Consider the following 54,250-nt stretch of genomic DNA (forward strand, 5'->3'; position numbering starts at 1 on the left):
CCGCCCAGGCGAGATTGGTGGCGAAGGAGTCTCCGGCCTCGGGCCCCTCGGCGACGCCGGCCATGACGTGGACGCGTTCGGCGCCCAGCGCGCTCGCGTAACGGCAGGAGCGGCGGAAATCGTGGCGGAAGCGCTCCTCGCCGCCGGGAACGGCGGCGAAACCCCGGGGTCCGCCTTCCGAGGCATAGTTCGGCGGCGGGCAGTTGATGAGCGCGACGGGCAGGCCCGCGCCCGCGATGGCCTGACGCAGGGCGGCCGCGTCCTCGTCGTAGGGGAAGAGGATCTCGACCGCTTCGAATCCGGCCGCCCGGGCAGCGGCGGGGCGTTCGGTCATGGGCATCTCGGTGAAGAGCGTAGAAAGATTGGCGCAGAAACGCGGCATGGGCGACTTTCTGAAGGCTGGGCGTCAGGGAAGTTCGGCGGCCGGGATGACGGGAAAGAAGACGCCCGCCGACCAGAGACCGAACCAGTCCGCGCCCTCGTGCTCGTTCGTCTCGCCGATGTCCACCAGCCGGTAGAAACTCTTGCGGTCGATCAGCGCCTCGAGGTTTCGGCGGATCAGGATGTAGGGCGAAGGCTCGCCCGTCTCTGGGTCGCGCTCCACGCGAATCGGGTGGTCGGGGCCCGCGAGCGCCGTGTCGCCGACATTCGTGGTGAAGACGAGACCCTCGTCCGTCTCGTCGAAATCCACGGCCACGAAGGGCGCGTCATCGACGGTGATGCCGACCTTTTCGACAGGCGTGACAAGGAAGTAGTCCTCGCCGTCCTTGCGCAGGATGGTCGAGAAGAGCCGCACGAGCGCGGGCCGGCCGATGGGCGTGCCGAGGTAGAACCAGGTGCCGTCCCGGGCGATCCGCATGTCGAGATCGCCGCAGAAGGGCGGATCCCACTTGTCCACCGGCGGAAGGCCCTTTTTCCCGGCAGCGCGCGCGGATTTCGCCAGATCGTCGGCCGATACTGTCACGTCCATGTGTCGACCTCCCTTTTGCCATTGGGGTCGTTCAGCATATCTGCTTCGATGGCCTTCAAAGCTAGTCCGCCCGAGGGGAGATTGCCATGTCCACCGATGCCGAACTGGTCGGAGAAATCGAGGAACTGGGTGAAAAGCTCGTCCGCGCCAGAGAGAGCATCGCGAAGCGGTTCATCGGCCAGGAGCGGGTCGTCGACCTCACGCTTGCGACGCTCGTGTCCGGCGGCCACGGCCTGCTGATCGGCCTTCCCGGCCTGGGCAAGACGCGCCTGGTGGGGACCGTCGCGACCGTGATGGGGCTCGACAGCGGGCGCATCCAGTTCACGCCGGACCTGATGCCCGCCGACATCCTCGGCTCCGAGGTGCTCGAGACCGCCGAGGACGGGCGGCGCTCGTTCCGCTTCATCGAGGGTCCGGTCTTCTGCCAGCTGCTGATGGCCGACGAGATCAACCGCGCCTCGCCGCGGACCCAGTCGGCGCTTCTCCAGGCGATGCAGGAGCGCGAAGTCACCGTCGCGGGCGAACACCGTCCGCTGGGCAAGCCGTTCCACGTTCTCGCCACCCAGAACCCGATCGAGCAGGAGGGCACCTATCCCCTGCCCGAGGCGCAGCTCGACCGCTTCCTCGTGCAGATCGACGTGCCCTATCCGAAGCGCGACACCGAGCGGGACATCCTCGTCGCGACCACCGGTGTCGAGGAAGCCGTCTCGGAGGCGGTCTTCACCGGCGAGGAACTGATCGCGGCCCAGACCCTGCTGCGGCGGATGCCGGTGGGCGAGGCCGTGGTCGAGATGATCCTCGACCTGGTCCGGGCCTGCCGCCCGCAGGACGACTCCTCGCCCGACGTGGTGAAATCCTCGGTCAGCTGGGGCCCCGGTCCGCGCGCCGCGCAGGCGCTGATGCTCACCGCCCGGGCCGAAGCGCTGACCCACGGCCGGCTCGCGCCCTCCGCCGAGGACGTGCGCGCCATGGCCGGTCCCGTGCTGCAGCACCGGATGGCGCTGTCCTTTGCCGCGCGGGCCCGGGGCGAGACCCTGAGCCGCGTCATCGACGAGGTCGCCTCCCGAGTCACCCGCGTCGAGGCCGCCGCGTGAGCGATCCGAACCTCCTCCGCCACGGGGCGGAAGAGCTCTCCGCCCCGTTCCCTCCGCTTCTCGTCGAGGCCGAGCACCTGGCGACGACCGTCCTGCTGGGAAACCACGGGCGGCGGCGCGCCGGGCTGGGCGACGATTTCTGGCAGTATCGTCCGGCGATGCCTTTCGACGAGGCGCGGATGATCGACTGGCGCCGCTCGGGGCGCGCCGACACTGCCTTCGTGCGCGAGCGCGAGTGGCAGATCGCCCAGTCGGTGATGCTCTGGGTCGACCAGGCGGCCTCCATGTCCTTCGGCTCGCTGAAGGACGGCACCACCAAGGGCTGGCGCGCCAAGGTTCTGGGCATGGCGGCTTCGCTGCTGATGATCCGGGCCGGCGAGCGCGTGGGCCTCACCGGCATCAGCCTGCCGCCTCGCGGCGGCGAGCCGCAGTTGCAGCGCATCGCGGCGATGCTTTCCGAGGGCGACGAAGCCGATTACGGGCGGCCCGAGACGACCGGGATGCTGCCGCAGTCGCGCGCGCTCTTCATCTCGGATTTCCTCGGCGACATCGACCCGGTGGAAGAGACACTGACCGAGGCCGCCGACCGCGGCGTTCGCGGCGCCCTGCTGCAAGTCCTCGACCCGCAGGAAGAGGCTTTCCCCTTCGACGGGCGGACGATCTTCGAAAGCATGACCGGCGCGCTCAGACACGAGACCTTGAAGGCCGGTGATCTGAAGACCGCCTATCTCGACCGCCTCGCGGAGCGTAAGGACAGGCTCGAGACGCTCGCCCGCCGCACCGGCTGGCAGTTCATGACCCACCATACCGGTGAGAGCGCGGCCACCGCGCTCCTCTGGCTCCATGGCGCACTGGAGAGACGCGTCTGATGTGGACGATCGGCCCCCTGGGATTCGCCGCGCCCTGGCTTTTGCTGGGGCTTGTCGCGTTGCCCGTCCTCTGGATCCTGCTGCGGGCCGTGCCGCCCGCGCCGATCCGGCGGCGGTTCCCCGGCGTGGCGCTGCTTCTGGGGCTGTCGGACCAGGAGACGCAGGCGGACCGCACGCCCTGGTGGCTCTTGCTGCTGCGGATGCTGGCGGTGGCGGCAGTCATCATCGGCTTCGCCGGGCCGGTTCTGAATCCCCAGGACGAGACACCGGGCTCCGGGCCGCTCCTGGTGCTGGTCGACGGGACCTGGGCCGATGCCCGCGACTGGGACCGGCGCAGCGACCGGATCGACGCCGCGCTCGCCGAAGCCTCGCGGCAGGGGCGGACGGCGGCGCTCGTGTCGTTGACAGAGCTTCCGGCCGACGGCCTGTCCTTCCAGGCCGCCGACGCGGTGGCGCAGCGCCTGCCGTCGCTCGAACCCCGCGCCTGGGAGCCTGATGACACCGCCGTGGTCGACTGGGCCGAGGGTCTCGAAGGCAGCTTCGACACCTTCTGGGTTTCCGACGGCCTCGACCGCGAGAGCCGCGACCCCGTGCTGGAGGCGCTCGAGAGCCGCGGCGACGTCACCGTCTTCGAGAGCCCGCGCCCGATCATCGCCCTGCGGCCCGCGCGCTTCGAGGATGGCACGGTTTCCGTCACCGCGATCCGTCCCGAGCCCGGCACCCCGGCCGAGCGCACTGTCGCCGCGATGGGCCTGGACCCGGGCGGCGTGGAGCGGCGGCTCGCGGCGGCGGATGTCACCTTCGAGGCCGATGCGACCGAGGCCGAGCTGCAGCTGTCGCTGCCGCCCGAGCTGCGCAACCGCGTGACCCGCTTCGAGATCGAGGGCACCCGAACCGCCGGGGCCGTGACCCTGACGGACGATGCCCTGCAACGGCGCGAGGTCGCCCTGATCGCCGGTCGCGAGGACCGGGAGGAGCTCGAACTGCTCGCCCCGCTCCACTACCTGCGCGAGGCTCTGGAACCGACGGCCGATCTCGTCGACGGCGACTTGACGGACGTCCTGCTCGCCAATCCCGACGTGATCGTCTTCGCCGACGTGGCGCAGCTGGCTCCCGGAGAGGCCGAGGACGTGCGCGCCTGGGTCGAGGACGGCGGCATGCTCCTGCGCTTCGCGGGCCCGCGCCTCGCCGCGTCCGACGTGAGCCGCACGGAGGAAGACCCGCTGATGCCGGTGCGCCTGCGGGCCGGCGGCCGCACCGTGGGCGGCGCGATGAGCTGGGGCGAACCCAAGACGCTCGCGCCCTTCCCCGACGACAGCCCCTTCGCCGGCCTCCCGGTGCCCGACGACGTGACGGTCAACGCGCAGGTCATGGCGCAGCCCGACCCCACGCTGGCCGACCGGGTGATCGCGCAGCTTGCCGACGGCACGCCGCTTGTCACGGCGAAGGACGTCGAGCAGGGCCAGGTCGTGCTCGTGCACGTCACGGCGAACGCCGAGTGGTCGACGCTGCCGCTCTCGGGGCTCTTCGTGCAGATACTGGAGCGGCTCGCAGTCTCGACCCGCCCCGCCGTGCCCGAGGCGGAGGACCTCGAGGGGACCACATGGTCGCCCGAGGAAGTGCTGACGGCCTTCGGACGGATCGAGGACGCGGGCACCCTGCCGGGCGTCGCGGGCCCGAGGCTCGCCGAAGAAGAGCCGGGCCCCGGCCTGCCGCCCGGGCTCTACGCGGGCGAGGACCGGCGGATCGCGCTCAACGTCATTGACGAGGAACGGACGCTTGCCACCACCTCCTGGCCCGCGCGCATCGCAGTCGAGGGCCTCGACGTGACGCGCGAGACCATCCTCAAGGGCTGGGTGCTGGGCGCGGCGCTGGCGCTGCTGCTCATCGATATCCTGGCCTCGCTGGCCCTCTCGGGCCGCCTGCGCGGACCGCGCGCCGCAGCGGCGGGTGTCGCGCTGCTGGCGATGCTGGGCGGGATGCCCCAAGGCGCGCAGGCGCAGGACGGCGAAGGCGACCAGCTGGCGGTCCGCGCGACCTCCGAGGTCGTGCTGGCGCATGTGCTGACCGGCGACCCGGAGATCGACCGGACGGCGGAGGCCGGCCTGCGCGGGCTGTCGAACACGCTCTTCCGTCGCACCTCGATCGAGCCGGCCGCGCCGCTGGGCGTGGACATCGAAGAAGACGAGCTCGCGTTCTTCCCGATCCTCTACTGGCCGATCACCGCAGACCAGCCGCTGCCCTCGGCCGATGCCTACGACAAGCTCAACCGCTACCTGCGCTCGGGCGGGATGATCGTCTTCGACACGCGCGACGCGGACATCGCGGGCTTCGGCGCCTCCTCCCCCGAGGGCCGCCGGCTCCAGGCCATTGCCCAGCCGCTGGACATTCCGCCGCTCGAGCCGCTTCCGCAGGACCATGTCCTGACGCGCACCTTCTACCTGCTGCAGGACTTCCCCGGCCGCCATGCCGGGCGCGAGGTCTGGGTCGAGGCCGCGCCGCCGGACGCGCAGCAGGTGGAGGGGATGCCTTTCCGCGATCTCAACGACGGGGTGACGCCGGTGGTCATCGGCGGGAATGACTGGGCCGCCGCCTGGGCCGTCGACGAGCAGGGCAGCTACCTCTATCCCGTGGGCCGCGGCATGGCCGGCGAGCGGCAGAGGGAGCTCGCCTACCGCTTCGGCGTGAACCTCGTGATGCACGTGCTCACGGGCAACTACAAATCCGACCAGGTCCATGTGCCCGCCCTCCTCGACCGTCTCGGTCAGTGACGGGCGGCGGATGGGGCCTGGCCGAATGAAGGGACACGCGTCTTGACCGGAACCGTCGTTCTCGACCCTCTGGTGCCGGACTGGCTGCTCTGGGCCGCCGTTGCGGTGGCGGTACTTTTCGTCGCGCTGGCGATCTGGCGGCGGCTCGCCGGCTGGTGGCTGCGGGCACTGGCGGCGGCGGTGCTGCTGGCCGCGGTCGCCAACCCCTCGCTGCAGCGCGAGGAGCGGGACTCCCTCTCGGACATCGTGGTCGCGATCGTGGACCGCAGCGCGAGCCAGCGCATCGCCGAGCGAGAGGCGCAGACCGAGGCCGCTCTGGAGCGGCTGGAGTCGGAAGTCGCCGCGCTCGACAACACCGAGTTGCGGGTGGTCGAGGTCGGCGATGCCGAAGGCGACGAGGGCACGCTGCTGATGACCGCGCTGTCCGAGGCGCTGGCCGAGGAGCCGCAGGCGCGGGTGGCGGGCCTCTTCCTGCTCACCGACGGTCGGCTGCACGACGCGGAACAGGCGCCGGAGGCCTTCCCCGCCCCGCTGCACGCGATACTCTCGGGTGAGGAAGACGACTGGGACCGTCGGCTGGTGGTGCAGAACGCTCCCTCCTTCGCCATCCTCGGCGAGCCGGTGACGCTGACGCTCCGGATCGAGGACCAGGGCGCGGCGCCGGAGACCGGGACCGTGCCGCTGACCATCGCCATCGACGGCGGCGAGCCGATGGAATTCGACGTGCCGGTCAATGAGGACCTGGAGCTGCCGGTCACCCTGCCCCACGGCGGCATGAACGTCCTGCAGTTCCAGACGCCGACGCTGGAGTCCGAGCTCACGGGGCGCAACAACGCCGCCGTCGTCCAGATCAACGGCGTCCGCGACCGGCTCCGGGTGCTGCTCGTCTCGGGCGAGCCGCATCCGGGCGAGCGGACCTGGCGCAACCTGCTGAAGTCCGACAGCTCGGTCGACCTCGTGCATTTCACCATCCTGCGCCCGCCGGAGAAGCAGGACGGCGTTCCCGTGGACGAGCTCTCGCTGATCGCTTTCCCGACGCGGGAGCTGTTTCTCGAGAAGATCGACGAGTTCGACCTGATCATCTTTGACCGATACAAGCGGCGGGGGATCCTGCCCTCGATCTACCTCGACAACATCCGCAGCTACGTCGAGAGCGGCGGCGCCGTGCTGGTGGCCGCGGGCCCGGACTACGCCTCGGCGGATTCGCTCTATCGGTCGCCCATGGGAGACATGCTGCCGGCCGCGCCCACGGCGCGGGTCTACGAGGAGGGGTTCACGCCGCAGCTTTCCGACCTCGGCCAGCGGCACCCCGTCACCGAGGGGCTCGAGCAGTCCGCTCCGGAAGGCGAGGACGGCCCCGGCTGGGGGCGCTGGTTTCGTCAGATCGAGGTCGATGCCCTGCCAGACACGCAGATCCTGATGGAGGGCATCGACGACCGTCCGCTGCTCGCGCTCGACCGCTACGGCGAAGGGCGCGTGGCACTCATGGCCTCCGATCACATCTGGCTCTGGAATCGCGGCTACGAGGGCGGCGGCCCGCAACTCGAGCTGCTGCGGCGGCTGGCGCACTGGATGATGAAGGAGCCCGAGCTCGAGGAAGAGGCGCTGACCGCCGAGGCCACGGGGCAGACCATGCGGATCACGCGCCGCACGCTGGACGAGGAGACGGGCGACGTCACCGTCACCCACCCCGACGGCACCAAGACCGTGCTGACGCTGGACGAGGTCTCTCCCGGCCGGTTCGAGACGGTCTGGGACGCGCCGGAAATGGGCCTCTACCGGCTCACCGACGGAGAGGAGGAGAGCGTCATCGCCCTCGGCCCCGCCGCGCCGCGCGAGTTCGAGGAGACCATCGCGAGCGCCGAGCAGCTCGATCCCTTCATCGACGGCACGCGCGGCGGGACGCTCGCCATGGCGGACGGGAATTTCGACCTGCGCGAGGTGCGCGAGGGACGTCCCGCCGCCGGTCGCGGCTGGCTCGGCGTGACGCCGCGCGGCGCCTACGTGACGGCGGACGTCACAATCACGCCGCTGCTGCCGGCCTGGGCCTTCCTGCTAATCGCAGCATCGCTCGTGGTCGGCGCCTGGCTGCGCGAGGGCCGGCGCTAGTCAGTCGAGGCTGACCGTCGTGCCCTGCGCGGTCCAGCCGTCGGTGTTGCAACGGGCCCGGATGACGACCTCTTCGAGCCCCTCTGGAATGGCGACACTGGAGAGCGACCGGGTGAAGGGCTGCTCCTCGACGTGCGGATGCAGGAGTTCGCGGGTGCCCAGCACCTCTCCGTCGGGCGACTCCACCCGCCAGCCGTCGGCGTAGTGGTTCCAGCCGGTGTCAGGGTGCGAGAGGGTGACATCGAAGCGCCAACCGCCCTCGACCCGGGCAGTCTCCACCGCCTCGATGACGGGCGGATCGGCGAGGGCGGGTCCGGCGCAGAGCGCGAGGAGGAAAAGGGAAAGGCGCATGGGGCGAGCTTAGCAGAGCCCGCCGTCCCCCGCGATCACGGCCGCGTCAGCGCAGCATGATGTCCCGTGGAATCGAGGCGAACTCGCGGCTCCAGACCACCCATCCGACGACGACCGTGGCGATCACGAGCGCGATCGGTCCCAGGAGCCAGGCCGCGGCGCCGAGGGCGAAGTAGACTGCCCGCAGGCCCCGGTTGAAGTTGACCGCGGCACGGATGTTCAGCTCCGCCGCCCGCCCGGCGCGCTCTTGAATCTCGGGGTTCTCCGGATCGTTCGAGACCGAGCCCATGAGGACGGCGCAATAGCCGAAGACCCGGTTCGACCAGACGAACCGCAGGAAGCCGGCCGCGAGGAAGAGCGCGACGACGAGCAGCTTGATCTCCCAGAGCACGTCGGGGACCTGCTCGGCGGTGAGGTCCTCCGCCAGCCCCTCCAGCGGCTCCGTATTGCCCACGAGCGCCAGGACGCCGCCGATGGCGAGCAGGCAGGTGGAGGCGAAGAAGCTCGTCCCCTGCCGGAGCGAGGCGAGGATCTGGCTGTCGAAGATGCGCACGTCCCGCTCCGCGAAGGCGCGCATCCAGTCGCGGCGGTAGTCCGACATCAGCACGGTGACCGAGGGCCGCCGCGCCGGCGGATGCTCGATGATCCAGCCCAGCGCCGCGGCGGTGATCACCAAGAAGGCGAGGGCCGCGATGTCCCAGGGCCAGAGCAGCGCGATGATCTCGGCGACGGGCATCAGCCGGGCTTGTAGACGACGAGGACCAGGATTGCGATCACCACCAGCACGCTCAGCTCGTTGTAGATGCGCAGGTAGCGGTCGCTCTCGCCGAAGCGGCCCAGGTAGGCGCGCCGCACGAGCATGCCTGTCCAGACGTAGTGGCCCAGCAGCAGCGCCACGAGTCCGGCCTTCCAGAGGCTCCAGGCCGGCCAGCCCCAGCTCCAGGCGAGCCAGAGGCCGGAGAGGATGGCGATGACGCCGAGACCGGCGGAGAAGCGGAACAGGCGAATGGTCAGGTCGCCCGTCGGGCCGAAGCCGCCGGTCGCGACATGCTCGCGCTTCCAGAAGATCAGCGCGCGCGGCACCGCGAAGATGCCGGTCATCCAGCCGAGCACGCAGAGCAGATGAAGAACCTTGACCCAGAGCATGCACGATCTCTGCCCCCGCACCGCGCCGCGCACAAGCCCTGCGACGATCGCTCCGTGCCCTTCCCGTTGCGTGGGACCGCCATTCTTTCTATCCCGAAGGGACCGTCACGGGAGGACACCGGACATGGACATGCCCCGCCCCGATGCCCGGGTGCTCGACCGCCGCGCGGAAATCGTGGCGCGGCTCACCGAGGTTCTGCCCGCGGACGCCGTGATCTCCGATCCCGCCGAGACCCGCGCCTACGAGTGCGACGCGCTGACGGCCTACAGGTGCGCTCCGCTGGCCGTGGTGCTGCCCGCCTCGACGGAAGAGGTCTCGGCCGCCCTGCGCGTCTGTCACGAGATGGGCGTCCCCGTGGTGCCCCGCGGTGCGGGCACCTCGCTCGCGGGCGGGGCGCTGCCGACGGAGGACAGCGTGATCCTCGGCGTCGCGCGGATGACCGAGGTGCTGGAGACGGACTACGCCGACCGCATCATCCGGGTCCAGACCGGGCGGACCAACCTGAGCGTCACCGGCGCGGTGGAGGAAGAGGGCTTTTTCTATGCGCCCGACCCCTCGTCGCAGCTGGCTTGCGCCATCGCCGGCAACATCGCGATGAACTCCGGCGGGGCGCATTGCCTGAAGTACGGCGTGACCACCAACAACCTGCTCGGCGTGCGGATGGTGCTGATGGACGGCACCGTCGTGGACCTCGGCGGGGCGCATCTGGACGCGGAGGGGCTCGATCTGCTGGGCCTCGTCTGTGGGTCCGAGGGCCAGCTCGGCGTGGTCACCGAGGCGACGCTCCGCATCCTGCGCAAGCCCGAGGGCGCGACGCCGGTGCTGATCGGCTTTTCCTCCAACGAGGTCGCGGGCGCCTGCGTCTCGGACATCATCAAGGCGGGCGTCCTGCCTGTGGCCATCGAGTTCATGGACCGACCCTGCATCCGCGCCTGCGAAGCCTTCGCCGGCGCCGGCTACCCCGACTGCGAGGCGCTGCTGATCGTCGAGGTCGAGGGATCGCCGCAAGAGATCGCCGAGCAGCTGGCGCTGATCACGGAGATCGCCCGCCGCCACGACCCGGTGGAGCTGCGCGAGGCGGCCAATGCCGAGGAGGCCGCGCGGATCTGGCTGGGGCGCAAGTCCGCCTTCGGCGCCATGGGCCAGATCAACGACTACATCTGCCTCGACGGCACGATCCCTGTCAGCAAGCTGCCCGAGGTGCTGGCCGGCATCCGGTCGCTGTCCGAGAAGTACGGGCTGGAGGTCGCCAACGTCTTCCACGCGGGCGACGGCAACATGCACCCGCTCATCCTGTTCGACGCCAACGGCGGCGAGCTGGAGAAGGCCGAAGCGATGGGCGCGGACATCCTCACGCTCTGCGTCGAGGCGGGCGGCTGCCTGACCGGCGAGCACGGCGTGGGCATCGAGAAGCGCGACCTGATGGCGGTGCAATACGCCCCGGCCGATCTCGAGGCGCAGATGCGGGTGAAGGATGTCTTCGACCCGGGCTGGCTGCTGAACCCGGCGAAGGTCTTCCCGCTCGCCGCGAGCGCCGCGCGCCGGACGGCGGCGGAATGAGCCTCTCGCGCCGGAAAGGGGGGCGCTGCCCCCCGTCCGCTGCGCGGACTCCCCCCGGGATATTTGGACCCAGAAGATGAGACCAGAGACCGAAGACGATCTGGCCCGCCTGGTGGCCGGGGCGGACGGCCCCCTGCGCATCCGCGGCGGCGGCACCCGCGACATCGGCCGCCCCGTGCCGGGCGAGGTACTGGAGACCGGGGGGCTCTCCGGCGTGACGCTCTACGAGCCGGGCGCGCTGACGCTCGTCGTGGGCGCGGGGACGCCGCTGGCGGAGGTCGAGGCAGTGCTGGCGGCCGAGGGCCAGCGCCTGCCCTTCGAGCCGATTGATCACCGGGCGCTTCTCGGCACCGGGGGAGCTCCGACCATCGGCGGCGTGGTGGCCGCGAATGTCTCCGGCCCGCGCCGGATCTCGGTGGGCGCGGCGCGGGACTTCTGCCTCGGCGTGCGCTTCGTCGACGGCACCGGCACCGTGGTGAAGGCGGGCGGGCGCGTGATGAAGAACGTCACAGGCTATGATCTCGTGCGCCTCATGGCCGGGTCCTGGGGAACGCTGGGCGTGCTGACCGAGGTCTCGCTCAAGGTCCTCGCGCGGCCGGTCACGGAGGCGACGCTGGTCCGGCGGGGGCTCTCGGCAGCGGAGGGGGTCGGGGCGCTCTCCACCGCGCTGACCTCGCCCTACGACGTGACGGGGGCCGCGCACCTGGGCCCCGGGCAGGAGACGCGGGTCCGGATCGAGGGGCTCTCGGGCTCGGTCGACTACCGGACCGGTCGGCTGGCGGACTTGCTGGGGGGGGGTTGGGAGGTGGTCCGTGACGCCGAGAGCGCCGCGCTCTGGGAGGAGGTGCGCGACCTCCGGCCCTTCGCCGCGCGCGCGGGCGCCGTCTGGCGGGTCTCGGTCCGGCCCTCCAAGGGGCCCGGGCTGACGGCGGCGCTGGAGGCGGCGGGGCTCTCGCACGAGGCGATTTACGACTGGGGCGGCGGGCTGGTCTGGCTGCTGACCGAGGACACCGGGGACGCCGGCGCGGCGACGATCCGGGCCGAAGTCGCCCGGCGCGGCGGGCACGCGACCCTGGTCCGCGCTTCCGAGGAGACCCGCGCCGCGGTGCCGGTCTTCCAGCCGCAGGCCGAGGGGGTCGCCGCGCTCTCCCGGGCGTTGCGGCAGAGGTTCGACCCGCGCGGCATCCTGAACCCCGGATTGATGAGCTGAGGACGCATGCAGACCCATTTCACCCCAGAGCAGCTCGAGGATCCCGGCACGGCCCGGGCCAACGAGATCCTGCGCGCCTGCGTCCACTGCGGCTTCTGCACCGCGACCTGCCCCACCTACGTGACCCTGGGCGACGAGCTCGATTCCCCGCGGGGGCGAATCTACCTGATGAAGGACATGCTGGAGAACGAGCGGGTCCCGGACCCCAAGACGGTCAAGCACATCGACCGCTGCCTCTCCTGCCTCGCCTGCATGACGACCTGCCCCTCCGGCGTGCACTACATGCACCTCGTCGACCATGCCCGCGCCTATATCGAGGAGCACTACGACCGCCCCTGGCACGACCGCGCGCTGCGCTGGATGCTGGCGCGGATCCTGCCCTACCCCGGCCGGTTCCGCCTGGCGTTGCTCGCGGCACGGATCGTGCGACCTTTCCGCGGGCTGATGCCGGATGCCCGACTGAAGGCGATGCTCGACATGGCGCCGCGCCGCCTGCCGCCGGTGAGCCGCAACGACGATCCCGGGACCCATGCGCCCGAGGGCCCGCGCCGCAAGCGGGTGGCACTGATGACCGGCTGCGCGCAGCGGGCGCTCAACACCGACATCAACGACGCCACGCTGCGGCTGCTCACCCGCCTCGGCTGCGAAGTGGTGGTGGCCGAGGGCGCGGGCTGCTGCGGGGCGCTGACGCACCACATGGGCAAGACCTCCGAGAGCCACGCCACCGCCGCGAAAAACGTCCGCGCCTGGGCGCGGGAGATCGAGGGCGAGGGGCTCGACGCCATCGTCATCAACACCAGCGGCTGCGGCACGACGGTGAAGGACTACGGCCACATGTTCCGCGGCACCGAGCTCGAGGCGGAGGCAGCGCAGGTGGCCCAGCGCGCGCGGGACGTCTCGGAGCTGCTCGAGGAACTGATGCCCGAGGCCGAGGTCGCCGCGCCCCAGCCTGCCAGGGAGGGGATCGCTGGGACCGATGCCGTGACGCGGGGCGGAGCGCGGGCCCCCGAGGCGCTGACCGTGGCCTACCACGCCGCCTGCTCGCTGCAGCACGGGCAGAAGGTGAAGATGGCGCCCAAGGCGCTGTTGAAGGCGGCAGGCTACGCCGTCGTCGAACCCGCCGACAGCCACCTCTGCTGCGGCTCGGCAGGGACCTACAACCTGATGCAGCCCGAAATCTCGGCGAAGCTGAAGGCGCGGAAGGTGAAAACGCTGGAGGCCAAGTCGCCCGACGTCATCGCGACCGGCAACATCGGCTGCATGATGCAGATCGGCGGCGCGACCGGGATCCCGGTCGTCCACACGGTGGAACTGCTCGACTGGGCCACGGGCGGACCGCGCCCCCGGGCTCTCACCACCGAGTGACCTGCCCCATTTACGCCGCAATTGGACTTTAGCGCGAAACCCGACGTCGATCCGGATCAGACCACATGCTTCGCAAAGCCGTCCTTCTTCTCGGCCTCTGGGCCGCCTGTGCCATGCCCGCCGTCGCGCAGCAGCGGGCGGACAGCGGGCTGACCGCGCTCCAGACCGGGGACGCCGTGCGCGGCTGGGAGGCCGTCGGGCGCCTCGACATCGACGGCAAGGGCTTCTGCACCGCCTCGCTCATCGCCGAGGACCTGGTGCTCACCGCAGCGCACTGCCTCTACGAGAGCGGAACGGGCGAGCGCATCGATCCCGCGCGCATGGAGTTCCTCGCGGGCCTGCGCGACGGGCGGGCCCTGGCCTACCGCGACGTGCGCCGGGCGGTGGCGCATCCCGACTACCTCTTCGAGGGCGGCGCGGCGATGGAGAACGTCCTGCGGGACGTGGCGCTGCTGGAACTCGTGCGGCCGATCCGGACCACCAACATCATTCCCTTCGAGCTCGGCCGCGCCGTGCAGACCGGCGAGTCCGTGGGCATCGTCTCCTACGCGATGGAACGGGCCGAACTGCCCTCGCTGCAGGAGATGTGCTCGGTCCTGGGCGAGCAGGCGGGCGTCTGGGTGATGTCTTGCGACGTGAACTTCGGGTCTTCAGGGGCGCCGGTCTTCTCGATGGCCGGCGGACAGGCGCGGATCGTCTCGCTCGTCTCGGCCAAGGCCGAGGTGGAGAACGGCCGCGTCGCGCTCGGCATGGCGCTCGACGAGCCGCTGGCGCGGCTGCGCGAGATCATCGCGGCGGGCGGCGGACAGATCGCGGGGACCCCGCCCTCGACCATCGAGGTCCAGCGGCCGGGCGAAAGCGGCATCCGCGCGGGCGGGGCGAAATTCGTCCGGCCCTGACCCCGCGGGGTCTTGAAACGCGGGCGGCCAAATCTCAAATTTCCTCCGCGGAACGCCGGCTTCGGGTTCCGTCTCCGGGTTCGTCCCTCGCGGGAGGGCCCACCATCACGTTATCGCTCAATGGAGGATGACCCCATGCGTACCTTCGATCTCGCACCGCTCTACCGTGCGACCGTCGGCTTCGACCAGATCGCCGACCTCATGGACCGGGTCCTGACCAACGATCCCGGCACCCAGACCTACCCGCCCTACAACATCGAGAAGACCGCCGACGACGCCTGGCGCATCTCGATCGCCGTCGCCGGCTTCTCCGACGCCGATCTCAACGTCGAGGTCCGCGAGAACGCGCTCCTGGTGACCGGCCGCAAGTCCGAGGACGAGGGCGAGCGTCACTACCTGCACCGCGGCATCGCGACCCGCGCCTTCGAGCGCCGGTTCCACCTGGCCGACCACGTCCGCGTCGAGGGGGCGAGCCACCGCGACGGCATGCTGCACATCGAGCTGAAGCGCGAGGTGCCCGAGGCGCTGAAACCCCGTCGCATCGCGATCGCGAAGGCCGAGCCGGCCGCGACCGAGACCCGCCAGGTCGAGGACGCCGAGACCGTGAACTGAGGCGCGCGCCATCGCGTTGATCGAGGGCCGGGATTTCCCGGCCCTTTTTCGTTGGAGTTTGCGATGACCGAGATCGAGTTTCCGTCGAGCCACCTCTACCCCGGCGCGGTGGGCCGCCTGGCCTCGGGCGCCGAAGCGATCGCAGCCTCGGGCCAGAAGGTCGCCCTGAGCTTCGCCGACGGCAGCCGGGCCGCGGGCCGGCTTTCGGGCGACAGGCTGAAGGTGGAGGGCTACCAGACCGTGGCCGGGACGGAGATCGAGGCGAAGGCCTGGCGCGTGACCCTCGAAGACGGCGCGCTCCGTATCACCGACAGGCTGTAAGGTAACGGGGCCGCCCTGCGGGCGGCGCTCGACGAGCCCGCCCCGGCGCGTCGCGGCGGACCGGGCGGGTTCAGGGGGACGCTGTCCCCCTCCCGGCCGCTGGCGCGGCCGGTTCACCCCCTGCGATACGACAGACGGTGAAGGGGATATTCACCTCTTCTTAGGCTTGCGGTGCTTGGGTGGTCGCGCGGTACAGCTGCGAAGCGATGACCGCAGACGGTGAAGGACAGCGTCCCCTCCTGCCGTCCTGTCCTGCGTCACGGTTGGCAGGGGACGGGCCGTGACGCCGCGCTCAGTGCGCGGCGGCCCAGCTTTCGCCCGATCCGGCCTCGACCACCATCGGCACGGAGAAGTCCACGGCGGGCAGGGCTGCCCCTTCCATGATCTCCTTCGCCCGCTTGATCAGGGCGTCGGCCGCGTTGGCTTCCACCTCGAAGAGCAACTCGTCGTGGACCTGCAGCAGCATCTGCGCCGGCATGTCCGCGATGGCGGCGGGCATGCGGATCATCGCCCGGCGGATCACGTCGGCCGCCGTCCCCTGAATCGGCGCGTTGATCGCCGCACGGCGGGCGAAGCCGGCCCCCGGCCCCTTGGCGTTGATCTCGGGGGTGTGGATCTTGCGGCCGAAGAGCGTCTGGACGTGGCCCATCTTCTTGGCGAAGGCCGTCGTCTCGGTCATGTAGTCCTTGATGCCCGGGAAGCGCTCGAAGTAGCGGTCGATGAATCCCTGAGCCTCTTCCTGCGGGATGCGCAGGTTGCGGGCGAGGCCGAAGCCCGAGATGCCGTAGATCACCCCGAAGTTGATGGCCTTGGCCTGGCGGCGGATCTCGGGCGTCATCTCCTCCATGGGCACGCCGAACATTTCCGACGCGGTGGCGGCGTGGATGTCCTGCCCCTCGCGGAAGGCGGCCTTGAGCGCCTCGATATCGGCGACATGGGCGAGGATGCGCAACTCGATCTGCGAGTAGTCGAGGCTGACCAGCACCTTGCCCGGTTCGGCCACGAAGGCCTCGCGGATCCGGCGGCCCTCTTCCGTCCGGACGGGGATGTTCTGCAGATTCGGCTCGGTCGAGGCGAGCCGCCCGGTGTTGGCGCCGGCCTGCGAGTAGGAGGTGTGCACCCGGCCGGTGTCGGCGTTGATGTGCTCCTGCAGGGCGTCGGTGTAGGTCGACTTGAGCTTCGACAGCTGCCGCCAGTCGAGGATCCGGCGGGGCAGGTCGTGCAGGGTCGCGAGATCCTCCAGTACGTCGGCGCCGGTTCCGTAGGCCCCGGTCTTGCCCTTCTTGGGCGCCTTGCCGTCGGGCATGGTCAGCGAGAGCTCGTCGAAGAGAATCTCGCCAAGCTGCTTGGGCGAGCCCACGTTGAAGGGGCGGCCGGCGAGGCCGTGGATCTCCTCCTCCAGCGCGGCCATCTTCTGGGCGAAGGCGCCGGACATGCGGCTCAGCGTATCGCGGTCGACCTTGATGCCGGTCTCTTCCATCCGCGCGAGGACGGGGATCAGCGGGCGCTCCAGCGTCTCGTAGACTGTGGTGACCTTCTTGACGTGGAGCTGGGGCTTGAAGACCTGCCAGAGCCGCAGGGTGACGTCGGCATCCTCGGCGGCGTATTTCACCGCCTCCGCCACCGGCACGCGGTCGAAGGTGATCTGGCTCTTGCCGGTGCCGATCAGCGACTTGATCTCGATGGGCCGGTGGCCGAGGTAGCGCTCCGAGAGCGCGTCCATGCCGTGATTGTGCAGCCCGGCGTTGAGCGCGTAGCTCAGCAGCATCGTGTCGTCGATCGGCGCCATGGCGACGCCGTAGCGGCCGAGAACCTTGAGGTCGTATTTCAGGTTCTGACCGATCTTCAGGATCGCCGGATCCTCCAGCACGGGCCGCAGCAGGGCGAGCGCCTCGTCGAGCGGCATCTGCCCCTCTGAATAGCCGGGCCCGGAGAACAGCCCCTCCTCGCCGTCCCGGTGGCAGAGCGGGACGTAGCAGGCGACGCCCGGTTCGACGGCGAGCGAGATGCCCACCAGGTCGCAGGTCATCTCGTCGAGGCCGGTGGTCTCGGTGTCGATGGCGACGTAGCCGCGCTCGCGTATCGCCTCGACCCACTTCGCCAGCTGGCCGGGCTCCTGGACCCACTCGTAGGCCTCGGGGTCGATGGGGGCGGCGGGCGGCTCGTCCTGGGCGGCGGGGGCGGCGGGCGAGGTCTCCTCGATGATGGGCGCCTCGACGCCCAGCTTCTCGGCGATCCGCTTGGTGATCGTCCGGAACTCCATCTCGGCGAGAAAGCCCAGCAGCCGCTCGGGATCGGGGTCGCGGACCTCCAGGTCGTCGAGCGTGAAGTCGAGCGGGGTGTCGCAGTCCAGCTGCACGAGGCGCTTGGAGAGCTCGATCTGCTCGCGGTGCTCGATCAGGGTCTGGCGCCTCTTGGGCTGCTTGATCTCCTCGGCACGGTTCAGCAGTTCTTCGAGCGAGCCGAACTCGTTGATCAGGAGCGCGGCCGTCTTGATGCCGATGCCCGGCGCGCCGGGCACGTTGTCGACGGAGTCCCCGGCGAGCGCCTGCACGTCGACCACCCGGTCGGGGCTCACGCCGAACTTCTCCTCCACGCCCTCCACGTCGATCACGCGGTTCTTCATGGCGTCGAGCATGACCACGCCGTCACCCACGAGCTGCATGAGGTCCTTGTCGGACGAGATGATCGTCACCCGGCCGCCGGCCTCGCGGGCTTGGCAGGCCAGCGTCGCGATCATGTCGTCGGCCTCGTAATGCTCCATCTCCTTGCAGGCGATGTTGAAGGCCTCTGTCGCGCGGCGGGTCAGCGGGATCTGCGGGCGCAGGTCCTCGGGCATCTCGTCCCGGTTGGCCTTGTACTTGTCGTAGAGGTCGTTGCGGAAGGTGTGCGAGCCCTTGTCGAAGATCACCGCGACATGGGTGACGTCGCCGCCCTCGTTCCCCTCCACGTAGCGCTGAAGCATGTTGCAGAAGCCCGAGACGGCACCGATCGGCATGCCGTCGGACTTCCGCGTCAGCGGCGGAAGCGCATGGTAGGCCCGGAAGATGAAGGCCGATCCGTCGATCAGGTGAAGGTGGCAGCCCTTGCCGAACGCCATGAGGGACCCCGTTCAATAGTGGCCGGACCGATTTGACACGATGCCGCCCGGTTTGCCAGCCGGGAGGCCCTTCGCGACGCTCACGCTTATGGTAGGCTGCCCTTGGGTAATGCAGGAGGTTATGCCATGTCGACGTTTCTGGTCCACATCCACACCGGGCCCGCGGATCCGACGAAGGCGGCCCTCGGGCTGCTGGTCGCCGCGACGGCGCAGAAGGAGGGGCACTCGGTGAGCCTGTTTCTCGCAGGCGAAGCGGTGCACCTGCTGTCTGAGGATCATGCCGACGTCACGGGCCAGGGCACCGGCCGGGTCGGCGATCACCTGGAGGCGCTGAGCGCGGGGGCGGCCCGGTTCTACCTGTCGGGGATGTCGGCCAAGGCGCGCGGCTACGACGAGGCGCTGCTTGCGGGCCGCGAGGCCGAGTTCGCCATGCCGGACCGCCTCGTGGCGCTCGCCGACGCGGCGGACACGGTGCTCTGCTACTAGGGACCGCTCAGGTCTTTTCCGAGACCTTGTCCTTGAAGCTCTCGTGGATGAAGCGGGCGTCGCAGTAGCCGCAGTCGATATACCCGTCGTCCTGCGGGATCGTGTACCAGACGCGGGGATGCCCCAGGGCGCCCTGCCCGCCGTCGCAGGCCACGCGCCAGGTCGACACGATCTTCGTCTCGGGCGCGGGATAGGACATTGGCTGGGCCTCTCGTCTGGTTGCCGTGCTGCGCCCTTCGGCTTACATCCCGCTCAGGCGCTGTCAAGGCGCAGGGACAAGAGGGGCAGGCATGACCGGCAAGGCCATCGAAATCCAGGGGCTGCGGAAGACCTACCGCGCAACGGCGAAGACCGAGGCGAAGGAAGCGCTCACCGGCGTCGATCTCGACGTGCCCCGCGGCTCGATCTTCGGGCTGCTCGGCCCGAACGGAGCGGGCAAAAGCACGCTCATCAACATCCTGGCGGGGCTCGTCGTCAAAACAGCGGGCACCGTGAAGATCTGGGGATTCGATCAGGACCGCAATCCGCGCCAGTCCCGGGCCGCGATCGGCGTGATGCCGCAGGAGCTCCATCTCGACCCCTTCTTCGCCCCGCGCGCCGCGCTGGAGGTGCAGGCCGGGCTCTATGGTGTCCCGAAGTCGCAGCGTAAGACGGACGAGATCCTCGAGCTCATCGGGCTGACCGACAAGGCCGACGCCTACGCGCGCTCGCTCTCGGGCGGGATGCGGCGGCGGCTGCTGCTCGGCAAGGCGCTGGTCCACAGCCCGCAGATCCTGGTGCTCGACGAGCCGACCGCGGGCGTCGACATCGAGCTGCGCAACATGCTGTGGCAGAACGTGCGCAAGCTGAACGACCAGGGCATCACGATCATCCTGACGACGCACTATCTCGAGGAAGCCGAGCAGATGTGCGACGAGATCGCCATCATCAACCACGGCGCGGTCGTGGCCCGGGACACGACACCGAACCTCCTGTCGCGGCTGGATGCCAAGACGATGGTGATCGAACCCGATGCGCCGGCTAGGCCGCCGGCGATGCCCGATGGCGTCACCGTGGAAGAGCGCGCGGGGGGCTCTTTCGCCTTCACCTATCCGAGCACGCGCATCACGGCCGATTCAGTGCTGGAGGCCGTGCGCACGGCCGGGATCCGCATTCGCGACGTGAAGACGGAGCAGGCCGACCTCGAGGACGTCTTCCTCGACCTGACCCGCAGCGTCTGATCCCGGCGCCCGGGCGCCGGACCGTCACCTTACCGCGTTACGTCGTCCGCCCCCGGTCCCGTGGCCGGACGCGGAGACGTTCCGCTGCCGAAGACCTCGTTCACAGCGCGGGCCGTCTTCTCGACGATCTCGTCGGCCTCGTCCTGAGTCAGGCAGAAGGGCGGAGCGAAGCCGATGATCTCGGCCTGCGGCATGGCGCGGGCGATGATCCCGTTCTCGAGCAGATGCCCCACGGCCCGCTGCGTGACCTTGTCGCCAGCGTCGGGCGCGGCGCGCGTCGACCGGTCGGCGGTGAGCTCCACCGCGCAGAGCATCCCCTCGCCCCGGATCTCGCCGACGTTGGGATGATCGCCCAGCGTCTCGCGCATCCGGTCGTTGAGGTAGCGGCCCACGGTGGCCGCGTTCTCGATGAGTCCCAGCTCGTCGATCAGCTTGAGGTTGGCGACGCCAGCCGCCGCACCGATCGGGTGGGCGGAGTAGGTCCAGCCGTGGCCCAGCGGGCCCAGCTCGTCGGCGCCCTGCTCGAGGACCTTCCAGACCTTGTCGCTGACGATGGAGCCCGAGAGCGGCGCGTAGGCGGAGGTCAGACCCTTGGCGATGGTGATCAGGTCGGGCTTCAGGCCGTAGTGGTCCGAGCCCATCATCGAGCCGAGACGCCCGAAGCCGGTCACGACCTCGTCCGCCACCAGCAGGATATCGTACTTCTCCAGGACCGCCTGGATCTTCTCCCAGTAGCCCTTGGGCGGCGGCACGATGCCCCCGGTGCCCAACACCGGCTCGGCCCAGAAGGCGGCGATCGTCTCGGGGCCCTCGCGCTCGATCATCGCCTCGAGCTCGGAGGCGCACCAAGCCGAGAACTCTTCCTCGGTCATCTCGCCCTTCGGCCGGCCGTAGTAGTAGGGCGCCTCGGTGTGCAGGACCTGCGCCATCGGCAGATCGAACTTCTTGTGGAAGAGGTGCAGCCCCGTCAGCGAGCCGGTCATCAAGCCCGAGCCGTGGTAACCGCGCCAGCGCGAGATGATCTTCTTCTTCTCCGGCAGGCCGCGGATGTTGTTGTAGTACCAGATCAGCTTGATGTTGGTCTCGTTCGCGTCGGACCCGCCGAGGCCGAAATAGACCTTGGACATGTGATCGGGCGCACGGTCCAGCACCATCTTGGCCAGCGTGACCGAGGCCTCGGTCCCGTGGCCGACGTAGGCGTGGTAATAGCTCAGTTCGCGCGCCTGGTCGGCGATGGCTTCGGCGATCTCCTGGCGGCCATAGCCCACGTTGACGCAGTAAAGCCCGGCGAAGCCGTCCAGCAGCCGGTTGCCGTTGCGGTCGGTGATGTGGCTGCCCTTGCCGCCTGTCACGATCCTCTGCGGAACGTTGCCGCGCGCGAACTCCGCCAGGTGAGTCGACGGATGAAGAAAGATGTCGCGGTCCCATTGCTCGAGCGGGTCGTTCTTCAGCATTGCGGGCCTCCAAGGGAACAAGAGTCGCGCTTCCCCTACAGGAAACCTCGGCGCGGTGACAGGCCCTCGCCGGGTCTGTCTTGCCGCATCTTCGGGCAGGTCGTCCGGACCTGCCCCATTCGGCGCCGGCCTGCCCCACGGGCGCCCCGCTCTCCGTGACTTGAGGGCCCGGATGCCCGTGTTCATGCTATGCTCAAGTCGCGGGTCCCGTCGCGGCCCTGGGGAGGAATCCACGCGAAAGGAGTTCGCGATGAAGTTCCTCGTCCCGGTCCTGGCCGCCTGTCCCGCCCTCGCAGACGCCTGCGCCGCCCCTCCGGGCCTCGGCCCTCCGCTTTCGACCTACTACGCCTGCGAGGCGGCCGCGCAGACGGGGCCGCTCGGGGCCGAAACCGCCGACCGCTGCAGCCGGGTCTTCATCGCGGTGAAACTGGCCTTCGTGCCCGGCGTCGGACCGGCCGACTGGGTCGGGCTCTCCGGGGCGGAACGGGCCGCGGTCAACGCCGCCGGCTACCGCGCGTTCAAGGACTGGGAGGGCTGCGCCCGGCCCTGAAACGAAAAAGGCCGCCCGGAGGCGGCCTCTCGATTGGCTCTATCGACCGATCAGGCGGCCAGCGCGGCTTTCGCCTTGTCGACGATACCGCCGAAGGCATCGGGCTCGTGCACGGCGAGATCGGCCAGCACCTTGCGGTCCACTTCGATCCCGGCCAGCGAAAGGCCGTTGATGAAGCGGGAATAGGTCAGGCTCTCGTCATGGGCGCGGACCGCGGCGTTGATCCGCTGGATCCACAGCGCGCGGAAATTGCGCTTCCGATTGTGACGGTCGCGGGTCGCGTACTGGTTGGCCTTGTCGACGGCCTGCTTGGCGACCTTGAAGGTGTTCTTGCGGCGGCCGTAATAGCCTTTGGCCGCGTCGGTGACCTTCTTGTGGCGACGATGGGTGACGGTTCCGCTTTTGACTCGCATCTTTCGTCCTCCTTACCGGCTGTAGGGCATCATCGGCTTGATGATCTGCTCATCAGCCTTGGACAGAAGCGTGGTCCCGCGGGCATCACGAATGAACTTGTTGGTGCGCTTGATCATGCCGTGGCGCTTGCCCGCCTGGCCGGCCTTGATCCGGCCCGAGGCCGTCACCTTGAACCGCTTCTTGCAGCTCGACTTCGTCTTCATCTTGGGCATTTCGGTCTCCTTTGCCGTCTTGACGCCGCGACTCGGCATGCCACTTCCGGCCGGCCGCGACGGTAGAGCGCGCCGTATAGAAGCCGAGGCGCAGGCTGACAAGCCCCCGGAGCGCGGTCAGTCGATATATCGCGCGTAGACCCGCGCGAAGCTCTCCGGCACGTCGCTCAACTGGTAGCTGCCGGGATGCTGAACGATCCCGACCCCGGTCATGGCCCCGCCCACGACGAGCGCCAGCAGCGCACCCCGGGGCGGGATGCCGTGCGTGACGGCATTGAGCAAGGCAGGCAGGGAGAGCGCGAACAGGATCACGCCGATCACGACGAGCAGATCATTATCCAAACCGTGTCCCTCACACCTGTGTCCCTTGGGGAGTTTACCCAAGGTCGGCTACAGGGCGAGAGACTTCTTTAGGGACAGGCTCCGGCTGTTGCGCGTCAGCCCGGCTCCTGCCGGAAGATCAGACGCTCCTCGCAGGGTGCCACGCGCAGGATGTTGGTCGAGCCCGGAGTGTTGAAGGGCACGCCGGCGACGACGATGATGTTGTCCTCCGGCTTCGCGCCGAGGATCGTCCGCGCGGCCCGGACGGCATAGACCACCGCCGTCTTGAAGCGGTCGAGGTCGCCGGTCATCACCGGGTTCACGCCCCAGGTCAGGCAGAGCGCCCGGGCCGTCAGGCGGATCGTGGTCATCGCGATGATCGGCACCTGCGGCCGCTCCCGCGCGGTGAGCAGCGCCGTCGTCCCGCTTTCGGAGAAGCAGCAGATCGCGAGCACGTCGGTCGCCTCCGCGATCTCGCGCGCGGCGGAGACGACACCGTCCGGCACGCTCTCGCGGTGGGCGGTGCGGCTCGCCGCCATGATCTCCAGGTAGGTCGGGTCGCTCTCCACCTCGGCGGCGACGTTGTCCATCGTCTGGACCGCCTCCACAGGGAACTGTCCCGCCGCGCTCTCGGCCGAGAGCATGATGGCATCGGTGCCCTCGTAGATCGCGGCGGCCACGTCCGAGACCTCTGCCCGGGTGGGCATCGGGCTTTCGATCATGCTCTCCAGCATCTGCGTCGCGACGATCACCGGCTTGGCCGCGGCGCGGCACTTGCGCACCAGCCGCTTCTGGATCGGCGGGACGTTCTGGACGGGCAGCTCGACGCCAAGGTCGCCCCGGGCGACCATGATGCCGTCGGAGGCCTCGAGGATCTCCTCGAAGCTGCGCACGGCGGCGGGTTTCTCGATCTTCGACAGGATGCGCGCCCGGCCCTGGACGATCGCGCGGGCCTCTTCGACGTCCGCGGGGCGCTGCACGAAAGAGAGCGCGACCCAGTCGACGCCGAGCTCCAGCACGAAGTGCAGGTCCTTGCGGTCCTTCTCCGACAGCGCGGCGAGCGGCAGCACCACGTCGGGGACGTTCACGCCCTTGCGGTTGGAGATCGTACCGCCGACGACCACCTCGCAGTCGGCGAAGTCGCGGCCGCAGTCCTTGACCTTGAGGCGGATCTTGCCGTCGTTGACCAGCAGCGCCGCGCCCGGCTCGAGCGCGTCGAAGATTTCCTTGTGTGGCAGCTTCACCCGCGTCTCGTCGCCTTCGGCGTCGTCGAGGTCGAGCCGGAAGCTCTGCCCGACTTCGAGTTCCGCCGAGCCGTCCTGGAAGGTGCCGACGCGCAGCTTCGGGCCCTGCAGGTCCGCGAGGATGCCGATCGGGCTGTCCACGTCCTTCTCGACCTGTCGGATGATGTCGTGACGCGCACGGATCTCCGAATGGTCGCCGTGGCTCATGTTCAGGCGGAAGACATCGGCCCCCGCAGCATGGAGCGCGCGGATCGTCTCGTAGTCGCTGGACGAGGGTCCAAGCGTCGCGACGATCTTCACGTTGCGATGGCGTTTCATGACTGCCTCCGTGGCCGTTCTTGGGGCGTTAACGCTAACGCGCGCCTTATCGCCGGATTCCCTTTCGCCGACAACTAGCCTAAGGCCGGGGAGAACGACAACGACATTGCCATGACACAAACCGCCTACGAGATCGTCAACGAAACCGCGAAAAGCCGGTGGCTCGTGACCTGCGACCACGCGAGCAACCGCGTCCCGCCCGAGATCTGCGGCGGCGATCTCGGGCTGCCCGCGGCCGATATGCAACGCCACATCGCCTACGACGTGGGCGCCGCCGGCGTCTCGCGTCACCTTTCCGCCCTGCTCGAGTGCCCCGCGGTGCTGTCAAACTTCTCGCGCCTGGTCATCGACCCGAACCGCGGCGCCGACGATCCGACCTTGGTGATGAAGCTCTATGACGGGACCATCATCCCCGGGAACCGCCGCGTCGACGCCGCCGAGGTCGACCGCCGCAAGGGACTGCTCTACACGCCCTACCACGATGCCGTCGCCCGCTGCGCCGCCCGGCAGGAGTCGACTCTCTATCTCGCCATCCACTCGTTCACGCCTCGGCTGCGCGGTCGCCGTCCCCGCCCCTGGCACCTCGGCATCCTCCACGCCTGGGACGAGCGGCTCTCGCGTCCGCTCATCGACCGGCTCTCGGAGGAGCGGGATCTCATCGTTGGCGAGAACGAACCCTACCCTGGCCACCTGCCGGGCGACGCAGTGGACCGCCACGCGCTTCACCACGGTCGGCCCAACGCGCTGATCGAGATCCGCCATGACCTGATCGCCGACGAAGCGGGCCAACGCGCCTGGGCCGAACGGCTGGCGCCGCTGCTGCGAGAGGCCGCGGCCCGGATGGACGCCGCCTGAGGCACTCCCCATATTGCGTGGGAAAGGGAGACAGCCATGACCCAGATCGACGAGTCCACCCGCATCGAGCTCGAGGCCGCCGCCTTTCGCAGGCTTCGCCAGCACCTGATGGAAGAGCGGACCGACGTGCAGAACATCGACCTGATGGAGCTCGCCGGGTTCTGCCGCAACTGCCTCAGCCGCTGGTACGCCGAGGCCGCCGAGGAGCGCGGCATAGAGCTTTCGAAAGAGGAGGCGCGGGAGGACTTCTACGGCATGCCATACGAGCGCTGGAAGGCGGAATACCAGCGCTGAGACCGTCGCGCCGCAGTTTCGACACAATCCGGGCACATTCCGGCTATGAGTCGCCATCCTGCCTGTCGTTCCGGTTCAATTTTCCTCGGATTGACCGCTTTCAGCGACTAATCCGAGTCCCGGATACGGATCGGTAACTGTATCGAAACGAGATACGCAAAGCTTTGACACGTTCTATACCGCCCGACTATTTCCGCTGCCAGACGAGACGAGGAATGGCCGGGTTGGCCGCGACAGGAAGGAAATGACATGACGGATACGGCGCTGCGCCCGACACTCTTTGGAGCCATTTCTTCTTTCGTGGGCCGTGTCTTCGAGTCCGAGCCGCCGATGCTGGTCCAGGGCTTCGACCCGGACCGTCAGACGCTCACTCTCACAGTCGACAATGCCCAGGACGGCGACGAAGTGATCTTCCGCGACTCCGGTCGCGGCTGCGACGTGGTCATGGGCGGCAAGACCCTCGCCCGCATCGTCGGCGTCCGCCCCGACGAACTCGACGCCGGAAGCATCCGCCTCATCGCAGGCTGACCCGAGGGCGGCTCACGGCCCCCTTCCCACCGATGTGATCACGTCTGTCTTGATCGTTTCGGCCCCCCTGTCCATTTCATTCGACATGAGGCCGGCCCGGCTGTTTCAGCTGGCTCCGGTCGATCATCGGCCTCCGGGAATCCGGCGTCGCGCATGCGTCGGTCCAGCACGGGGGCGCACTGTCTGACCCGCGGTGCCCGTGGGCCGCAACCGGTCTCCGGCTGCGGCCCCTGCCGCCTCTCAGATCGCGACCTTCCGGCTTTCTTCCAGGTAGATTTCCCGCAGCCGCTTCGCGATGGGCCCCGGCGTGCCGTCGCCGAGCGGCGTGCCGTCGATCTCCACCACCGGCATGACGAAGGTCGAGGCCGAGGTCACGAAGGCCTCGTCGGCCTCCTTCGCCTCCTCGGGGGTGAAGCCGCGCTCTTCCACCTGCATCTGAGCCTCCTGCGCCATGCGCAGCACGGCGGCCCGGGTGATCCCGTGGAGGATGTCGGTCGACAACTCCCGCGTGATGATCTTGCCGTCCTTCACGATGTAGGCGTTGTTCGACGTGCCCTCGGTGATCTGCCCCTCCTCGACCATCCAGGCGTCGTCGACACCGGCCTTCTTGGCCATCATCTTGCCCATGGAGGCATAGAGCAGCTGGACCGTCTTGATGTCGCGGCGCGCCCACCGGGCGTCGGGGATGGTCACGACCTTGATGCCCGTCTTCGCGGCCGGACTCTCGGCCAGGCCGGGCTTCGACTGGGTGAAGAGGACGATGGTCGGCTCGGTGTCTTCCGGCGGATACGCGAAGTCCCGGTCGGCGGGCGCGCCCCGTGTCACCTGCAGGTAGACCAGCCCGTCCTCGATCTCGTTGAGCCGCACCAGCTCGCGGTGGATCTCCAGCAGCTCGTCCTCCTCGACGGGGCTGCGCATCTCCAGCTCGCCCAGGCTGCGCTGCAGCCGCCGCGCGTGGCCCGCGAAATCGATCAGCTTGCCGCCCAGGACGCTCGTCACCTCGTAGACGCCATCGGCGAAAAGGAACCCGCGATCGAAGACCGAGACGCTCGCCTCCTGCTCGGGCAGGTACTGGCCATTGACGTAGACGGTGCGCATGAGGGGGCCTCCTTTAGGGTCACCCGCCTGCATGGCAAATTATCCGCCCGGGTCAAGGGCCGGGCCCGTCAGACCTCGCCGCTGGCCGAGAGCATGACAGCGATCGGCCGGGTCGCCCGGATCTCGGCCAGCACGATCACCAGGCTCGCCGTCATCGGCACCGCCAGCACCGCCCCGGCGACGCCCCAGAGCGAACTCCAGACCGCCAGCGCCAGCAACACGGCGAAGGGACTGAGGTTGAAGGCCCGCCCCATCATCCGCGGTTCGAGATAGCCGCCGACGAAGATCTGCACCGCCGAGAGCGCGAGGATCACCAGTCCCGACATCCAGAGCGTCCCGAACTGCGCCACGCTGAGCAGTACCGGGAACACCACGCCGAGCAGCGAGCCGATGTAGGGAATGTAGTTGAGGAAGGCGATGAGCACCGCCCAGAACAGCGCGAACTCGATCCCGAGAAGCAGCATCAGCAGATAGGAGATCGCGCCCAGGATCGCGTTGACGATGGTCTTGACCAGCAGGTACCGCCCGATCCGGTCGTTGACCCGCGCCAGGATGCCCAGCGTCCGTTCGCCCTCGGCCGGACCACCCGCCGCGATCACCACCTTCCGTGCCAGCGCCCCGCGCTCGGCGAGGAAGAAGGCCGCGTAGAGCACGATCAGGAAGAGCGTCGTCCCGAGCCCCTGAAGCGAGAACAGCGCCGGGGCGGCGAGCGACCGGATGTCGATCTGGTCGAAGGTCGCCTGCCGGACGTTCTCCCAGGTGGGTTCGTCCTCGATCCCGGCGAGGCTCGCTACCCGGGTGATCAGCGCCTCGATGTTGGTCTCGTAGCGCGGCAGGACCGAGACCACCTGCGCGAGGTTGTTGATGACCAGCACGAAGAGCCCGACCACCCCCAGCGCGAAGGCACCGAGCGCCAGCGTCCGGCGCACCCAGTCCGGCAGGCGCCCGAGTACCGGCACCTGTGCCATGGCCGCCGCGGCGGTCGAAAGCACGTAGACCGCGATGAGCGCCGCGATGACCGGTACGACCACGGGTCGCCCGACCCAGAGCAGCCAGCCCAGCATCAGCGTCAGCGCGACCCCGTATGTGATGTTGCGCAGCTGCACGCCCCGTCCCCGCAGGTTCCCCTGCCCTTTTCCGCAGTGCGGCGGGCGAAATCAATCCCATCGGCTGCGACTTCCGGGACCGGCTGTAACGGGGAGGGGTCACTCGGGGTGGATGTCCCTCGGCGTGCATCCGGAATCGAGCACGACGGCGGCCCAGTTCACGTCGAGCGAATACCCCTGCTCCGCGAGCCAGGCGTCCTGCAGCCGGTACGCCGGCAATTCCTGTGCCCCCCGGCAATACCAGTGATGCGGCGCCTGCCTGTGATGGGTGAGCTCGTGCAGCAGGACCGAGACATCGACCGCATTGCGCGGGTCCCAGGGGAGCACCAGCAGAATCTCGGCCTCCTCCGGGTCATAGAGACCGCGAAGCCTGCCGCGCTGGAAGCTCGCCGAGCCCCCCTGCCGCGCCGCCGCCTGCCACTCGCTGACGAGTCTGACACGCGGTGAAGTCTCGCGGCGCGGCCACTCCGCCCGGGCATCGAGCCAGACCTCGAGCGACCCGATGAGCGTGGTCATGTTGTCGGCCTGCTGCCACGCGGCGACCGGCTCGGGCGGTGCGGTCTCTGCGCCCGGGAGCACCGGGCAAAAGCTTGCCAGGGCCGTGGCGAATGCCACGGCGATACGAGAGCGAAACATCGAAACCTCCGATGCGTGATTTTGAGATTTGGTGTCTCGATGGTACGCTGCTTACCCAACGGCACCGAACGATCGCTTTTCAGGCTCGCATGAGCTGAGTTCAGGCAGAGAGATGGGACGCAAGCTTCCCCCCTTCGCCGCCGTCCGGGCCTTCGAGGCCACCGCGCGGCACATGTCGGTCAAGGCTGCAGCGGAGGAGCTGTGCCTGACGCCCTCGGCCGTGAGTCACCAGATCAAGGCCCTGGAGGGCTTTCTCGACACGCAGCTTTTCGAGAGGTCTGGCAACCGGATCGCGCTCACCCTGACGGGCGCGGGCTATGCCGGGAAGCTGACCCACCTCCTGGACGCCTTCACCGAAGAGACCGAGGCCGTCCGTGGCGCGTCGCTCCCCCTGCGCGTTCTCTCGACACCGGGCTTCGCCGCGCGCTGGCTCGTGCCCCGCTTGCCGAAGCTGCCTTTCGGCCGCGACATCCGGCTGCGGGTCTCGAACGGGGCGCCCTCCCTCGACTTCGCGACGAACGACGCGGACGTCGTGATCCAGTGGTCGGACCGCCCGACACCCGGCCTCTTGGTCGAGCCCCTGATGGCCTCGGCAAGGTATCCGGTCATCTCGCCGGACCTGCGGGAACGCGAGAACGTGCGCCGCCCGGAGGACCTGCTGCGGCTCACGCTCTTCTACGACGAGACGGACGATGCCTGGGCCGAATGGTTCGCCGCGGCGGGCCTTGCAGGAGCGAAGCTGCCGCCGGGCCCGACCTATCCCAACTGCGAGCTGGCGACGACCATGGTGGAGCAGCACCAGGGCGTGTCGCTGGCCTACGACTCCGTGGTTCGCGGCACGATCGCCTCGGGCCGGTTGGAGCGCCTCTTCGACGTGACGACCCTGCCCATGTCGATCTATGCCGTCGCCTGCCCCGAAGCCCGTGCGGACGATGCGCGGATCAGCGAGTTCCGCCGCTGGCTGCGCGCGGAAGCCGAGGCAGAGGGGGTCGTGCCGCAGCCCCTGTACCAGGCCGCGGAGTGACTTCGCGAGGAGCCTACGGGGGCCGACGAATGGTTAACGGGATTCCCGTTAACCTAATTTATGTATATATTACAGCCATCTATATGCCTGTCCAAACTTGGACAGCTACCCCCAGAGCCGGGCGTCTGGCGGGTGAACCCCGGCTTCGTCGTAGAGCAGCGGCACCGCCCGGTCCTCCGCCAGCAGCAGCGGCGCGTCGAGGTCCACGACCTCCGCCCCCTGCGCCAGCAGCACCGCCGGCGCCATCGCGAGCGAGGACCCCACCATGCAGCCCACCATGATCCGGTAGCCCTGCGCCAGGGCCGCTTCCTTGAGCGCCAGGGCCTCGGTCAGGCCCCCGGTCTTGTCGAGCTTGATGTTGACCATGTCGTACTTGCCCTTGAGATCGGGAAGCGAGGCGCGGTCGTGGCAGCTCTCGTCCGCGCAGACCGGCAGCGGCCGCTCGATCTCGGCCAGCATCCCGTCCTGTCCCGCCGGCAGGGGCTGCTCGACCATTTCCACGCCCAGCCGCACCAGGTGCGGTGCGAGCTCGGAATAGACTTCCGCCGTCCAGCCCTCGTTGGCGTCGATCACGATCCGGGTGCGCGGCGCGCCGCGCCGGACGGCCTCGAGCCGGGCCATGTCCCCCTCGCCGCCGAGCTTGATCTTCAGCAGGGGCCGGTGCGCATGCTTTCTCGCCGAAGCCTCCATCGCGTCCGGCTCGCCGAGCGAGAGCGTGTAGGCTGTGACCTCGGGCCCGGGCTCGGACATCCCGATGAGCTCCCAGACCCGCACCCCCGCCGCCTTCGCAGCCGCGTCCCAGAAGGCGCAGTCGACCGCGTTCCGCGCGGCCCCGGGCGGCAGGGCCTCCTGCAGGCTGCCTGAATCGATCGTGTCCGGCAGACCCTCGATCTCGGCCGTGACGCTCTCCAGAGTCTCGTCGTAGCGGGCGTAGGGCACGCATTCGCCCCAGCCGTTGCCCGCACGGACCGTCAGCACCTTCGCCTCGGTGCGCGAGCCGCGCGAGATGGTGAAGGCCTCCGCAAGACGAAAGCTCTCGGCCTCGACGCTCAACATGTCGGTTCTCCCTCCGGCGCCCGGCGGGCGCTCACAGCGCCTCCAGTGCGTCGACCAGCCGTCCCGCGCCCTGGCGGAAGGGGTCGGCGGCGGGCAGGCCCATCCGGTCCTCGATCTCGCGCAGGCAGTCGATCGCCGCCGCATCGTCGAGCGCGGCGGTGTTCACCGAGATGCCCACGACCTGGCAGTTCGGGTTGGCGACCCGGGCGAGCGGCAGGGCCGTGTCGCGGAGCTGCTCCAGCGAGGGGAGCGGGTAGTCCGGCAATCCGCGCATGTGGGTGCGCGTCGGCTCGTGCGCGAGGATCAGCGCGTCCGGCTGGCCGCCGTGGATGAGCGCCATCGTCACGCCGGAGTAGGAGACGTGAAAAAGGCTGCCCTGCCCCTCGATGTGGTCCCAGTGGTCGGGCTCGTTGTCCGGCGTGAGCCATTCCACCGATCCGGCCATGAAGTCCGCGATCACCGCGTCGAGCGGCACGCCCTCGCCGGTCACCAGGATCCCCGTTTGCCCTGTCGCGCGGAAGGAGGACTTGAGCCCCCGCTTGCGCATCTCGGCGTCCATGGCGAGCGCGGTGTACATCTTGCCGGCCGAGCAATCGGTGCCCACGGCGAGGCAGCGCTTCCCGGTCCGCTTCTTCCCGTCGGCGATCGGGTACTTGACCGTCGGAATACGCACATCGTGCAGGCTGCGACCCTCGGCCTTGGCGACCTCCACCAGGTCGGGCTGATCACGCAGCAGGGTGTGCAGCCCGGAGGCGAGATCGAACCCGGCGCGGAGGGCGTCGATCAGCACTTCCTTCCACGTGTCGGAGATCACGCCGCCCCGGTTGGCGACGCCGATGACCAGCGTCTGGGCCCCTGCCGCACGCGCCTCTTCCAGGGACATGTCGGGCAGGCGGAGGTCTGCCTTGCAGCCCGGCAGCCGGAATTGGCCGACGGCGTTCTCCGGCCGCCAGTCGCGGATGCCCTGGGCCACCTTCGCGGCGAGAGCATCGGGGGCGTCGCCCAGAAACAGCAGGTAGGGGGTCTTGATCATCGTGCGGTCATCCTTCGGCTTGGCGGGTTCGGCTGGCGACGCAGAAAGCAGGCCATCGGCTCCCCGCGCCAGCACCGGCATTCGGTCGAGCAGCCGCCCCGTCAGTCCGATCCCTTTCGATAACCCCATCATAAGACATCCCTCCTCGCAACTGCTTAGAGGGGACGCCCAAGCGGGCTGCCGGGTTCCGCAGGAGGCGACCGGCTCGATGCGGGGTTGCGGGTGGGTGGGTCACAATATAACCAAGGCAAATACATCAGCGCACGAAAGTTTCTCACTCAACATGTCCTTCCGCACTCAGCCCGCCCCGCCGGCCCGACCGAACCGCTGCCAGCTCTTCGGCCCCGGCTCGCGTCCCGAGCTCTTTCCCAAGATGGCGGCGAGCGCGGCGGACGTGATCAACCTCGACCTCGAGGACAGCGTTTCGCCGGGCGACAAGGCTGCTGCCCGCGCGGCGGTCATCGAGGCGATCGGCGCGGTGGACTGGGGGAGGAAAACGCTCTCGGTCCGCATCAACGGCCTCGACACGCCCTACTGGTACCGTGACGTCGTGGATCTCATGGAGCAGGCGGGCCAGCGGCTCGATCAGATCATGATCCCGAAGGTCGGCAATGCCTCGGACATCTACGCCGTCGACGCGCTCGTGACTGCCGCCGAGTTGGCGGCAGGGCGCAGCAAGCCGGTCGGCTTCGAGGTCATCATCGAGAGCGCCGCGGGCCTGAGCCACGTCGAGGAGATCGCATCCGCTTCGCCTCGGATGCAGGCCATGTCCCTGGGCGCAGCGGATTTCGCGGCCTCGATGGGCATGGCGACCACCGGCATCGGCGGGACGCAGGAGCTCTACTACATGCTTCACGAGGGTGCCCGCCACTACGCCGATCCCTGGCATTGGGCGCAGGCCGCCATCGTCGCGGCCTGCCGTACGCATGGCTTGCTGCCGGTGGACGGCCCATTCGGCGACTTCTCAGACGACGAGGGCTATCGAGCCCAGGCCCGCCGCTCGGCGGTGCTCGGCATGGTCGGCAAATGGGCGATCCATCCGAAGCAGGTGGCGCTGGCCAACGAGGTCTTCACGCCGTCGGATACAGCGGTCTCCGAGGCCCGCGAGATCCTTGCGGCGATGGAAGAGGCCCGCGCGCGGGGCGAGGGCGCGACGGTCTACAAGGGCCGGCTGGTGGACATCGCCTCGATCCGGCAGGCGGAGGTCATCGTGCGCCAGGCGGAGATGATCTCCGGCGACGGCTGAACCGCGCTCCACGTTGCATCCGGGCCCGCGCCCGGCCATATAGCCGTAAAGGCTCAACGGGCACCGGGACCTCTGATGACCAACTATCTCGACTTCGAGAAACCCCTCGCCGAGATCGAGGGGAAGGCGACGGAACTGCGCTCCCTGGCCCGCACGAACGAGGGAATGGACGTCGAGGACGAGGCGAAGGCCCTCGACAAGAAGGCGGCGGAGCTTCTCAAGTCGCTCTATTCCGACCTCACGCCCTGGCGGAAGACCCAGGTGGCACGCCACCCGCAGCGCCCGCATTGCAAGGACTACATCGACGCGCTCTTCACCGAGTGGACACCCCTCGCCGGCGACCGCAACTTCGCGGACGACCAGGCGGTGATGGGCGGCCTCGCACGGCTCAACGACAAACCGGTCATGGTCATCGGCCACGAGAAGGGCAACGACACCAAGTCCCGGATCGAGCGCAACTTCGGCATGGCCCGGCCCGAAGGCTACCGCAAGGCGATCCGGCTGATGGAAATGGCCGATCGCTTCGGACTTCCGGTGGTCACCCTGGTGGACACCCCCGGTGCCTATCCCGGCAAGGGCGCGGAGGAGCGCGGCCAGTCCGAGGCGATCGCCCGCTCGACCGAGGCCTGCCTCTCTATCAAGGTTCCGCTAATCTCCGTGATCGTCGGCGAAGGTGGCTCCGGCGGGGCGGTGGCCTTCGCGACGGCCAACCGCGTCGCGATGCTCGAGCATTCGGTCTATTCGGTCATTTCGCCGGAGGGCTGCGCCTCGATCCTTTGGAAGGACGCCGAGAAGATGCGCGAGGCGGCCGAGGCCCTGCGTCTCACGGCCCAGGATCTGCACGAGTTGGGCGTCTGCGACCGCATCATTCCGGAACCCGTGGGCGGCGCACACCGCGGCCCCGAGACCGCCATTGCCGCCGTCGGCAAGGCGTTGGAGACGATGCTCAAGGACCTCTCCGGACAGGAGGGGACCGCGCTTCGCGACAACCGCCGCAAGAAATACCTCGGGCTGGGCGCCAAGGGCCTCGCCGCGTGATACGCGCGGGGCTCGCCCTGCTCCTCCTCGCCGCGCCCGTCGCGGCGGAGCGGGCGCCGGGCGGGCTCGATGGGCGCGAGGTGACCTTCGGCGCGCTGCTCTACGAGGAGACCGAGGAGGCACCGCTCTTCCTCGGCGCGCGCCACGCGGCCAAGGTCGGGCCCGGGATCGAATACGGCCTCGGCCCCGAAGGTGCGCAGAACGGCTGGGACATCATTCCGGCGGTGGTCGACATCTCCGACGCGCGGGTCGTGATCACCTACCCCGACATGCCCCGCGCGTCCTTCCCGGACATCGAGTTCAACGGCTACGTCCTGGATTTCCTGACCGACTGCGTGCTCTTCCGTGGCGCTTCGGTCGACACCGCGGTCACGACGGAGCCACTGTCCGACGCGGATGTCTTCGTGAAGGGCGCGCGGCTCTACATCGACGTGGGCGGCTACCACTACGGGGCGGGAACGACCTATGCCGTGGACCTCGACGTCATGGACTGCCCGATCGGCTAGCTCACCACATGCGCGGTTCGGCGTAGGCCGGGTAGGACGCGTCGTAGGCCTCCGCGTCGACGCTCTCGTCGCGTTCCTTCAGGAAATCGCCCGCCGTGGGCACGGCATCGCTCTCGTCTTCCGAGGTCCAGAGCCGGGAGCGCATGAGAGCCTTGGCGCACTGGAAGTAGACCTCCCCCACGGCAATCTCGATCACGCTGCGCGGATGCTTGCCCGCCTGCTCGAAGCGCTCCGTCAATTCCGGTGCCGCGCCGAGCCGGGCGGTGCCGTTCACTCGGACCACGTTGTTCGAACCCGGCACCATGAACATGAGGGAGACCCGTCCGTCCCGCACGATGTTGCGCAGCGAGTCCATCCGGTTGTTGCCCCGCCAGTCGGGGATCAGGAGCGTCCGGTCGTCCGCGACTCGAACCACCGGCCCGTCGTCGCCGCGCGGGCTCGCGTCCGTGCCCTCCGGCCCGACGGTCGAGAGCACGCAGAAGCGGGAGGCTTCGATCCAGCGGCGGTAGGCGGGCGTGATCCGGGTCACGACCTTTTCCAGAGATCTCGGCGAGGGCGCCCCGTAGAGCGCCTCGATCTCGGCGACGTCCTCAATCCACATCGTCCTGTCCTTCCCGGATCGGCGCGAAGCCCGCTTCGGCCATAAGCATGTTGGAGCGCTGTTCGACCTCCCGCTCGAGCTCCTGCATCATCTCCGGCACCGGACGGCCCGGCGCGATGGGCGGCAGGAATTCCACAACCGCGAGGCCCGGCGTCCGCCGGATGCCACGCCGGGGCCAGAAGAGGCCGACGTTGGTCGCCACCGGCACGCAGGGCTGGCCGAGCTGACCGTAGATCACGCCGGTGCCGACCTTGTAGGCCGCCTTCACCCCCGGGGCGATCCGGGTGCCCTGCGGGTAGATGATGAGCTGGCCGCCCTCGACCTTTCCGCGTTCCACGTCCGCCAGCATCTTGCGGATCGCCTCGGCCCGCTTCCCCCGGTCCACCGGGATGCAGCCCATGCGCAGCGCGTACTGGCCGAGAATCGGAGCCCAGACGAGCTCCTTCTTCATGATGAACTTCGGCCGGTCGAGCGCGCTGAAGATCAGGATGATGTCGAGGAAGCTCTGGTGCTTGGCCGCGACCATGACCTGGCCGGTGGGCACCTCGCCGCGGACCTCGGTCCGGATCCCGACCATCCAGCGCGCGGTGAAGCGCACCCACCAGCAGTAGGCGTGGGCGGCGGCGACCGCGCCGCGGCGGCTGAAGAGCGCCCAGGGCAGGAAGGCGATCGCGAGGGGAAGCATCGCGAAGTACATCTGCCCGATGAAGAGCAGCGAGCGGATCGTGCGGAGGACGCTCATGACTGGGCCCTCAGCGTGCGGAGCGCGGCGGCCCGGGTCGCGATAAAGGCCACCACGGCCGCGAAGGGCGGCACGACGAGCGGCCAGAGCCACCCCGGCCCCCGGAACCCGAGACCGGTGAGAAAGCCGCCGGCGGCTTCTCCGCTCGGAAGTGCCGCGATGCCCAACGCGGCGAGCGCGGCGCCTGCGACGGCGCCGCCGAGTGCGCGCAGGGTGAAGCGCCGGACGAAGGCGCGGGCGATGTAGGTGTCTTGTGCACCGACGAGCCTGAGGACGCGGATGACCTGCTCGTTCGCGGCCAGGGCCGCCTGCGCGGCAAGCGTGATCATGGCCGCGGTGGACGCGAGGATGAGGGCGAGGGCCACCAGGCCCAGCAACCTCAGCCAGGTCGCCGCATCGACCAGCGGTTCACGCCAACGCGTGTGATCGTCGAGCACGGCTCCCGGCACCTCCGCCTGCAGCCGGGCGCGTAGGCCGGTCGCGTCGTAGCCGCCGGCCTCCTCCGTGATCGCGATGAGCTGGGGGATCGGCAGGGTCTCGACCGGCAGGTCCGGCCCGAACCAAGGCTCGAGCAGCGCCCGGGTTTCCTCAGGCGGCAGCGGCCGGGCCTCCGCGATCCCGGGGGTCGTGCGCAGCACCTCCAGAGCGGCACCGATCTGCGCGTCCATCTGGCCGGCGGGGGCCGAGATCCTCAACGTCGAGCTGCGGGCGAGTTCCTCGGACCAGCGGTCGGCCAGTCGTCCGGTCGCAAGCGACAGGGCGAGGGCAAAGACCGCGAGGAAGGCCATTGCCGCCGCCGTGAAGGTGGTCAGCCGAGCCGTGAAGCCCGAAGGGGGCACCGCGCGGTCCGCCTGCGGGTCGCCGCCCAGCAGGCTCGCGGCGCGCCAGACCTCCTGCATCCGGCTCACAGGTCCGCCCCCGCGGTGACCAGCTGGCGCCCCTTCAACCGGAGCACGCGCGCCTGCACCTGCGCCTTGGCCGCGCGGATCAGTTGAAGGTCGTGCGTGGCTACGAGGACCGACTTGCCCATCCGGTTGAGCTCGACCAGCAGGGCGAGGAGCCGCTGCGACATGTCCCAGTCGATGTTGCCCGTCGGCTCGTCCGCCAGCACGATCTCGGGCGAACTGATTACGGCGCGGGCCAGCGCGGCGCGCTGCCGTTCGCCACCCGAGAGTTCCGGGGGCAACTGGTTCGCTTGCCGCGACAGCCCGACCCAGGCGAGCAGGTCCTCAAGATCGGTTCCGGCGTCGCTCCGTCCCGATACGGTGAGCGGCAGGGCGACGTTCTCGGCCAGCGGCAGGTGGTCGAGAAACTGGCAATCCTGGTGCACGACGCCGATCCGCCGCCGCGCGAGCGCGACCCGGTCGCGGCTCATGCCGCGCACGTCCTCACCGAAGATCTCGACGCGGCCGGCGGTCGGCTTCAGTTCGGCGTAGCAGAGCTTGAGCAACGTCGTTTTTCCGGCACCCGACGGGCCCGTCAGGAAATGGAATGAGCCGGGCGGCAGGGACAGCGAGAGGTCCGAGAACAGTTCTCCCCCGCCATAGCTGTAGGCCACGTTCTGAAGCTCGATCACCGCGGGTCCCTCTCCACGGCGTTGTTCTGCCTAAATCACAGGTCAGGTGCAATCGCCGCCCGTGGCTTTGCATTCGTTAACCGGCTGGGGCAAGATTCGCGCATTGGGTAACAAGGCGGTCCTGTGCGGACCGATCCGGCCAGCGAGGACGAGGGGAACATGCGGCTCATCTGCCCTAATTGCGGGGCTCAGTACGAGGTGCCGGACGATGCGATCCCGCAGGCGGGCCGGGATGTTCAGTGCTCGAATTGCGGCCATACTTGGTTCGAGATGCCCGGTGCCTCGGCCGCCGAGGAAGCCGGCGAGGCCGCGTCCCCTGCGCCGAAGGCGGCCGATCCCAGTCGGGCCGGACCGGTCCGGGACCCCGGGGCGCCGCACCCCGACGAGGACGACTACGAGGACGAGGGCGACAACGCGCCGCTTCCCGACCCCGAGCAACCCGCTGCGCGACAGCGCCGGCCGATCGATCCCGCCGTCGCCGACGTGCTCCGGGAAGAGCGCGAGACCTCCACTTCGCTGCGCCGCAAGGCTTCCGCCGATCCGATGGAGCGCCAGTCGGAGATGGGCCTGGAGGAAAGCCAGCCCCCGCGCAGCCGTCCCGAACCCCGACCGACGCCGCGGCCCGAGCCGGAGGAGCCGCATGAGCCGGCCTCCAGCTCCGAACCTGAACCCGTGGCCGAGCCGGAGACTGACCGCCGCGATCGGCGTGACCGCCTGCCGGACGTGGAAGAAATCAATTCGACTCTCCGCGCGAGCGGCGACCGCCCGTCCTCGTCGGCCGACGTGACGCCCGCCGAGGCGGCCGAGCGCGAGCACCGCAAGGGCTTTCGCTACGGCTTCGCCGTCGTCCTGCTGCTCGCCTCCGCCGCGACGGCCGTCTATCTTTACGCCGCCGACATCGCCGAGCGCTTCCCCGAGACGCAGCCCGCCCTCGTGAGCTACACCGAGAGCATCAACACCGGGCGGCTCTGGCTGGATGCCCAGTTGCAGGACCTTGTGACGATGATCGAAGGCGAGGACGAGGCCACGGCCCAGTAGCCCGGCCCGCCCTCGCGCCGCCCCTCAGAAGCGATCGAGAAGCCGCCGCAGGTAGTCGAGTTCTTCCTGCGGCCGGCCCTGCTCCGACGACCGGCGGCGGAGTTCTTCGAGCAGTTCCTCGGCCCGGCGGTAGACATCCTCGCCCTGCAGCAGGTTTTCCTCGGTGCCGAACTGGCCGCTCTCGCCGAGCTGGCGGCCCAGCGGGTCGCGCTGGCGCGGCTCGACGCGTCCGTTGGCCTCGCCCTGCGCCTGCCCCTGGCCGGGCTGCTGCTCCTGGCCGTTCTCCGCCATGGCGCGCCCGAGGTCCCGGATACCCTCGCGCAGGGCGTCCATCGCCTCGGCCTGGCGATCGAGCGCCTCGGCGCTGTCGCCCTCGCGCAGTGCGTCTTCGGCCCCCTCCATCGCACGCTCGGCCCGCTCGATCGACTCGCGCGCACCGTCTGCCGCGTCGCCGCCCAGGTTGGGAAGGTTCTGCCGCTGGCGCTCCAGCTCGCGCCGCAGCGCTTCCTGGCGGTCCGCGAGCGACTGCTCGGAGCCCTGCCCCTGGCCCTGTCCGGGCTGAGCCTGCTGCTGTCCGGGCTGACCCTGTCCGGGCTGGCCCTCCCCGGGTTGTTGCTGACCCGGCTGACCTGGTGAATTCTGCCCGAACTGCTGGCCCTGCTGACCGGGCTGGCCCGGCTGGTTCTGCTGTCCGGGCTGGCCGCCCTGATCCTGGCCGAACTGCCGCTGCAGTTCGCGGAAGGCCTCGTCGGAAAGGCCCTGCTGGTCGCGCAGCGTCTCGGAGAGGTCCTGCATGGACTGCTGGCCGGGCGACTGCTGGCCCTGCCCGCCTTCGCCCTGGGTGACCTGCATGTTCTCCATCAGCTGGTTCAGCTGCTCCATGAGCTGCTGCGCCTCGGCCATGCGGCCCTCTTCCATCAGCTCCTGAATCCGGTCCATCAGCGCCTGAAGCTCGTCCTGGCTGAACTCGAAGCTCTCGTTCTCGCCCGTCTGCGGCTGGTCCGTCTGGTCGCCCTGCTGCTGGTTCTGCTCGGCAAGCATGCGCGTGTAGTCGTCCACCGCCTCGCGCAGCTCCTGCATCAGCTCGGCGATTTCCTCGTCGCTCGCGCCGTTCCGCATGGCCTCGGCCAAGCGTTCCTGCGCCCGGCGCAGGCGCTCGCGCGCGTCGGCGAGCGTGCCTTCCTCGAGTTGAAGAGCCAGTTCCCAGAGCGCCTCGGCGATCTCCGTCTGACCCTCCTCGTCGATCCCGAAGCGCGCCATGTTGTCCAACCGCCGGGTGATGACACGAAGCCGCAGGTAGGAGGTCTCGGACCGGATGAGCCCGTCTTCGGGCCGGTAGGCGATGGCCTTGAGCAGGTCGGCGACCCGTTGCGCGTTGTCGCGGGACCACAGCAGGTCGCGCCGCTGTTCGATCACGGCCCGCGCCACCGGCTCGAAGAAGCGGCGGCCGGGCAGAAGCATGCCCTCGGGGGCCGATTGCCCGGTCTGTTCCAGGGCGTCGGAGGCCTCAAGCGTCACCGTCACGGGCAGGTTCGCCCAGGGGTGTTGAGAGAAGTCGTCGATCAGCGCCTCCTCGAAGTCGGCCCGGTCGCCGGCGAAGGGCATCGGCAGGTCGACCAGGATCGGATCGCGCTCGTCCGGCTCGGCCGCGAGGCCGAGGGTTCGGTCGATGGCCTCCCGGTCGAGCTCGATCGTGGCCCGCCCGGAGACGACCGCGTAGTCGTCGGAGGCCTCGAACGGCAGCGCCATCTCGCCGGAGGCTTCCGTCTCGGGAGGGCCGACGAGGCTCAAGTGGGGCGCCTGGTCGGGGATGACGGTCACCTCCCACTCGGTGCCGCCCTCGCCCTCGACCGCGATCCGGCCACTGCGGGCCACGTCGAAGCCTTGCTCGGGAGCCGCCTCTTCGGGGACCGCAGCCTCGGCGCTCTCCTCCGCGGATACGTCCGGGGCGGCGCCGGAGACGCTCTCCGTCACCGTCAGCTCGCCCACCTCGCCGTAGAGGCGCAGGGTCACCGAGGATCCCTCGGGCACCCTAAGGGGACCGGCGGGAATGTCGTTGAGGTAGAGCGTGGGCTTGCCCGTGTAGGCTGGCGGCTCGACCCAGCCTTCCCAGACCGGCCCCGTCGCAAGCACGCGGTCACCCGCACCCGGGGTCATCTCTCCCACCGTCCCGATCCTCAGGAGCGATCCGAAGAGCAGCGCCGCCACGAAGGCGATGAGAGCCATGTAGCGCAATCCGTAGGGGTCGCGCTTGGACACCCGGAGATCCGGCTGCACCGCCCGGGCCTGCCGGCTCCGGTCGAGCATCCGTTCCACATGGACCCGCCACAACCCCTGCGAAGCCGCGTCGGCCGCGCCCACCGCCTGCGCATCCGCGAGCGCGGTCAGCGGCCGGCCCGGCATGGCCTCGTCCACGCGCGCCGCCGCATCGGCCCGAGAGGGCCAGCGGAAGCTGCGGATCCCGCGCCAGAGCGTGTAGCCCAGCGCGAGCACCGTCACCACGGAAACCGTCCAGAAGAGTTCCAGCGGCACGCGCTCGTGCCAGCCCATCATCAGCGGAACCATCGCCGCGAGCAGGATGGTCCAGACAGGCCAGAACGAACGCGTCCCGCGCTCGGCCACGAGGCCGATGCGGGTCAGCATCAGGGGACGTCTGAGGTGACGGAGGTCGTGGGTCGGTTCGGTCAGGACAGGGCTCCTCTCGGGGCGGCTCGCGGGCCTGACCCCGAGGGTATTGTCCTCAGAGCCACGGCGGAAGGGTATCGCGCGCGATCATCTCGTCAAAGGTCGGGCGCGGGCGGATAACCGCGAATTGATCGCCGTCGACCAACACCTCGGGCACCAGCGGGCGCGAATTGTACTCGCTCGCCATGACCGCGCCGTAGGCGCCCGCCGAGCGGAAGGCGACGAGGTCTCCCTCGCCGACCTCGGGCATCTCCCGCTCCCGCGCGAAGGTGTCTCCCGATTCGCAGACCGGTCCGACGATGTCGAAGGCCCGCGTCGGCGCCCCGGCCGCAGGCTCGGTCACCGGGACGATATCGTGCCAGGCATCGTACATCGCGGGACGGATGAGATCGTTCATCGCGCCGTCGAGGATCAGGAAATCGCGCCCTTCGCCGCGCTTCACGTAGACCACGCGCGAGAGCAGGATCCCGGCGTTGCCCGCGATGAGCCGGCCCGGCTCGATCTCGATCTCGCATCCCAGGTGGCCGACGGTCCGCTTGATCAGCGCCCCGTAGTCGAGCGGCAGCGGCGGCACCTCGTTGGAGCGGGTGTAGGGAATGCCGAGGCCGCCGCCGAGATCGAGTCGCTCGATGGCGTGCCCGTCGGCCCGAAGCACCTCCGTCAGGTCGGCGACCTTCCTGTAGGCCGCCTCGAAGGGCGCAAGGTCCGTGAGCTGCGATCCGATGTGCACGTCGATGCCCACGACGCGCAGCCCCGGCAGCCGCGCCGCCTCGGCATAGACCTCCCGCGCCCGGGCGATCGGCACGCCGAACTTGTTCTGCGAGAGGCCGGTCGCGATCTTCGGATGGGTCTTCGCGTCGACGTCAGGGTTCACCCGGACGGTAACGGGGACCTCCACGCCCATCGAATGGGCCACCTCCGAGAGCACGCGCATCTCCGGCTCGCTCTCCAGGTTCACCTGCCGCAGACCGCCCTCGAGCGCGAGCCGCATCTCCTCCCGGGTCTTGCCGACGCCGGAGAAGACGATCCGCTCGCCTGGCACGCCCGCCGCCCGGGCCCGCGCGTACTCGCCGCCCGACACCACGTCCATGCCCGCCCCCTCGCGGCTCAGCAGCGTGAGGATCGCCTGGTTGGACAGGGACTTCACCGCGAAGCAGACGGTGTGCGGCAGCCCCTCCAGCGCGGCGTCGAAGAGACGGAAGTGACGTAGCAGGGTCGCCGTGGAATAGACGTAGACCGGAGTGCCGACGGTGGCGGCGATGTCCTCCAGCGCCACGTCCTCGGCCATGAGCCGCCCGTCGCGGTAGATGAAATGATCCATGTCCGTCCCCTCATCCGGCGGCGCCGCTCATAGCCTTTGCCGGGACCGGACCCAACCCTTCTTCTGGGCCGAAATATCCCGGGGGGAGTCGGCGCCCGCGCCGACGGGGGGCAGCGCCCACCCCCTGTGCCCCGGTTCAGGCCTGGCGGGTCCTCAGCAGAAGGTAGAGCGGCAGGCCGCAGCTCACCCCGATGCAGAAGGTCGCCGGGATCGCCACCAGCGCCGACCAGTTCCGCCGCACCCAGGTCTCCGCCAGGATCCAGACGGTCACCGTCACCGCCGCGATCGTCAGGTCCCAGGTCAGCCCGGTCGTCGAGGCGTTGACGTACCAGGCGTCGATCAGGGCCTGCAGCGACCAGCCCGTCGAGCGCAGATACGTCACGAACCAGTACATCGGGTGGACGGCGCCCCAGATCGCCAGGGCGAGGTAGGTCCACCGCAGCGGCGACATCAGAGGCCCCCGATCCGCGCGGGCTCGGGCGCGCGGCCCCCGGCGGGGCGTTCGGGTTCGCCGTCGGCGCCGCAGGCGGCCAGCGCCAGACAGAGGAGCATCCATCTCATCCGAGCACCTCCCGCCAGCGGGCGATCTGGGCGCGCACCTGCGCGGGCGCGGTCCCGCCATAGCTCTCACGCGAGGCCACCGAGGCCTCGACCGTCAGCACGCCGAAGACCTCCTCGGTGATCCCGGCGTGCACCTCCTGCATCTCCTGCAGCGTGAGGTCCGGGAGGTCGCAGCCCTTGGCCTCGGCCTTGGCCACGAGAGACCCTGTGACGTGGTGCGCCTCGCGGAAGGGCAGCTCCAGACGCCGCACCAGCCAGTCGGCGAGATCGGTCGCGGTGGAAAAGCCCGAGGCCGCGGCGGCACGCAGCGCCTCCCGGTTGGCGGACATGTCGGAGACCATTCCGGTCATCGCCCGGAGCGACAGCAGCCAGTTGTCGGCGGCGTCGAAGACCTGTTCCTTGTCCTCCTGCATGTCCTTGGAATAGGCCAGCGGCAGTCCCTTCATCACCGTCAGCAGCGCGACGTTCGCCCCGAAGATGCGCCCGACCTTGGCGCGCAGCAGCTCGGCCGCGTCCGGGTTGCGCTTCTGGGGCATGATGCTCGACCCGGTGGACCAACGGTCGGAGAGAGTCACGAAGCGGAACTGCGCGGAGGACCAGATCACCAGTTCCTCTGCCAGGCGGGAAAGGTGCATGGCGCTGATCGTGGCCACCGAGAGAAACTCCAGCGCGAAGTCCCGGTCGCTCACCGCGTCGAGTGAATTGGCCGAGGGACGGTCGAAGCCGAGCGCCTCCGCCGTGGCGTGCCGGTCGATCGGGAAGGACGTCCCGGCGAGCGCCGCCGCGCCGAGGGGGCTCTCGTTCATCCGGTCCCGGGCGTCGCGCAGCCGCGAGAGATCGCGGGAGACCATCTCGACATAGGCCATCATGTGATGGCCCCAGGTCACCGGCTGTGCCGTCTGCAGGTGGGTGAAGCCTGGCATGACCCAGTCGGCGCCGGCCTCGGCCTGCGCGAGCAGGGCGCGCAGCAGTTCCTCGAGCAGCCCCTCCGCCTCGTCGCATTGAGCCCGGACCCAGAGGCGGAAGTCCGTCGCCACCTGGTCATTGCGCGACCGGGCCGTGTGCAGGCGCTTGGCAGGCTCGCCGATGAGCTCGGTGAGCCGGGCCTCCACGTTCATGTGGATGTCCTCGAGCGCGGCGGAAAACGTGAACTCTCCGGCCTCGATCTCCGACAAGATCGTGAGCAGCCCTTCCCTGATCGCGTCGGCATCCTTATCACTCAGGATGCCCACGGCGGCCAGCATGGCGGCGTGGGCGCGGCTGCCTTCGATGTCCTGCGGGGCAAGGCGCTTGTCGAACCCGATCGAGGCGTTGATCGCCTCCATGATCGCGTCCGGCCCGCCGGCGAAGCGGCCGCCCCACATGGCGTTCGAGGAGTTTGACATGAGAGGTCCCGCCCGGTTCGCGTCGTCCGCGCTGATCTATACCGCCCTGATGTTCGGTGCAAACGTCGGGATGGCCGATATCGCGGAGCTGCGCGAAGGCGACATGCGCAAGCTCTCGGTACACGAGACGCCGGTCGAAGCGGCGAGCGCGCCCTTCGAGGCAGCCGGGGGCGGCGAGCTCACGCTCGGCGACTTTTCCGGAAAGATTGTCCTGCTGAACTTCTGGGCCACCTGGTGCGCGCCCTGCCGGCACGAGATGCCGGCGCTCTCGACCCTGCAGGCCGACTACGGCGGCGAGGACTTCGAGGTGGTCACGGTCGCCGCAGGACGGAATCCTCAGCCCGCGATGGAGCGGTTCTTCTCCGAGATCGACGTCGACAACCTGCCGCTGCACCGCGACCCCACCCAGCAATTCGCGCGGGAGATGGGCGTGCTCGGCCTGCCGGTGACCGTCATCCTCGACCGCGAGGGGCAAGAGATCGCGCGGCTGCAGGGCGGGGCCGACTGGGCCTCGGACAGTGCACGGGCCATAGTCGAGGCGCTTCTGGAGGAGTAGGCGCAAGCCGCTTCGAAGCGGCTTGCCAAGGGCGTTCGAACGCCCTTGGCTCTCATGTCACGCGTGGCCCGCCTCCCCGGAGAGCAGGAGCGGGTCTATCCCGAGCGACTTCAGCGCCGCCGACCATTTGTGCTCGTTCGCCCGCCCGAACACGATGTCAGGCCGCGCGGCGCAGGTCAGCCAGCCGTTCTGAGCGATCTCGCCTTCCAGCTGTCCCGGCCCCCATCCCGCGTAGCCCAGCGCGAGGAGCGAGCTCTTGGGGCCGCGCCCCTTGGCCAGTTCCTCGAGCACGTCGAGCGTCGCCGTCAGGCCGATACCGCTGTCGACCGGCATCGTTGCACCCTCGGAGGCGTAGTCCGCCGAATGCAGCACGAAGCCGCGCGCGCCCTCGACCGGGCCGCCGTAGTAGATGCGGATGTCCCGCGTCTCGGGCCCGGAAGAGATCTCGAGCTGCTCCAGCAGGTCGGTGAAATTCACCTCCGGCGTCGGCTTGTTCACGATCAGGCCCATCGCCCCGTCCTCGGAGTGGGCGCAGACATAGATCACGGCCTGGTCGAAGCGCGGGTCGCCCATCTCGGGCATGGCGACCAGCAGCTGGCCGGCGAGGGTCATGGTGTCTTCAGCGTCTTCCATCTCATCAATGATGTGGTGCGCATCGGCCACTGGCAAGGGCACCCCCCGGCCGGCTTCACCCGCAAGTGACTTTTCTTCGCGGCCGACACTCATATTGTCCCGCACATGCTGCGTTCCCTCTTTCTCGCCTGCGGCGTCGTCGCCGCCGTGTCCTCCCTGTCTGCCAGCGCCGAGAGCCCGGTGCCCGACGGCGTCGTTTCGGCCCGCATCCTGCCGGGCTGGCGGGATGCCGAGGGGCGGCACATGGCGGGCCTGGAGATCGCGCTCGCGCCGGGGTGGAAGACCTACTGGCGCGCGCCGGGCGACGCGGGGATACCGCCGGAGTTCCAGTGGTCGACCGCCAGCAACGTCGGCCAGATGCGGCTGCACTGGCCGGTTCCGGAGGTCAGCGAGAGCAACGGGTTGCGGGCGATCGGTTACACCGGCCGGGTGGTGATCCCGATGGAATTCTCGACCGGCTCGGGTCCGGCGCGGATCGCCGGGGAGGTCGAGCTCGGGGTCTGCTCGGAGGTCTGCATGCCCGTGACGCTCGACATCGCCGCGGATCTTCCCGCGGCCGGACAGCGGGAGCCGGGGATCGTCGCAGCACTCCTCGATGCGCCGCTCGACGAGTCCGAGGCGCGGGTCGGGGCGGTGGACTGCCGGCTTTCGGCGACCGCCGACGGCATGCGGCTGGAGGCCCAGCTCGAGATGCCAGCGACGGGCGGCGCGGAAGAGGTGGTGATCGAAGCGGCGGATCCCTCGATCTGGGTCTCTGAGCCGGCCTCTCGGCGTCAGGGCAATACGCTGAGCGTGGCGGCCGACCTCGTGCACTACTCGGGCGGGGCCTTCGCGCTCGACCGGTCGCGGCTCGTCTTTACCGTCCTCGGAAGCGAACGGGCCGTGGAAATTCGCGGCTGCGACTGAGCCGGCCAAATTTGGACGGCCGCCTAACTCATTGATTTCTTTGAGGCTGGCATGGCAACGCCCGGGAGGCGTTGCCTGTCAGCCCGCGCGTGGCCCCCGGCGCAGGCCGTAGGCCAGGGCCGAGAGCGCGTAGACCACGAGAAGCAGCACGGCGAGCGCCGCGGCGAAAAGCCCGAGGAGGGTTGCCGTGCCCGGCTCCTCCATGGGCAGCGCCCCGGCGAGCGGCGGCCAGGCCGAGCCTGTGACGATCCGATATCCCAGGGTCGCCGCGAAGAGCGCGACCGCGCCGACGACACCGACCATCGCGGGCCAGGTCACCGGGCCGGTGCGCGCGCGCAGGGCACGCCGGGCGGCGCGGCTCTGCTTGGCGATATCCGCCTGGATCGCCATCAGCGCGGGCACGAGGATCAGCACAAGGATCATCCCGAAGCCGAGCCCGTAGACCAGGGTGATGACCGTCGGCTTGAGGAACTCCGCCTGGCTGGACCCCTCGTAGAGCAGCGGCGCGAGGCCGAGGACCGTCGTCAGCGTCGTGAGCAGCACCGGCCTCAACCGGTCGGCGGCACCGTCCACGATGGCGGGGACGAGCCCCCGTTCGGCGGCATAGTCGTCGATGGTGGTCACCAGCACGATGGAGTCGTTGATGATGATCCCGATCATCCCGATCAGGCCCACGACCGAGAAGATGGACATGGGCACTTCCCAGACGTTGTGGCCCCAGATCGCCCCCACGAGGCCGAAGGGAATGATCGCCATGACCACGAGCGGCCGCGTCCACGAGGAAAAGATCCAGGCCAGGGTCAGGAAGATGCCGACCAGGACCATGATCGTGCCGATGCGCGCGTCGTTGAGAAAGTCGCGCTCCTGCTCCGCGAGGCCGGAGAGCGCGGTGTCGATGCCGTAGCTTTCCTCGATGCCGGGCAGGATATCGTCCTCGATGATCTGGTTGATCTCGGCCGCGCGGTCGGCGTCATCATCGGTCAGGTCGCCGTTGACCGAGATCAGCAGCACGCCGTTCTCCCGCCGCAGAGTCGAGAAGCCCGTGCGCCGCTCGACGGTCACGATGTCGGCGAGCGGGACGTAGACCCCATCCGGCGACCGCATCAGCGTGCGGTCGAGGAAATCGGCGGTCAGCTCGCCATCGGGCAGTTCCACCCGGATGGAGGCAGAGCGCTGGCCGGAAGGATAGGTGGCCGCCTCGATCCCGCCGAGACGGTTGCGCAACACGGAGCCCAGCCCGTCGATCGAAAAGCCCAGCGACTGGCCGCGCGGGGTCAGCGAGAGGATCAGTTCCTCCTTGTCATAGGCGAGGTTATCCTCCAGCGAGGTCACCTCTCCGAACTGTCCGAGTTCCGATTTCAGATCCTCGGCCGCGGCCTTGAGCGTCTCGGGATCGGCGCCGAAGAGCTGGATGTCGATGTCGTCGCCGCCCGGTCCGCCGCCCCAGGAGCGGAAGCTGACGGTCTCGGCCAGAGGATGCTGCACGACGCTCTCCTGCAACTCCTGCACGAAGGCGAAGCTGGAATAGGGACGCGCGTCGGCATCGATGAGTTCGATCGAGATCGACCCGAGCTGGTAGGGCTCCTTCTGGTCGGCCCCCGAGAGACCGCGGCCCGCGTTGCCGCCGACTTCGGCGATGGCGTAATCCACGGGGTTCGCGCCGTATTCCTCCTCGTACTGAGCGCCGAGATCCTCCACCGCGCGCTGCATCTCGCGCATCATCTCCATGGTGTCCTCGCGCGTGGCGCCGGGCAGCATGGCGAAGTTGCCGGTGACGGAGCCCTGCTCGGGCGAATTGAAAAAGCGCCACTGCACGTTCCCGTTGATCATCAGCGCCGCCTGCCCCGCAAGCAGCAGGACACCGCCCGCCAGCACCGGGTAGCGCGCCCAGATCACCAGCTTCATCAGAGGCCGGAAGAGCGTCTCCCGCACCCAGCCGAAGCCGCGGTTTACCAGCCGGGAGGGCACGTCGTACCAGTGGTTGCTGGCCGTCGAGGCGATGGAGTGGCTCATGTGGTTCGGCAGGATCAGGAAGCACTCGACGAGGCTCGCCAGCAGCACCGCGATGACGGTGAAGGGGATGTCGGCGATCAGGTCGCCGAAGCGCCCCCCGATGGCCACCAGGCCGAAGAAGGCGATGACAGTGGTGATCGTCGCGGAGAAGACCGGCTGGAACATCCGCCGCGCGGCGTTCTCGGCCGCCTGCACGGGTTTCTCGCCCAGCCGTCGGACGCGGAAGTCCGCGTGTTCGCCCACGACGATGGCGTCGTCGACCACGATGCCCAGCGTGATGATGAGGGCGAAGAGCGAGATCATGTTGAGCGTGAGCCCCGCCATGTACATCACGAAGATCGCCGAGAGCATGGCCACGGGTATGCCCAGCGCCACCCAGAAGGCGGTCCGGGCGTTCAGGAACAGGAAGAGCAGCGCGACGACGAGCCCGAGCCCCATGAGCCCATTGTCGATCAGGATGTTGAGGCGTCCGGTGATGTAGTCGGCCATCGTCCGGATCAGCTCGATCCGCACCCCCTCGGGCAGGTTGGCCTGGAACTCGCGCGCGGTCTCCTGGACGGTGCGCTGCAGGCCGATGGCGTCGCCCCGCTCGGAGCGGTTCACACGAATGGTGACGGCCGGGTCCTCGCCCACGAAGTAGGCGCGGTCGCGGTCGACGCCCTCGACCGTGACCTCGGCCACGTCGCCGATGGTCAGCTCCGACCCGTCGGGGCCGGACCGCAGGACGATGCCCTCGATCTCTTCTGCCGACCGTTTCGCTGTGCCGGTCCGCACGCGGGCCGAGCCCGAGACGTCGCCCGCGGGATCGGTATCGGCTTCCGCCGCGATGGCGTCTGCGATCTCGCGCAGCGAGACGTCGTGTTCCACGAGCGCGATGGAGGGGACGGTGACCAGCGTCTCCGGCGCGGCGACGCCCTGGATGACCGTCTGGGTCACGCCCTCCTCGAAGAGCCTCAGGACGAACTCGTCGGCGAACCGGGCGAGCTGGTCGACGCCCACGGGGCCGCGGATGACGACGTCCGTCACCCGGTCGGACCATCCGCCGGAGCGGACCCGCGGCTCGTCGGCCGCTTCGGGGAGATTATTTACCCCGTCGACGGCGGTCTCCACGTCCTCGACCGCCTGCTCCATGTTCCAGCCCGGCTCGAAGGACAGCTCGATCCGGCCCGACCCTTCGGTCGAGCGGCTCTCGGTATCGGTCACGCCCTCGACCGACTGCAGGGCGGGCTGCAGGACCTGCACGATGGCCCGGTCGACATCCTCGGCCCCGGCGCCGTCCCAGGAGACCGAGACATCGACGCTGTCGACCACGATGTCGGGGAAGAACTGCGCGCGCATCTTTGGCATGGCCCAGAGCCCCGCGCCGATCATCAGGATCAGCAGCAGGTTCGCGGCGGTGCGGTGGCGAGTGAAGTAGGAGAGGATGCCGCCCATGGGTCAGCTCCCCATCCGGGACTCGAGGCGGTCGACCATCTCGGCCGGAACCTCGTCCTGTTCCAGTTCCGACAGGATCCGCGTCTTGGCCTCGTCCGGCATCTCGGAGCCTTCGACGAAGGCGACGAGCCGGGCCTTGCGGTCGGGTTCCAGCCGGACCGTGGCGGGGGCCTCGGGCTGCACCGCCTCGCCGCCGGGCAGCAGCGGATTGACCTTGATGCCCTCTCCGAGAAGTGGCGACCGCTCGGCGACCACGAGTTCGCCGGCCAGGTCGGTCTCCGCCCGGACGATGACGTCGTCGCCCTGCCGGCGCAGGGTCTCGACCGGGGCGGATGCAAGACGCTCGCCCTCGCCCACGACCAGGACCGTGCCGTCCGCGGCGACGGCCGTTCCGGGCAGGCGGGCCACGCCCTCGAGCGGCGGCTCCTCGACGGAGAGCGTCACGAAGTCGCCGGGCCGGAAGCCCGGGGCCTCGTCCAGGCGTGCGAAGACGAGCCGGCCGGTCTGTCCTTCCGGAACGGCCGCGCTCACGCGGGAGAGGTGGCCGGTGGCGGTGAGGTCGAGACCCGAGACGTCGAGCGCCACCGTAACCGGCGCATCGCGGAGTCGGCCCTCCTCGTCGAGCAGCCGCGCGTACTGGGCGGTCGAAACCCGGAAGGAGACCTCGAGCCGGTCGGGGTCGATGAGCTGGGCCAGGAGCTCGTTGGCCGAGACGCGGCCGCCCTCGGTCACGGCCACCTCGGAGAGCGTCCCGGAGAAGGCCGCCGTGATCTCGGTGTCGGCCAGGGTGCGCTCGGCCTCCTCGACGTCGATCCCGGTCCGCGCGAGCTGGGTGCGGGCGCTGTCGATCCGCGCCTCGGCCTGGGCGATGGACTGGCGACGGGAGAGCACCGTGGCGCGGGCCGAGGAGGCGGCGAGTTCGGCGTCCTCGAGCGTCGCCGCCGTCGTCACGCCCCGCTCGGAAAGATCGCGCTGGCGGTCCAGAGCCTGCTCCCGAAGGGTCGCCTGCTGTTCGGCGGCGGCCAGTTCGTCGCGCGCCAGTTCGAGTGCACGCTCGGCGTCGCGCAGCTCCGCCTCGGCATCCTGCCGGTCCGCGCGCACGCGGGCGAGCGCCGCCTCGGCCTCGGTGGGATCGACGCGGATGAGCATCTCGCCCTCCTCGACCGAGCCGCCCTCGACGAAGTTCTCGGCCACCTCGATCACGGTCCCGCCGACGGAGGCGCGCAGGTCTAGGGTCCGCTGGCTGCGCAACTCGCCGAAGACCTCGAGCTCCGGCGTGACCTGCCCCGGCTCGAAGGGGATCACGTTGACGGAAACGACGCGCTCTCGCTGCGGGAAGCTGCGCGGCTCGGCGTTCATCCGTTGTTCCACGGCGTCGTAGACCGTCCGTCCCGCCAGCGCGAAGAGCGCAAGTGTAAGGGACAGAAGGAAAATGCCGACGAGGCTTCGGCGCAGGAATCTCATGGTCAGGCTCCCCGGGGGACGATCCGGATTAGGTAGGAAGGTCGCGCGAAAGTCCACAACCGGGGGCTTCAACGATCCGTCAGGCCGGTTCCGTCGCCGCCGGGTGCCGGTTTTCGCATCGCGGCGCGGGAGGGCCTTAGGCGGGACCGCCTCCGGCGGAGGTATTTTCGGCTAGATGAAGGAGCGTTCACCCCCTGTTAACGACCTCCTGCCAGGGTCGTGGGGCGGTACAGGCTGAGGAGCCGATGACCGTGCTAGGTGAAGCCCCGCCCCGCGGATTGTCTCCGGGGGGCGGGGTGGATACCCGCGCGGCACTCCACGGCAGGGGACCTGCCGACGTCTTGGCTCCATCGGCCGCAAGCGCCTCATATCGATAATACAGTGCATTACTCGGGCGTCAGGCCGGTCACCTGCACCTAGAGTTCCCATGCCTCTCGCCACGCGTCGTTAAGGTTAATCGGCGCGGACCAGGATGATCTCCCCACACCCAACCTCGAGGCTCCTCAGGACGGGCCGCGGCGCGCGCGACCGACCCACACTTCCGGGCTCCCATTCGCACGGGTCCCCTCCCCTTCATCTAGCCCCAAATACCTCAATGCGACCGCAGGGCTGGGCGCTACTTCCGCCTCTGATGCTCGTCCAGCCGGGGCATGATCTCGACGAAGTTGCAGGGCTTGTGCCGATAGTCGAACTGGGGCGCGAGGATCTCGTCCCAGGCGTCACGGCAGGCCGAGGGCGAGCCCGGGAGCGCGAAGAGGTAGGTCCCCCTCGCAACGCCGGCCGTGGCGCGGCTCTGGACCGCCGAGGTCCCGATCTTCTGCATCGAGACCACAGCGAAAATCGTGCCGAAGGCGTCGATCTCCTTCTCGTAGACGTCGCGGTGCGCCTCGACCGAGACGTCCCGGCCCGTCAGGCCCGTCCCGCCGGTCGAGATCGCGACGTCGATCTCCGGGCTTTCGCACCACTCGCGGAGCTTTCCGGCGATCGCCTCGCGGTCGTCGGGCAGGATTGCCCGTGCGGCGAGGAGATGGCCCGCGTCCTCCAATCGGGCGACGAGCGTATCGCCGGACCTGTCGTCTTCGGCCGTCCGTGTATCGGAGACCGTCAGGATCGCGATGCGAAGGGGGATGAAGCGACGCTCGCTCATTCTGTTTCGAACCAGTTCAGACCGGGGCCGAGGTTCGCCACGGTACAGGCGCCGATCGTGTCGCGGGCGCCCCAGTCGTCATGGATGTGACCGCAGAATAGGAAGCGCGGCGTCATCCGCTCGGCCGCTTCGCGCAGGGCGTCGGAGCCGATGTGGCCCTTTCCGGAGAGCCGGTCGCCCGCCCCCTTAGGCGGCGAATGCGACACGAGGATGTCCACCGCGTCGATCGGCGCGAGCAGCGCTTCGGCCTCGGCCTCGGTCATGTCGAAGCTGGACCAGGGCAGCGGCGGCAGGGGCGGGATGCCGCAGCCGATCCCGGCAATGGTCAGGCCGCCGAAGTCCGTCGTCTCGCCGTGCAGGACCGGGACGGAGGTTGCGGCGCGCAACGCGTCCAGCGTCTCGTTGTTGCCGCAGGTGAAGAGCGCCTTGCCGGCAATGGCCTCGAAGGGCGCGACAAACTCCTCGAGCCCGCGATGCTGGTTGGCGAAGTCGCCCGCGCCGATCACGAGGTCCGCGCCGGAGGCCGCCTCCAGGATCGCGTCGCGGGCGCCCGTGTCGAGGTGCAGGTCGGAGAAGGCAAGGATCTTCATGTGGGACTCTCAATTCGGTTCGGGCCGCAGGGCCCATCTCGGCGGGGGCGGGTCCCGGCCGCGTGATGGCCTCTCCGGGAGCCGCCGGTGGGCGCCGGTGGATCGGCCTGCGCCGGATCGATCACGGGGCCCCCTTCAGCCGGGCCTCGACGTCGAGGAGATCCGCCCAGGCCTCGCGCTTGGCCTGGGGCTGGCGCAGGAGGTAGGCGGGGTGGAACATCGGCAGGGCCGGGACGCCCAAGACCTCGGTCCACTGCCCGCGCAGCCGCGTGATGCCGGACTTCCCGAGCAACGCGTCGCAGGGCGTGTTGCCCATGAGAACCAAGACCTCGGGCGCGGCGAGGGCGATGTGCTTCTCGAGGAAAGGCAGGAACATCTGCACCTCGGCCCGCTCGGGGCGGCGATTCTCGGGCGGGCGCCAGGGCAGGAGGTTGGTGATGTAGACGGCGCTGTCCGGGGCGCCGTCCCGGGCAAGGCCGATGGCGCCGAGCATCCGGTCGAGCATTTGCCCGGCGCGGCCGACGAAGGGCTTGCCCTGGCGGTCCTCGTCTCGGCCGGGGGCCTCTCCCACGATCATGAGC

The 54,250-nt window shown here is 69.4% G+C and carries 54 protein-coding genes (2 of these 54 running past the window's edge); 23 read left to right on the plus strand and 31 right to left on the minus strand.

Annotated features, from left to right (window positions below; all coding sequences use genetic code 11):
* Together F3S47_RS04455 and F3S47_RS04460 are read right to left on the minus strand one after the other, a co-directional pair.
* Window positions 1-334, minus strand: partial view of a hydroxypyruvate isomerase family protein gene (locus F3S47_RS04455; protein WP_317978252.1) — the 5' end (the start) only. It extends 386 nt beyond the left edge of the window; only the first 334 of its 720 coding nucleotides appear in the window; it begins with the start codon at window positions 332-334; its stop codon lies off the left edge, out of view.
* 72 nt (window positions 335-406) lie between these two features.
* Window positions 407-970, minus strand: coding sequence for a DUF1285 domain-containing protein (locus F3S47_RS04460; protein ID WP_150443988.1), 564 nt, complete (start codon window positions 968-970; stop codon window positions 407-409).
* A gap of 86 nt (window positions 971-1,056) precedes the next feature.
* Between F3S47_RS04460 and F3S47_RS04465 the strand changes: the two genes are divergently transcribed.
* From F3S47_RS04465 to F3S47_RS04480, 4 genes are read left to right on the plus strand one after another with little or no spacing between them, the layout of a single operon-like run.
* A complete protein-coding gene (locus F3S47_RS04465; protein WP_150443989.1) occupies window positions 1,057-2,064 on the plus strand; it encodes an AAA family ATPase in 1,008 nt (335 codons plus the stop codon).
* On the plus strand, window positions 2,061-2,933 hold the full coding sequence (locus F3S47_RS04470; RefSeq protein WP_150443990.1) for a DUF58 domain-containing protein: 873 nt from the start codon (window positions 2,061-2,063) through the stop codon (window positions 2,931-2,933). The genes F3S47_RS04465 and F3S47_RS04470 overlap by 4 nt, the downstream gene beginning before the upstream one ends.
* Window positions 2,933-5,704, plus strand: coding sequence for a DUF4159 domain-containing protein (locus tag F3S47_RS04475; RefSeq protein WP_150443991.1), 2,772 nt, complete (start codon window positions 2,933-2,935; stop codon window positions 5,702-5,704). Before F3S47_RS04470 ends, F3S47_RS04475 begins: the two co-directional genes overlap by 1 nt.
* Window positions 5,705-5,746: 42 nt before the next feature.
* A complete protein-coding gene (locus F3S47_RS04480) occupies window positions 5,747-7,813 on the plus strand; it encodes a hypothetical protein (protein ID WP_150443992.1) in 2,067 nt (688 codons plus the stop codon).
* Here the strand turns inward: F3S47_RS04480 and F3S47_RS04485 are convergent, their stop codons facing one another.
* Genes F3S47_RS04485 through F3S47_RS04495 form a run of 3 tightly spaced genes read right to left on the minus strand, consistent with a single transcriptional unit; the run spans window position 7,814 to window position 9,310 of the window.
* The gene (locus F3S47_RS04485; RefSeq protein WP_150443993.1) at window positions 7,814-8,164 is read right to left on the minus strand and encodes a hypothetical protein; all 351 of its coding nucleotides are present in this window, start codon (window positions 8,162-8,164) and stop codon (window positions 7,814-7,816) included.
* A 46-nt stretch (window positions 8,165-8,210) separates the two neighbouring features.
* Window positions 8,211-8,900, minus strand: a complete 690-nt coding sequence (locus tag F3S47_RS04490) for a DUF599 domain-containing protein (protein ID WP_150443994.1) — start codon at window positions 8,898-8,900, stop codon at window positions 8,211-8,213.
* Complete coding sequence (locus F3S47_RS04495; RefSeq protein WP_150443995.1) at window positions 8,900-9,310, minus strand: CopD family protein; 411 nt, start codon at window positions 9,308-9,310, stop codon at window positions 8,900-8,902. Before F3S47_RS04495 ends, F3S47_RS04490 begins: the two co-directional genes overlap by 1 nt.
* Window positions 9,311-9,434: 124 nt before the next feature.
* Here F3S47_RS04495 and F3S47_RS04500 point away from each other — a divergent pair, with 124 nt between their 5' ends.
* From F3S47_RS04500 to F3S47_RS04525, 6 genes are all read left to right on the plus strand, one after another.
* Window positions 9,435-10,871 carry an FAD-linked oxidase C-terminal domain-containing protein gene (locus F3S47_RS04500; protein WP_150443996.1) on the plus strand — a complete coding sequence of 479 codons (1,437 nt, stop codon included), beginning with the start codon at window positions 9,435-9,437 and terminating at the stop codon, window positions 10,869-10,871.
* Between the two features lie 76 nt (window positions 10,872-10,947).
* A complete protein-coding gene (glcE, locus tag F3S47_RS04505) occupies window positions 10,948-12,081 on the plus strand; it encodes a glycolate oxidase subunit GlcE (protein WP_150443997.1) in 1,134 nt (377 codons plus the stop codon).
* A gap of 6 nt (window positions 12,082-12,087) precedes the next feature.
* Entirely contained in the window at window positions 12,088-13,446 is a 1,359-nt protein-coding gene (glcF, locus tag F3S47_RS04510; RefSeq protein ID WP_150443998.1) for a glycolate oxidase subunit GlcF, read from the plus strand.
* Between the two features lie 65 nt (window positions 13,447-13,511).
* Window positions 13,512-14,345 carry a trypsin-like serine peptidase gene (locus F3S47_RS04515; RefSeq protein WP_150443999.1) on the plus strand — a complete coding sequence of 278 codons (834 nt, stop codon included), beginning with the start codon at window positions 13,512-13,514 and terminating at the stop codon, window positions 14,343-14,345.
* A gap of 135 nt (window positions 14,346-14,480) precedes the next feature.
* Window positions 14,481-14,957 carry an Hsp20 family protein gene (locus tag F3S47_RS04520; RefSeq protein WP_150444000.1) on the plus strand — a complete coding sequence of 159 codons (477 nt, stop codon included), beginning with the start codon at window positions 14,481-14,483 and terminating at the stop codon, window positions 14,955-14,957.
* Window positions 14,958-15,020: 63 nt separating this feature from the next.
* Window positions 15,021-15,278 carry a hypothetical protein gene (locus tag F3S47_RS04525; RefSeq protein WP_150444001.1) on the plus strand — a complete coding sequence of 86 codons (258 nt, stop codon included), beginning with the start codon at window positions 15,021-15,023 and terminating at the stop codon, window positions 15,276-15,278.
* 292 nt (window positions 15,279-15,570) lie between these two features.
* Here the strand turns inward: F3S47_RS04525 and polA are convergent, their stop codons facing one another.
* Window positions 15,571-18,378, minus strand: a complete 2,808-nt coding sequence (gene polA / locus F3S47_RS04530; RefSeq protein WP_150444002.1) for a DNA polymerase I — start codon at window positions 18,376-18,378, stop codon at window positions 15,571-15,573.
* Between the two features lie 126 nt (window positions 18,379-18,504).
* On the opposite strand from polA, the gene F3S47_RS04535 reads away from it, so the two are divergent.
* Complete coding sequence (locus F3S47_RS04535; RefSeq protein WP_150444003.1) at window positions 18,505-18,864, plus strand: DsrE family protein; 360 nt, start codon at window positions 18,505-18,507, stop codon at window positions 18,862-18,864.
* Window positions 18,865-18,871: 7 nt separating this feature from the next.
* Here F3S47_RS04535 and F3S47_RS04540 read toward each other — a convergent pair whose 3' ends face one another.
* Window positions 18,872-19,063 (minus strand): zinc-finger domain-containing protein, encoded by a 192-nt coding sequence (locus F3S47_RS04540; protein ID WP_150444004.1) that lies wholly within the window; start codon window positions 19,061-19,063, stop codon window positions 18,872-18,874.
* Between the two features lie 91 nt (window positions 19,064-19,154).
* Between F3S47_RS04540 and F3S47_RS04545 the strand changes: the two genes are divergently transcribed.
* Window positions 19,155-20,084 carry an ABC transporter ATP-binding protein gene (locus F3S47_RS04545; RefSeq protein WP_150444005.1) on the plus strand — a complete coding sequence of 310 codons (930 nt, stop codon included), beginning with the start codon at window positions 19,155-19,157 and terminating at the stop codon, window positions 20,082-20,084.
* Window positions 20,085-20,113: 29 nt separating this feature from the next.
* Here F3S47_RS04545 and F3S47_RS04550 read toward each other — a convergent pair whose 3' ends face one another.
* Window positions 20,114-21,538, minus strand: coding sequence for an aspartate aminotransferase family protein (locus tag F3S47_RS04550; RefSeq protein WP_150444006.1), 1,425 nt, complete (start codon window positions 21,536-21,538; stop codon window positions 20,114-20,116).
* 250 nt (window positions 21,539-21,788) lie between these two features.
* Here F3S47_RS04550 and F3S47_RS04555 point away from each other — a divergent pair, with 250 nt between their 5' ends.
* Complete coding sequence (locus F3S47_RS04555) at window positions 21,789-22,088, plus strand: hypothetical protein (RefSeq protein ID WP_150444007.1); 300 nt, start codon at window positions 21,789-21,791, stop codon at window positions 22,086-22,088.
* 50 nt (window positions 22,089-22,138) lie between these two features.
* Here the strand turns inward: F3S47_RS04555 and rplT are convergent, their stop codons facing one another.
* The 4 genes from rplT to pyk all read right to left on the minus strand — a co-directional run bounded on the left by rplT (window position 22,139) and on the right by pyk (window position 24,597).
* Entirely contained in the window at window positions 22,139-22,501 is a 363-nt protein-coding gene (rplT, locus tag F3S47_RS04560) for a 50S ribosomal protein L20 (protein WP_150444008.1), read from the minus strand.
* A gap of 12 nt (window positions 22,502-22,513) precedes the next feature.
* Window positions 22,514-22,714, minus strand: a complete 201-nt coding sequence (gene rpmI / locus F3S47_RS04565) for a 50S ribosomal protein L35 (RefSeq protein ID WP_150444009.1) — start codon at window positions 22,712-22,714, stop codon at window positions 22,514-22,516.
* A 117-nt stretch (window positions 22,715-22,831) separates the two neighbouring features.
* Window positions 22,832-23,056 carry a hypothetical protein gene (locus F3S47_RS04570; RefSeq protein WP_150444010.1) on the minus strand — a complete coding sequence of 75 codons (225 nt, stop codon included), beginning with the start codon at window positions 23,054-23,056 and terminating at the stop codon, window positions 22,832-22,834.
* A gap of 95 nt (window positions 23,057-23,151) precedes the next feature.
* Window positions 23,152-24,597 (minus strand): pyruvate kinase, encoded by a 1,446-nt coding sequence (pyk, locus tag F3S47_RS04575; protein WP_150444011.1) that lies wholly within the window; start codon window positions 24,595-24,597, stop codon window positions 23,152-23,154.
* 111 nt (window positions 24,598-24,708) lie between these two features.
* Between pyk and F3S47_RS04580 the strand changes: the two genes are divergently transcribed.
* From F3S47_RS04580 to F3S47_RS04590, 3 genes are all read left to right on the plus strand, one after another.
* On the plus strand, window positions 24,709-25,452 hold the full coding sequence (locus F3S47_RS04580; protein ID WP_150444012.1) for an N-formylglutamate amidohydrolase: 744 nt from the start codon (window positions 24,709-24,711) through the stop codon (window positions 25,450-25,452).
* A 45-nt stretch (window positions 25,453-25,497) separates the two neighbouring features.
* Window positions 25,498-25,746 carry a DUF1244 domain-containing protein gene (locus F3S47_RS04585; RefSeq protein ID WP_150444219.1) on the plus strand — a complete coding sequence of 83 codons (249 nt, stop codon included), beginning with the start codon at window positions 25,498-25,500 and terminating at the stop codon, window positions 25,744-25,746.
* Between the two features lie 249 nt (window positions 25,747-25,995).
* Complete coding sequence (locus tag F3S47_RS04590; RefSeq protein ID WP_150444013.1) at window positions 25,996-26,274, plus strand: hypothetical protein; 279 nt, start codon at window positions 25,996-25,998, stop codon at window positions 26,272-26,274.
* Between the two features lie 240 nt (window positions 26,275-26,514).
* Here the strand turns inward: F3S47_RS04590 and F3S47_RS04595 are convergent, their stop codons facing one another.
* From F3S47_RS04595 to F3S47_RS04605, 3 genes are all read right to left on the minus strand, one after another.
* Window positions 26,515-27,372 (minus strand): D-amino-acid transaminase, encoded by an 858-nt coding sequence (locus F3S47_RS04595; protein WP_150444014.1) that lies wholly within the window; start codon window positions 27,370-27,372, stop codon window positions 26,515-26,517.
* A gap of 68 nt (window positions 27,373-27,440) precedes the next feature.
* A complete protein-coding gene (locus F3S47_RS04600) occupies window positions 27,441-28,478 on the minus strand; it encodes an AI-2E family transporter (protein ID WP_223877715.1) in 1,038 nt (345 codons plus the stop codon).
* A 99-nt stretch (window positions 28,479-28,577) separates the two neighbouring features.
* Window positions 28,578-29,114, minus strand: coding sequence for a DUF6647 family protein (locus F3S47_RS04605; RefSeq protein ID WP_150444015.1), 537 nt, complete (start codon window positions 29,112-29,114; stop codon window positions 28,578-28,580).
* A gap of 112 nt (window positions 29,115-29,226) precedes the next feature.
* Here F3S47_RS04605 and F3S47_RS04610 point away from each other — a divergent pair, with 112 nt between their 5' ends.
* Entirely contained in the window at window positions 29,227-30,138 is a 912-nt protein-coding gene (locus F3S47_RS04610) for a LysR substrate-binding domain-containing protein (RefSeq protein WP_150444016.1), read from the plus strand.
* Window positions 30,139-30,243: 105 nt separating this feature from the next.
* On the opposite strand, the gene dgcA is transcribed toward F3S47_RS04610, so the two are convergent.
* Window positions 30,244-31,194 carry an N-acetyl-D-Glu racemase DgcA gene (gene dgcA / locus F3S47_RS04615; RefSeq protein ID WP_150444017.1) on the minus strand — a complete coding sequence of 317 codons (951 nt, stop codon included), beginning with the start codon at window positions 31,192-31,194 and terminating at the stop codon, window positions 30,244-30,246.
* 31 nt (window positions 31,195-31,225) lie between these two features.
* Window positions 31,226-32,227, minus strand: a complete 1,002-nt coding sequence (gene dgcN / locus F3S47_RS04620; RefSeq protein WP_150444221.1) for an N-acetyltransferase DgcN — start codon at window positions 32,225-32,227, stop codon at window positions 31,226-31,228.
* A gap of 283 nt (window positions 32,228-32,510) precedes the next feature.
* Between dgcN and F3S47_RS04625 the strand changes: the two genes are divergently transcribed.
* The 3 genes from F3S47_RS04625 to F3S47_RS04635 all read left to right on the plus strand — a co-directional run bounded on the left by F3S47_RS04625 (window position 32,511) and on the right by F3S47_RS04635 (window position 35,017).
* Window positions 32,511-33,473 (plus strand): L-malyl-CoA/beta-methylmalyl-CoA lyase, encoded by a 963-nt coding sequence (locus F3S47_RS04625; protein ID WP_150444018.1) that lies wholly within the window; start codon window positions 32,511-32,513, stop codon window positions 33,471-33,473.
* A 75-nt stretch (window positions 33,474-33,548) separates the two neighbouring features.
* Window positions 33,549-34,511 carry an acetyl-CoA carboxylase carboxyltransferase subunit alpha gene (locus F3S47_RS04630; RefSeq protein WP_150444019.1) on the plus strand — a complete coding sequence of 321 codons (963 nt, stop codon included), beginning with the start codon at window positions 33,549-33,551 and terminating at the stop codon, window positions 34,509-34,511.
* On the plus strand, window positions 34,508-35,017 hold the full coding sequence (locus F3S47_RS04635) for a hypothetical protein (protein ID WP_150444020.1): 510 nt from the start codon (window positions 34,508-34,510) through the stop codon (window positions 35,015-35,017). The genes F3S47_RS04630 and F3S47_RS04635 overlap by 4 nt, the downstream gene beginning before the upstream one ends.
* 1 nt (window position 35,018) lies before the next feature.
* Here the strand turns inward: F3S47_RS04635 and F3S47_RS04640 are convergent, their stop codons facing one another.
* Genes F3S47_RS04640 through F3S47_RS04655 form a run of 4 tightly spaced genes read right to left on the minus strand, consistent with a single transcriptional unit; the run spans window position 35,019 to window position 37,936 of the window.
* Window positions 35,019-35,618, minus strand: coding sequence for a pyridoxamine 5'-phosphate oxidase family protein (locus tag F3S47_RS04640; RefSeq protein ID WP_150444021.1), 600 nt, complete (start codon window positions 35,616-35,618; stop codon window positions 35,019-35,021).
* A complete protein-coding gene (locus tag F3S47_RS04645; RefSeq protein WP_150444022.1) occupies window positions 35,608-36,360 on the minus strand; it encodes a lysophospholipid acyltransferase family protein in 753 nt (250 codons plus the stop codon). The genes F3S47_RS04640 and F3S47_RS04645 overlap by 11 nt, the downstream gene beginning before the upstream one ends.
* Window positions 36,357-37,259 (minus strand): cell division protein FtsX, encoded by a 903-nt coding sequence (locus tag F3S47_RS04650; RefSeq protein WP_150444222.1) that lies wholly within the window; start codon window positions 37,257-37,259, stop codon window positions 36,357-36,359. The genes F3S47_RS04645 and F3S47_RS04650 overlap by 4 nt, the downstream gene beginning before the upstream one ends.
* Before the next feature lie 5 nt (window positions 37,260-37,264).
* Entirely contained in the window at window positions 37,265-37,936 is a 672-nt protein-coding gene (locus F3S47_RS04655; protein WP_150444023.1) for a cell division ATP-binding protein FtsE, read from the minus strand.
* Window positions 37,937-38,059: 123 nt separating this feature from the next.
* Here F3S47_RS04655 and F3S47_RS04660 point away from each other — a divergent pair, with 123 nt between their 5' ends.
* Window positions 38,060-38,974 (plus strand): zinc-ribbon domain-containing protein, encoded by a 915-nt coding sequence (locus F3S47_RS04660; protein WP_191090072.1) that lies wholly within the window; start codon window positions 38,060-38,062, stop codon window positions 38,972-38,974.
* Window positions 38,975-38,998: 24 nt separating this feature from the next.
* Here F3S47_RS04660 and F3S47_RS04665 read toward each other — a convergent pair whose 3' ends face one another.
* From F3S47_RS04665 to argH, 4 genes are all read right to left on the minus strand, one after another.
* Complete coding sequence (locus F3S47_RS04665) at window positions 38,999-41,662, minus strand: TIGR02302 family protein (RefSeq protein ID WP_396279743.1); 2,664 nt, start codon at window positions 41,660-41,662, stop codon at window positions 38,999-39,001.
* Between the two features lie 52 nt (window positions 41,663-41,714).
* Window positions 41,715-42,980, minus strand: coding sequence for a diaminopimelate decarboxylase (gene lysA / locus F3S47_RS04670; protein ID WP_150444026.1), 1,266 nt, complete (start codon window positions 42,978-42,980; stop codon window positions 41,715-41,717).
* 136 nt (window positions 42,981-43,116) lie between these two features.
* The gene (locus F3S47_RS04675) at window positions 43,117-43,431 is read right to left on the minus strand and encodes a DUF2834 domain-containing protein (protein ID WP_150444027.1); all 315 of its coding nucleotides are present in this window, start codon (window positions 43,429-43,431) and stop codon (window positions 43,117-43,119) included.
* A 106-nt stretch (window positions 43,432-43,537) separates the two neighbouring features.
* Complete coding sequence (gene argH / locus F3S47_RS04680) at window positions 43,538-44,926, minus strand: argininosuccinate lyase (RefSeq protein WP_223877716.1); 1,389 nt, start codon at window positions 44,924-44,926, stop codon at window positions 43,538-43,540.
* On the opposite strand from argH, the gene F3S47_RS04685 reads away from it, so the two are divergent.
* On the plus strand, window positions 44,925-45,482 hold the full coding sequence (locus F3S47_RS04685) for a TlpA family protein disulfide reductase (protein ID WP_223877717.1): 558 nt from the start codon (window positions 44,925-44,927) through the stop codon (window positions 45,480-45,482). The genes argH and F3S47_RS04685 overlap by 2 nt on opposite strands.
* 57 nt (window positions 45,483-45,539) lie before the next feature.
* Here the strand turns inward: F3S47_RS04685 and F3S47_RS04690 are convergent, their stop codons facing one another.
* Window positions 45,540-46,115: a YqgE/AlgH family protein gene (locus tag F3S47_RS04690; RefSeq protein WP_263405977.1), complete on the minus strand. Its 576-nt coding sequence runs from the start codon at window positions 46,113-46,115 to the stop codon at window positions 45,540-45,542.
* 105 nt (window positions 46,116-46,220) lie between these two features.
* On the opposite strand from F3S47_RS04690, the gene F3S47_RS04695 reads away from it, so the two are divergent.
* Window positions 46,221-47,021: a protein-disulfide reductase DsbD domain-containing protein gene (locus tag F3S47_RS04695; RefSeq protein ID WP_150444029.1), complete on the plus strand. Its 801-nt coding sequence runs from the start codon at window positions 46,221-46,223 to the stop codon at window positions 47,019-47,021.
* 78 nt (window positions 47,022-47,099) lie between these two features.
* On the opposite strand, the gene F3S47_RS04700 is transcribed toward F3S47_RS04695, so the two are convergent.
* The 5 genes from F3S47_RS04700 to F3S47_RS04720 form a co-directional block, all read right to left on the minus strand.
* Window positions 47,100-50,468: an efflux RND transporter permease subunit gene (locus F3S47_RS04700; protein ID WP_150444030.1), complete on the minus strand. Its 3,369-nt coding sequence runs from the start codon at window positions 50,466-50,468 to the stop codon at window positions 47,100-47,102.
* A 3-nt stretch (window positions 50,469-50,471) separates the two neighbouring features.
* A complete protein-coding gene (locus F3S47_RS04705; protein WP_150444031.1) occupies window positions 50,472-51,932 on the minus strand; it encodes an efflux RND transporter periplasmic adaptor subunit in 1,461 nt (486 codons plus the stop codon).
* A gap of 616 nt (window positions 51,933-52,548) precedes the next feature.
* Entirely contained in the window at window positions 52,549-53,079 is a 531-nt protein-coding gene (gene moaB, locus F3S47_RS04710; protein WP_150444032.1) for a molybdenum cofactor biosynthesis protein B, read from the minus strand.
* Window positions 53,076-53,669 carry a metallophosphoesterase family protein gene (locus F3S47_RS04715; protein ID WP_150444033.1) on the minus strand — a complete coding sequence of 198 codons (594 nt, stop codon included), beginning with the start codon at window positions 53,667-53,669 and terminating at the stop codon, window positions 53,076-53,078. The genes moaB and F3S47_RS04715 overlap by 4 nt, the downstream gene beginning before the upstream one ends.
* 121 nt (window positions 53,670-53,790) lie before the next feature.
* A protein-coding gene (locus F3S47_RS04720) for a uracil-DNA glycosylase (protein ID WP_150444034.1) crosses the window boundary here: on the minus strand, window positions 53,791-54,250 show its 3' portion. 353 nt of this gene lie beyond the right edge of the window; 460 of the gene's 813 nt are visible here — the last part of the coding sequence; the start codon falls outside the window, past its right edge; it ends in the stop codon at window positions 53,791-53,793.

The organism is Histidinibacterium aquaticum, assembly GCF_008710275.1.
Classification (GTDB): domain Bacteria; phylum Pseudomonadota; class Alphaproteobacteria; order Rhodobacterales; family Rhodobacteraceae; genus Oceanicola; species Oceanicola aquaticus.

What these genes read in the sequence shown, in the direction of transcription:
- F3S47_RS04460 (WP_150443988.1), bottom strand. Translation starts at nt 970, where the DNA reads ATGGACGTGACAGTATCGGCCGACGATCTGGCGAAATCCGCGCGCGCT.
- F3S47_RS04465 (WP_150443989.1), top strand. Translation starts at nt 1,057, where the DNA reads ATGTCCACCGATGCCGAACTGGTCGGAGAAATCGAGGAACTGGGTGAA.
- F3S47_RS04475 (WP_150443991.1), top strand. Translation starts at nt 2,933, where the DNA reads ATGTGGACGATCGGCCCCCTGGGATTCGCCGCGCCCTGGCTTTTGCTG.
- F3S47_RS04485 (WP_150443993.1), bottom strand. Translation starts at nt 8,164, where the DNA reads ATGCGCCTTTCCCTTTTCCTCCTCGCGCTCTGCGCCGGACCCGCCCTC.
- F3S47_RS04490 (WP_150443994.1), bottom strand. Translation starts at nt 8,900, where the DNA reads ATGCCCGTCGCCGAGATCATCGCGCTGCTCTGGCCCTGGGACATCGCG.
- F3S47_RS04495 (WP_150443995.1), bottom strand. Translation starts at nt 9,310, where the DNA reads ATGCTCTGGGTCAAGGTTCTTCATCTGCTCTGCGTGCTCGGCTGGATG.
- F3S47_RS04500 (WP_150443996.1), top strand. Translation starts at nt 9,435, where the DNA reads ATGGACATGCCCCGCCCCGATGCCCGGGTGCTCGACCGCCGCGCGGAA.
- glcE (WP_150443997.1), top strand. Translation starts at nt 10,948, where the DNA reads ATGAGACCAGAGACCGAAGACGATCTGGCCCGCCTGGTGGCCGGGGCG.
- glcF (WP_150443998.1), top strand. Translation starts at nt 12,088, where the DNA reads ATGCAGACCCATTTCACCCCAGAGCAGCTCGAGGATCCCGGCACGGCC.
- F3S47_RS04515 (WP_150443999.1), top strand. Translation starts at nt 13,512, where the DNA reads ATGCTTCGCAAAGCCGTCCTTCTTCTCGGCCTCTGGGCCGCCTGTGCC.
- F3S47_RS04520 (WP_150444000.1), top strand. Translation starts at nt 14,481, where the DNA reads ATGCGTACCTTCGATCTCGCACCGCTCTACCGTGCGACCGTCGGCTTC.
- F3S47_RS04525 (WP_150444001.1), top strand. Translation starts at nt 15,021, where the DNA reads ATGACCGAGATCGAGTTTCCGTCGAGCCACCTCTACCCCGGCGCGGTG.
- polA (WP_150444002.1), bottom strand. Translation starts at nt 18,378, where the DNA reads ATGGCGTTCGGCAAGGGCTGCCACCTTCACCTGATCGACGGATCGGCC.
- F3S47_RS04535 (WP_150444003.1), top strand. Translation starts at nt 18,505, where the DNA reads ATGTCGACGTTTCTGGTCCACATCCACACCGGGCCCGCGGATCCGACG.
- F3S47_RS04540 (WP_150444004.1), bottom strand. Translation starts at nt 19,063, where the DNA reads ATGTCCTATCCCGCGCCCGAGACGAAGATCGTGTCGACCTGGCGCGTG.
- F3S47_RS04545 (WP_150444005.1), top strand. Translation starts at nt 19,155, where the DNA reads ATGACCGGCAAGGCCATCGAAATCCAGGGGCTGCGGAAGACCTACCGC.
- F3S47_RS04550 (WP_150444006.1), bottom strand. Translation starts at nt 21,538, where the DNA reads ATGCTGAAGAACGACCCGCTCGAGCAATGGGACCGCGACATCTTTCTT.
- F3S47_RS04555 (WP_150444007.1), top strand. Translation starts at nt 21,789, where the DNA reads ATGAAGTTCCTCGTCCCGGTCCTGGCCGCCTGTCCCGCCCTCGCAGAC.
- rplT (WP_150444008.1), bottom strand. Translation starts at nt 22,501, where the DNA reads ATGCGAGTCAAAAGCGGAACCGTCACCCATCGTCGCCACAAGAAGGTC.
- rpmI (WP_150444009.1), bottom strand. Translation starts at nt 22,714, where the DNA reads ATGCCCAAGATGAAGACGAAGTCGAGCTGCAAGAAGCGGTTCAAGGTG.
- pyk (WP_150444011.1), bottom strand. Translation starts at nt 24,597, where the DNA reads ATGAAACGCCATCGCAACGTGAAGATCGTCGCGACGCTTGGACCCTCG.
- F3S47_RS04580 (WP_150444012.1), top strand. Translation starts at nt 24,709, where the DNA reads ATGACACAAACCGCCTACGAGATCGTCAACGAAACCGCGAAAAGCCGG.
- F3S47_RS04590 (WP_150444013.1), top strand. Translation starts at nt 25,996, where the DNA reads ATGACGGATACGGCGCTGCGCCCGACACTCTTTGGAGCCATTTCTTCT.
- F3S47_RS04595 (WP_150444014.1), bottom strand. Translation starts at nt 27,372, where the DNA reads ATGCGCACCGTCTACGTCAATGGCCAGTACCTGCCCGAGCAGGAGGCG.
- F3S47_RS04605 (WP_150444015.1), bottom strand. Translation starts at nt 29,114, where the DNA reads ATGTTTCGCTCTCGTATCGCCGTGGCATTCGCCACGGCCCTGGCAAGC.
- F3S47_RS04610 (WP_150444016.1), top strand. Translation starts at nt 29,227, where the DNA reads ATGGGACGCAAGCTTCCCCCCTTCGCCGCCGTCCGGGCCTTCGAGGCC.
- dgcA (WP_150444017.1), bottom strand. Translation starts at nt 31,194, where the DNA reads ATGTTGAGCGTCGAGGCCGAGAGCTTTCGTCTTGCGGAGGCCTTCACC.
- dgcN (WP_150444221.1), bottom strand. Translation starts at nt 32,227, where the DNA reads ATGATCAAGACCCCCTACCTGCTGTTTCTGGGCGACGCCCCCGATGCT.
- F3S47_RS04625 (WP_150444018.1), top strand. Translation starts at nt 32,511, where the DNA reads ATGTCCTTCCGCACTCAGCCCGCCCCGCCGGCCCGACCGAACCGCTGC.
- F3S47_RS04630 (WP_150444019.1), top strand. Translation starts at nt 33,549, where the DNA reads ATGACCAACTATCTCGACTTCGAGAAACCCCTCGCCGAGATCGAGGGG.
- F3S47_RS04640 (WP_150444021.1), bottom strand. Translation starts at nt 35,618, where the DNA reads ATGTGGATTGAGGACGTCGCCGAGATCGAGGCGCTCTACGGGGCGCCC.
- F3S47_RS04645 (WP_150444022.1), bottom strand. Translation starts at nt 36,360, where the DNA reads ATGAGCGTCCTCCGCACGATCCGCTCGCTGCTCTTCATCGGGCAGATG.
- F3S47_RS04650 (WP_150444222.1), bottom strand. Translation starts at nt 37,259, where the DNA reads ATGCAGGAGGTCTGGCGCGCCGCGAGCCTGCTGGGCGGCGACCCGCAG.
- lysA (WP_150444026.1), bottom strand. Translation starts at nt 42,980, where the DNA reads ATGGATCATTTCATCTACCGCGACGGGCGGCTCATGGCCGAGGACGTG.
- F3S47_RS04675 (WP_150444027.1), bottom strand. Translation starts at nt 43,431, where the DNA reads ATGTCGCCGCTGCGGTGGACCTACCTCGCCCTGGCGATCTGGGGCGCC.
- F3S47_RS04685 (WP_223877717.1), top strand. Translation starts at nt 44,925, where the DNA reads ATGAGAGGTCCCGCCCGGTTCGCGTCGTCCGCGCTGATCTATACCGCC.
- argH (WP_223877716.1), bottom strand. Translation starts at nt 44,926, where the DNA reads ATGTCAAACTCCTCGAACGCCATGTGGGGCGGCCGCTTCGCCGGCGGG.
- F3S47_RS04690 (WP_263405977.1), bottom strand. Translation starts at nt 46,115, where the DNA reads ATGGAAGACGCTGAAGACACCATGACCCTCGCCGGCCAGCTGCTGGTC.
- F3S47_RS04695 (WP_150444029.1), top strand. Translation starts at nt 46,221, where the DNA reads ATGCTGCGTTCCCTCTTTCTCGCCTGCGGCGTCGTCGCCGCCGTGTCC.
- F3S47_RS04700 (WP_150444030.1), bottom strand. Translation starts at nt 50,468, where the DNA reads ATGGGCGGCATCCTCTCCTACTTCACTCGCCACCGCACCGCCGCGAAC.
- F3S47_RS04705 (WP_150444031.1), bottom strand. Translation starts at nt 51,932, where the DNA reads ATGAGATTCCTGCGCCGAAGCCTCGTCGGCATTTTCCTTCTGTCCCTT.
- moaB (WP_150444032.1), bottom strand. Translation starts at nt 53,079, where the DNA reads ATGAGCGAGCGTCGCTTCATCCCCCTTCGCATCGCGATCCTGACGGTC.
- F3S47_RS04715 (WP_150444033.1), bottom strand. Translation starts at nt 53,669, where the DNA reads ATGAAGATCCTTGCCTTCTCCGACCTGCACCTCGACACGGGCGCCCGC.